67 protein-coding genes and 1 tRNA gene (1 of these 68 running past the window's edge) are annotated in these 56117 nt (G+C 40.1%); 21 read left to right on the forward strand and 47 right to left on the reverse strand.

Translation table 11 applies throughout. The annotated features are described in order from the left end of the window. Positions 1 to 122 precede the first annotated feature (122 nt). The 4 genes from A33I_RS13820 to A33I_RS13835 all read right to left on the reverse strand — a co-directional run bounded on the left by A33I_RS13820 (position 123) and on the right by A33I_RS13835 (position 1786). A complete protein-coding gene (locus A33I_RS13820) occupies positions 123 to 719 on the reverse strand; it encodes a YusW family protein (RefSeq protein WP_022628956.1) in 597 nt (198 codons plus the stop codon). Positions 720 to 865: 146 nt separating this feature from the next. Next, on the reverse strand, positions 866 to 1210 hold the full coding sequence (locus A33I_RS13825; protein WP_012960210.1) for a hypothetical protein: 345 nt from the start codon (positions 1208 to 1210) through the stop codon (positions 866 to 868). Between the two features lie 97 nt (positions 1211 to 1307). After that, entirely contained in the window at positions 1308 to 1508 is a 201-nt protein-coding gene (locus A33I_RS13830) for a hypothetical protein (protein WP_012960211.1), read from the reverse strand. Positions 1509 to 1564: 56 nt separating this feature from the next. After that, on the reverse strand, positions 1565 to 1786 hold the full coding sequence (locus A33I_RS13835; protein ID WP_022628957.1) for a DUF3006 domain-containing protein: 222 nt from the start codon (positions 1784 to 1786) through the stop codon (positions 1565 to 1567). Between the two features lie 147 nt (positions 1787 to 1933). On the opposite strand from A33I_RS13835, the gene A33I_RS13840 reads away from it, so the two are divergent. From A33I_RS13840 to rraA, 5 genes are all read left to right on the forward strand, one after another. After that, positions 1934 to 2818 (forward strand): ComEC/Rec2 family competence protein, encoded by an 885-nt coding sequence (locus tag A33I_RS13840; protein ID WP_022628958.1) that lies wholly within the window; start codon positions 1934 to 1936, stop codon positions 2816 to 2818. A 24-nt stretch (positions 2819 to 2842) separates the two neighbouring features. Continuing rightward, complete coding sequence (locus A33I_RS13845; protein ID WP_022628959.1) at positions 2843 to 3424, forward strand: hypothetical protein; 582 nt, start codon at positions 2843 to 2845, stop codon at positions 3422 to 3424. Between the two features lie 27 nt (positions 3425 to 3451). Further along, a complete protein-coding gene (locus tag A33I_RS13850; protein WP_022628960.1) occupies positions 3452 to 3946 on the forward strand; it encodes a hypothetical protein in 495 nt (164 codons plus the stop codon). Between the two features lie 152 nt (positions 3947 to 4098). Continuing rightward, positions 4099 to 4233, forward strand: a complete 135-nt coding sequence (gene yhfH / locus A33I_RS20300; protein ID WP_012960213.1) for a protein YhfH — start codon at positions 4099 to 4101, stop codon at positions 4231 to 4233. Positions 4234 to 4325: 92 nt separating this feature from the next. Then, positions 4326 to 4805 carry a ribonuclease E activity regulator RraA gene (rraA, locus tag A33I_RS13855; RefSeq protein WP_022628961.1) on the forward strand — a complete coding sequence of 160 codons (480 nt, stop codon included), beginning with the start codon at positions 4326 to 4328 and terminating at the stop codon, positions 4803 to 4805. A gap of 43 nt (positions 4806 to 4848) precedes the next feature. Here rraA and A33I_RS13860 read toward each other — a convergent pair whose 3' ends face one another. Beyond that, entirely contained in the window at positions 4849 to 5670 is an 822-nt protein-coding gene (locus A33I_RS13860) for a manganese catalase (RefSeq protein WP_022628962.1), read from the reverse strand. 73 nt (positions 5671 to 5743) lie between these two features. Continuing rightward, the gene (locus tag A33I_RS21430; protein ID WP_022628963.1) at positions 5744 to 5869 is read right to left on the reverse strand and encodes a hypothetical protein; all 126 of its coding nucleotides are present in this window, start codon (positions 5867 to 5869) and stop codon (positions 5744 to 5746) included. 101 nt (positions 5870 to 5970) lie between these two features. Between A33I_RS21430 and A33I_RS13865 the strand changes: the two genes are divergently transcribed. Beyond that, entirely contained in the window at positions 5971 to 6948 is a 978-nt protein-coding gene (locus tag A33I_RS13865) for a LacI family DNA-binding transcriptional regulator (protein WP_022628964.1), read from the forward strand. Positions 6949 to 7198: 250 nt separating this feature from the next. On the opposite strand, the gene A33I_RS13870 is transcribed toward A33I_RS13865, so the two are convergent. After that, positions 7199 to 7567 (reverse strand): DUF2188 domain-containing protein, encoded by a 369-nt coding sequence (locus A33I_RS13870; RefSeq protein ID WP_022628965.1) that lies wholly within the window; start codon positions 7565 to 7567, stop codon positions 7199 to 7201. A 121-nt stretch (positions 7568 to 7688) separates the two neighbouring features. Between A33I_RS13870 and A33I_RS13875 the strand changes: the two genes are divergently transcribed. Then, complete coding sequence (locus A33I_RS13875) at positions 7689 to 8123, forward strand: CBS domain-containing protein (RefSeq protein ID WP_012960219.1); 435 nt, start codon at positions 7689 to 7691, stop codon at positions 8121 to 8123. Positions 8124 to 8184: 61 nt separating this feature from the next. Here the strand turns inward: A33I_RS13875 and A33I_RS13880 are convergent, their stop codons facing one another. Together A33I_RS13880 and A33I_RS13885 are read right to left on the reverse strand one after the other, a co-directional pair. Beyond that, positions 8185 to 9423, reverse strand: a complete 1239-nt coding sequence (locus A33I_RS13880) for a S8 family serine peptidase (protein WP_022628966.1) — start codon at positions 9421 to 9423, stop codon at positions 8185 to 8187. 311 nt (positions 9424 to 9734) lie between these two features. Continuing rightward, a tRNA-Ala gene (locus A33I_RS13885) sits at positions 9735 to 9807 on the reverse strand. Between the two features lie 136 nt (positions 9808 to 9943). Here A33I_RS13885 and A33I_RS13890 point away from each other — a divergent pair. Then, positions 9944 to 10423 (forward strand): hypothetical protein, encoded by a 480-nt coding sequence (locus A33I_RS13890; protein ID WP_022628967.1) that lies wholly within the window; start codon positions 9944 to 9946, stop codon positions 10421 to 10423. Between the two features lie 315 nt (positions 10424 to 10738). Here the strand turns inward: A33I_RS13890 and A33I_RS21435 are convergent, their stop codons facing one another. Together A33I_RS21435 and A33I_RS21115 are read right to left on the reverse strand one after the other, a co-directional pair. Beyond that, a complete protein-coding gene (locus A33I_RS21435) occupies positions 10739 to 11101 on the reverse strand; it encodes a hypothetical protein (protein ID WP_274423267.1) in 363 nt (120 codons plus the stop codon). Positions 11102 to 11211: 110 nt separating this feature from the next. Continuing rightward, complete coding sequence (locus A33I_RS21115; protein ID WP_012960252.1) at positions 11212 to 11370, reverse strand: hypothetical protein; 159 nt, start codon at positions 11368 to 11370, stop codon at positions 11212 to 11214. Between the two features lie 116 nt (positions 11371 to 11486). On the opposite strand from A33I_RS21115, the gene A33I_RS13900 reads away from it, so the two are divergent. Continuing rightward, complete coding sequence (locus tag A33I_RS13900; RefSeq protein ID WP_022628969.1) at positions 11487 to 12506, forward strand: potassium channel family protein; 1020 nt, start codon at positions 11487 to 11489, stop codon at positions 12504 to 12506. Here A33I_RS13900 and A33I_RS13905 read toward each other — a convergent pair. The 3 genes from A33I_RS13905 to A33I_RS13915 all read right to left on the reverse strand — a co-directional run bounded on the left by A33I_RS13905 (position 12490) and on the right by A33I_RS13915 (position 15884). Then, a complete protein-coding gene (locus A33I_RS13905) occupies positions 12490 to 12912 on the reverse strand; it encodes a YugN-like family protein (protein ID WP_022628970.1) in 423 nt (140 codons plus the stop codon). The genes A33I_RS13900 and A33I_RS13905 overlap by 17 nt on opposite strands. A 105-nt stretch (positions 12913 to 13017) precedes the next feature. Then, a complete protein-coding gene (locus tag A33I_RS13910) occupies positions 13018 to 14367 on the reverse strand; it encodes a glucose-6-phosphate isomerase (RefSeq protein ID WP_022628971.1) in 1350 nt (449 codons plus the stop codon). A gap of 353 nt (positions 14368 to 14720) precedes the next feature. Next, on the reverse strand, positions 14721 to 15884 hold the full coding sequence (locus tag A33I_RS13915) for an iron-containing alcohol dehydrogenase (RefSeq protein ID WP_022628972.1): 1164 nt from the start codon (positions 15882 to 15884) through the stop codon (positions 14721 to 14723). A gap of 223 nt (positions 15885 to 16107) precedes the next feature. Here A33I_RS13915 and A33I_RS13920 point away from each other — a divergent pair, with 223 nt between their 5' ends. Next, a complete protein-coding gene (locus A33I_RS13920) occupies positions 16108 to 16335 on the forward strand; it encodes a DUF378 domain-containing protein (protein WP_012960258.1) in 228 nt (75 codons plus the stop codon). A 144-nt stretch (positions 16336 to 16479) separates the two neighbouring features. Here the strand turns inward: A33I_RS13920 and yugI are convergent, their stop codons facing one another. The 5 genes from yugI to A33I_RS13950 all read right to left on the reverse strand — a co-directional run bounded on the left by yugI (position 16480) and on the right by A33I_RS13950 (position 21171). Then, on the reverse strand, positions 16480 to 16902 hold the full coding sequence (yugI, locus tag A33I_RS13925; protein ID WP_012960259.1) for a S1 domain-containing post-transcriptional regulator GSP13: 423 nt from the start codon (positions 16900 to 16902) through the stop codon (positions 16480 to 16482). A gap of 193 nt (positions 16903 to 17095) precedes the next feature. Then, positions 17096 to 18253 (reverse strand): DEAD/DEAH box helicase, encoded by a 1158-nt coding sequence (locus A33I_RS13930; RefSeq protein WP_012960260.1) that lies wholly within the window; start codon positions 18251 to 18253, stop codon positions 17096 to 17098. 22 nt (positions 18254 to 18275) lie between these two features. Continuing rightward, the gene (thiM, locus tag A33I_RS13935) at positions 18276 to 19058 is read right to left on the reverse strand and encodes a hydroxyethylthiazole kinase (RefSeq protein ID WP_022628973.1); all 783 of its coding nucleotides are present in this window, start codon (positions 19056 to 19058) and stop codon (positions 18276 to 18278) included. Between the two features lie 449 nt (positions 19059 to 19507). Beyond that, on the reverse strand, positions 19508 to 20680 hold the full coding sequence (locus tag A33I_RS13945; RefSeq protein ID WP_022628975.1) for an aminotransferase: 1173 nt from the start codon (positions 20678 to 20680) through the stop codon (positions 19508 to 19510). After that, the gene (locus A33I_RS13950) at positions 20677 to 21171 is read right to left on the reverse strand and encodes an Lrp/AsnC family transcriptional regulator (RefSeq protein ID WP_012960265.1); all 495 of its coding nucleotides are present in this window, start codon (positions 21169 to 21171) and stop codon (positions 20677 to 20679) included. The genes A33I_RS13945 and A33I_RS13950 overlap by 4 nt, the downstream gene beginning before the upstream one ends. A 130-nt stretch (positions 21172 to 21301) precedes the next feature. Here A33I_RS13950 and A33I_RS13955 point away from each other — a divergent pair, with 130 nt between their 5' ends. Then, complete coding sequence (locus A33I_RS13955) at positions 21302 to 21877, forward strand: cysteine hydrolase family protein (protein ID WP_012960266.1); 576 nt, start codon at positions 21302 to 21304, stop codon at positions 21875 to 21877. A 59-nt stretch (positions 21878 to 21936) separates the two neighbouring features. Here A33I_RS13955 and bluB read toward each other — a convergent pair whose 3' ends face one another. The 5 genes from bluB to A33I_RS13980 all read right to left on the reverse strand — a co-directional run bounded on the left by bluB (position 21937) and on the right by A33I_RS13980 (position 25939). Next, positions 21937 to 22584 carry a 5,6-dimethylbenzimidazole synthase gene (gene bluB / locus A33I_RS13960; RefSeq protein ID WP_031311665.1) on the reverse strand — a complete coding sequence of 216 codons (648 nt, stop codon included), beginning with the start codon at positions 22582 to 22584 and terminating at the stop codon, positions 21937 to 21939. Between the two features lie 149 nt (positions 22585 to 22733). Further along, on the reverse strand, positions 22734 to 24419 hold the full coding sequence (locus tag A33I_RS13965; protein WP_022628977.1) for a glycoside hydrolase family 13 protein: 1686 nt from the start codon (positions 24417 to 24419) through the stop codon (positions 22734 to 22736). A gap of 125 nt (positions 24420 to 24544) precedes the next feature. Next, positions 24545 to 25018, reverse strand: a complete 474-nt coding sequence (locus A33I_RS13970) for an S-ribosylhomocysteine lyase (RefSeq protein WP_022628978.1) — start codon at positions 25016 to 25018, stop codon at positions 24545 to 24547. Between the two features lie 103 nt (positions 25019 to 25121). Next, the gene (locus A33I_RS13975) at positions 25122 to 25541 is read right to left on the reverse strand and encodes a hypothetical protein (RefSeq protein WP_022628979.1); all 420 of its coding nucleotides are present in this window, start codon (positions 25539 to 25541) and stop codon (positions 25122 to 25124) included. Then, positions 25538 to 25939 (reverse strand): hypothetical protein, encoded by a 402-nt coding sequence (locus A33I_RS13980; RefSeq protein ID WP_012960271.1) that lies wholly within the window; start codon positions 25937 to 25939, stop codon positions 25538 to 25540. Before A33I_RS13980 ends, A33I_RS13975 begins: the two co-directional genes overlap by 4 nt. A gap of 185 nt (positions 25940 to 26124) precedes the next feature. Between A33I_RS13980 and A33I_RS13985 the strand changes: the two genes are divergently transcribed. Continuing rightward, positions 26125 to 26955, forward strand: a complete 831-nt coding sequence (locus tag A33I_RS13985) for a YihY/virulence factor BrkB family protein (protein WP_012960272.1) — start codon at positions 26125 to 26127, stop codon at positions 26953 to 26955. A 91-nt stretch (positions 26956 to 27046) separates the two neighbouring features. After that, on the forward strand, positions 27047 to 27319 hold the full coding sequence (locus A33I_RS13990; protein ID WP_012960273.1) for an HU family DNA-binding protein: 273 nt from the start codon (positions 27047 to 27049) through the stop codon (positions 27317 to 27319). 47 nt (positions 27320 to 27366) lie between these two features. Here the strand turns inward: A33I_RS13990 and A33I_RS13995 are convergent, their stop codons facing one another. After that, positions 27367 to 27807 carry an RDD family protein gene (locus tag A33I_RS13995; protein WP_012960274.1) on the reverse strand — a complete coding sequence of 147 codons (441 nt, stop codon included), beginning with the start codon at positions 27805 to 27807 and terminating at the stop codon, positions 27367 to 27369. A 207-nt stretch (positions 27808 to 28014) separates the two neighbouring features. Between A33I_RS13995 and A33I_RS14000 the strand changes: the two genes are divergently transcribed. After that, the gene (locus A33I_RS14000) at positions 28015 to 28614 is read left to right on the forward strand and encodes a biotin transporter BioY (protein ID WP_012960275.1); all 600 of its coding nucleotides are present in this window, start codon (positions 28015 to 28017) and stop codon (positions 28612 to 28614) included. A 42-nt stretch (positions 28615 to 28656) separates the two neighbouring features. Here the strand turns inward: A33I_RS14000 and A33I_RS14005 are convergent, their stop codons facing one another. Both A33I_RS14005 and A33I_RS14010 read right to left on the reverse strand, forming a co-directional pair. Continuing rightward, a complete protein-coding gene (locus A33I_RS14005) occupies positions 28657 to 29976 on the reverse strand; it encodes a Na+/H+ antiporter family protein (RefSeq protein WP_022628980.1) in 1320 nt (439 codons plus the stop codon). Positions 29977 to 30128: 152 nt separating this feature from the next. Continuing rightward, complete coding sequence (locus A33I_RS14010) at positions 30129 to 30887, reverse strand: TrmB family transcriptional regulator (RefSeq protein WP_022628981.1); 759 nt, start codon at positions 30885 to 30887, stop codon at positions 30129 to 30131. Between the two features lie 127 nt (positions 30888 to 31014). On the opposite strand from A33I_RS14010, the gene A33I_RS14015 reads away from it, so the two are divergent. Then, complete coding sequence (locus A33I_RS14015; protein ID WP_022628982.1) at positions 31015 to 32178, forward strand: MFS transporter; 1164 nt, start codon at positions 31015 to 31017, stop codon at positions 32176 to 32178. A gap of 229 nt (positions 32179 to 32407) precedes the next feature. Here the strand turns inward: A33I_RS14015 and A33I_RS14020 are convergent, their stop codons facing one another. The 6 genes from A33I_RS14020 to chrA form a co-directional block, all read right to left on the reverse strand. Beyond that, complete coding sequence (locus A33I_RS14020) at positions 32408 to 32587, reverse strand: hypothetical protein (protein WP_022628983.1); 180 nt, start codon at positions 32585 to 32587, stop codon at positions 32408 to 32410. Positions 32588 to 32816: 229 nt separating this feature from the next. Beyond that, positions 32817 to 33302 (reverse strand): carbonic anhydrase, encoded by a 486-nt coding sequence (locus tag A33I_RS14025; RefSeq protein ID WP_022628984.1) that lies wholly within the window; start codon positions 33300 to 33302, stop codon positions 32817 to 32819. Between the two features lie 48 nt (positions 33303 to 33350). Then, entirely contained in the window at positions 33351 to 34355 is a 1005-nt protein-coding gene (locus A33I_RS14030; RefSeq protein WP_022628985.1) for a sodium-dependent bicarbonate transport family permease, read from the reverse strand. A 112-nt stretch (positions 34356 to 34467) separates the two neighbouring features. After that, on the reverse strand, positions 34468 to 34839 hold the full coding sequence (locus tag A33I_RS14035; RefSeq protein WP_012960282.1) for a Na-translocating system protein MpsC family protein: 372 nt from the start codon (positions 34837 to 34839) through the stop codon (positions 34468 to 34470). 245 nt (positions 34840 to 35084) lie between these two features. Beyond that, positions 35085 to 36029, reverse strand: a complete 945-nt coding sequence (locus A33I_RS14040) for a D-2-hydroxyacid dehydrogenase family protein (RefSeq protein ID WP_031311668.1) — start codon at positions 36027 to 36029, stop codon at positions 35085 to 35087. A 105-nt stretch (positions 36030 to 36134) separates the two neighbouring features. Continuing rightward, the gene (gene chrA, locus A33I_RS14045) at positions 36135 to 37328 is read right to left on the reverse strand and encodes a chromate efflux transporter (RefSeq protein ID WP_022628987.1); all 1194 of its coding nucleotides are present in this window, start codon (positions 37326 to 37328) and stop codon (positions 36135 to 36137) included. Between the two features lie 153 nt (positions 37329 to 37481). Here chrA and A33I_RS14050 point away from each other — a divergent pair, with 153 nt between their 5' ends. After that, the gene (locus tag A33I_RS14050) at positions 37482 to 37973 is read left to right on the forward strand and encodes a hypothetical protein (protein ID WP_022628988.1); all 492 of its coding nucleotides are present in this window, start codon (positions 37482 to 37484) and stop codon (positions 37971 to 37973) included. Positions 37974 to 38278: 305 nt separating this feature from the next. On the opposite strand, the gene dctP is transcribed toward A33I_RS14050, so the two are convergent. From dctP to A33I_RS14070, 4 genes are all read right to left on the reverse strand, one after another. Then, the gene (gene dctP, locus A33I_RS14055) at positions 38279 to 39352 is read right to left on the reverse strand and encodes a TRAP transporter substrate-binding protein DctP (RefSeq protein WP_022628989.1); all 1074 of its coding nucleotides are present in this window, start codon (positions 39350 to 39352) and stop codon (positions 38279 to 38281) included. A 62-nt stretch (positions 39353 to 39414) separates the two neighbouring features. Further along, entirely contained in the window at positions 39415 to 40692 is a 1278-nt protein-coding gene (locus A33I_RS14060) for a TRAP transporter large permease (protein ID WP_022628990.1), read from the reverse strand. Positions 40693 to 40723: 31 nt separating this feature from the next. Next, positions 40724 to 41239, reverse strand: a complete 516-nt coding sequence (locus tag A33I_RS14065) for a TRAP transporter small permease (RefSeq protein WP_012960288.1) — start codon at positions 41237 to 41239, stop codon at positions 40724 to 40726. 348 nt (positions 41240 to 41587) lie between these two features. Then, positions 41588 to 43087, reverse strand: coding sequence for a leucyl aminopeptidase (locus A33I_RS14070; RefSeq protein WP_022628991.1), 1500 nt, complete (start codon positions 43085 to 43087; stop codon positions 41588 to 41590). 281 nt (positions 43088 to 43368) lie between these two features. Between A33I_RS14070 and A33I_RS14075 the strand changes: the two genes are divergently transcribed. After that, a complete protein-coding gene (locus A33I_RS14075) occupies positions 43369 to 43845 on the forward strand; it encodes a divergent PAP2 family protein (protein ID WP_022628992.1) in 477 nt (158 codons plus the stop codon). Between the two features lie 528 nt (positions 43846 to 44373). Beyond that, the gene (locus tag A33I_RS14080) at positions 44374 to 45186 is read left to right on the forward strand and encodes a cobalamin-binding protein (RefSeq protein ID WP_022628993.1); all 813 of its coding nucleotides are present in this window, start codon (positions 44374 to 44376) and stop codon (positions 45184 to 45186) included. On the opposite strand, the gene A33I_RS20625 is transcribed toward A33I_RS14080, so the two are convergent. The 5 genes from A33I_RS20625 to A33I_RS14100 form a co-directional block, all read right to left on the reverse strand. Beyond that, positions 45174 to 45380, reverse strand: coding sequence for a hypothetical protein (locus A33I_RS20625; protein WP_152976479.1), 207 nt, complete (start codon positions 45378 to 45380; stop codon positions 45174 to 45176). The genes A33I_RS14080 and A33I_RS20625 overlap by 13 nt on opposite strands. Positions 45381 to 45430: 50 nt before the next feature. Beyond that, positions 45431 to 46132 (reverse strand): 3D domain-containing protein, encoded by a 702-nt coding sequence (locus tag A33I_RS14085; RefSeq protein ID WP_022628994.1) that lies wholly within the window; start codon positions 46130 to 46132, stop codon positions 45431 to 45433. Between the two features lie 93 nt (positions 46133 to 46225). Beyond that, the gene (locus tag A33I_RS14090) at positions 46226 to 47896 is read right to left on the reverse strand and encodes a methyl-accepting chemotaxis protein (RefSeq protein ID WP_022628995.1); all 1671 of its coding nucleotides are present in this window, start codon (positions 47894 to 47896) and stop codon (positions 46226 to 46228) included. Continuing rightward, on the reverse strand, positions 47893 to 48885 hold the full coding sequence (locus A33I_RS14095; RefSeq protein WP_022628996.1) for a BMP family lipoprotein: 993 nt from the start codon (positions 48883 to 48885) through the stop codon (positions 47893 to 47895). Before A33I_RS14095 ends, A33I_RS14090 begins: the two co-directional genes overlap by 4 nt. 157 nt (positions 48886 to 49042) lie before the next feature. Continuing rightward, the gene (locus A33I_RS14100; protein ID WP_012960296.1) at positions 49043 to 49360 is read right to left on the reverse strand and encodes a YuiB family protein; all 318 of its coding nucleotides are present in this window, start codon (positions 49358 to 49360) and stop codon (positions 49043 to 49045) included. 161 nt (positions 49361 to 49521) lie between these two features. Here A33I_RS14100 and A33I_RS14105 point away from each other — a divergent pair, with 161 nt between their 5' ends. Continuing rightward, on the forward strand, positions 49522 to 50253 hold the full coding sequence (locus A33I_RS14105; protein WP_022628997.1) for a DUF421 domain-containing protein: 732 nt from the start codon (positions 49522 to 49524) through the stop codon (positions 50251 to 50253). Between the two features lie 43 nt (positions 50254 to 50296). Here A33I_RS14105 and A33I_RS20900 read toward each other — a convergent pair whose 3' ends face one another. After that, on the reverse strand, positions 50297 to 50434 hold the full coding sequence (locus tag A33I_RS20900; protein ID WP_012960298.1) for a YuiA family protein: 138 nt from the start codon (positions 50432 to 50434) through the stop codon (positions 50297 to 50299). 217 nt (positions 50435 to 50651) lie between these two features. Next, positions 50652 to 51869, reverse strand: a complete 1218-nt coding sequence (locus A33I_RS14115; RefSeq protein WP_075683825.1) for an NAD(P)/FAD-dependent oxidoreductase — start codon at positions 51867 to 51869, stop codon at positions 50652 to 50654. A gap of 377 nt (positions 51870 to 52246) precedes the next feature. Here A33I_RS14115 and A33I_RS14120 point away from each other — a divergent pair, with 377 nt between their 5' ends. Next, positions 52247 to 53239: an NAD(P)/FAD-dependent oxidoreductase gene (locus A33I_RS14120; protein ID WP_022628999.1), complete on the forward strand. Its 993-nt coding sequence runs from the start codon at positions 52247 to 52249 to the stop codon at positions 53237 to 53239. 43 nt (positions 53240 to 53282) lie between these two features. Here A33I_RS14120 and A33I_RS14125 read toward each other — a convergent pair whose 3' ends face one another. After that, positions 53283 to 53636, reverse strand: a complete 354-nt coding sequence (locus A33I_RS14125) for a HesB/IscA family protein (RefSeq protein WP_022629000.1) — start codon at positions 53634 to 53636, stop codon at positions 53283 to 53285. A gap of 79 nt (positions 53637 to 53715) precedes the next feature. Further along, a complete protein-coding gene (locus tag A33I_RS14130; RefSeq protein ID WP_022629001.1) occupies positions 53716 to 53922 on the reverse strand; it encodes an aspartyl-phosphate phosphatase Spo0E family protein in 207 nt (68 codons plus the stop codon). A 376-nt stretch (positions 53923 to 54298) separates the two neighbouring features. Between A33I_RS14130 and mqnE the strand changes: the two genes are divergently transcribed. After that, positions 54299 to 55393 carry an aminofutalosine synthase MqnE gene (gene mqnE, locus A33I_RS14135; protein WP_022629002.1) on the forward strand — a complete coding sequence of 365 codons (1095 nt, stop codon included), beginning with the start codon at positions 54299 to 54301 and terminating at the stop codon, positions 55391 to 55393. A 39-nt stretch (positions 55394 to 55432) separates the two neighbouring features. Here the strand turns inward: mqnE and A33I_RS14140 are convergent, their stop codons facing one another. After that, positions 55433 to 56117, reverse strand: the 3' portion of a protein-coding gene (locus A33I_RS14140) for an L-lactate dehydrogenase (RefSeq protein WP_022629003.1). 263 nt of this gene lie beyond the right edge of the window; the window shows 685 of its 948 coding nt (coding positions 264-948); the start codon falls outside the window, past its right edge; the stop codon is at positions 55433 to 55435.

A 56117-nucleotide genomic window follows, 5' to 3' on the forward strand; every position in this document is an offset into this window, starting at 1 on the left:
ACTTCATTTATATTTTAGATGTCTAACTCAGTAAATGAGAAACCCCACTTTTTTAAAAAGTGGGGTTTCTCAACAATCTGAAAACCACATCTATAGTAGATGTGGTTTCGTTTATATGGTTATTACATAGTGTCATCTTCTTGAGAATGTTCAATATCAAGGTCTGTTCCATCATCCCAAGTAATTGTTAACTCAAGGCTGTCATAGTTTGGATCTAGACCAAAACCTTGTACAACTGCATCAATGATTTCTTCTTCACTCATAGAGCTGTCTAGTTCCATTTCTTCAAATGTAGTTTCTAGTTCAGTATACGCTTCATCACCCTCTAATTGAGTGTCATTTACTGAATCATCAATTTCTGCACGTACTTCCTCTGGATCATGTTCATACGTTACATCATAGTTGTCGCCCATTTCATCATAGTTAACACTTAATTCAAACGTTGAGAAACCAAATGCAGTTGTTGCAGGCTCCTCATCTTCAGTCATGTCACCCATGTCTTCGCCCATATCATTATCTTCATCAGTGTCAGTGTCGTCACCCATTGTTGTATCATCGTCACCCATTGTGTCGTCAGTATCATCACCCATTGTGTTATCTTCCTCTTCTACCTGATCCTCTGGTGCTGGGTTGTCCACCTCTTGATCTGTGTTACAAGCTCCTAAAACGATCGTTGATGTAATAAATGCTCCTGCTAAGATTGTTTTTGCTTTTTTCATAGTAATTGTGCCTCCTAATTTGTTTAGTGTACTTATTGAGTAACCGTTATTCATAGAACTCAAACATTATTTTTAAAAAATAATTATGTGAGATTGTTAGACAATGTGTGAAAAATACACATTTGGTTAATTACTTCAAGAACGATCTAAAGAGAACTTTGGCCGCTATCGGTTTTTCCAACCGGCATAATATCAGCTAATATTTCTTTTGTTTCAGGCGATCCTAACGCATAAAGCTTCTCATATAAAACTCTTATCTCTTTTTGAGTGTGATCTTTTTCATTATCCGCTTTTCTTTCTTGAAACGGTCTTTCAAAAATCTGCTGCGGTTCAAAATCTTGATTACTGACCGATTCAAGCAAGGCGTGAATCTCATCCTTTTCATCAGGAGTTGCATAAATCTCATATTGAATAAGATTATCAGGGGTTTCTGTTTTAGTAATACTTAAAACTGGCATATCTACTGAAACAAAATAACGTTCACGTTCCACTATGATCCTCTCCTTTTAATTAAGTTGTATCTAATACTTCCTTACCCCATCTGAACTTATTTACACATAAAATAAGACCAAGCACTGTGGCTTGGTCTTATTCTTCACTTGTTGAACGATCTTTCGTCTTTTCTTTTTTTCGTTCCTCTTCTTCTTCATATTTAATCTCATCTAGCGGAAGATCATCTACAGGCATCACTGTTTGATCCCGCTCTTTTTGTTTGCTTCTATCTTCTTTAAAAGCTTTTGACTTATCATTTCTTTCTTTAAGAACTTTGTCTTTTTCTTTATTATCCAAGGTAATCCCTCCTCTTTAGTATAGGAGATTCCCTGTCATTCTTATCTTAAACCTTATTAATCTTTAAACAATTTCTTAGTTAAGTCATCAATTTTCTTTTTGAGATCTTCTGTTTCACCTTTTTCAATAGCAGCTTGAAAGGACACTACATCGCCTTCTTTTACTTCAGCCGGAAGAAGAGCTTTAGGAAAATCAAATGTCTGCCTGCCATATTCAATCACTGCAAATTCACCCTCAAACCGGTCAATGATACATCTTTTCGGGGCTGTTTTAGACATAGTAAGAGCACCTCCACCTCTATCGTATCAGACTTTCTTCCTCTTTCTTCTCTTTTTTCTATAAACATATTTATAATTAATCGAATATTTACATTCCTGTGCTACATTTTTTGTGAAGTGAAATTTTTATAAGAATGGAGTGATATGATGACGTTTGGCAAAACGACCTGGGTGAAAATAGCATTAGTATTTACTTTTATTCTCACCCTTATTTTATCCACAGGAACATCCATTGCAGGCGCGTCCTCAAACTTACAAGTACATTTTATTGATGTTGGTCAAGGGGATGCGATTTTAGTAAAGCTTCCAAATGGTGAACATATGCTGGTTGATGCCGGCGATAACCATTATGGTGAGACAGTCGTCAATTACATTCAAAACCAAAACATCGCCTCACTCGACTACGTTGTCGGGACTCACCCCCATGCAGACCATATCGGCGGATTAGATGATGTTATCAATCGTTTTTTGATTGGCGAAGTGTATTTGCCAAATGCTACTGCTACAACACAAACCTACTATGATGTGTTGACAGCGATTGATCAAAAAGGATTATCTATTACACGAGCAAGAGAAGGGTTAACTCTTCTCAACACAACTGTTGACGGGAAAAACCTTTCAATCTCTATGATTGCACCTATTAGAGATTCTTATAGTAATATAAATGATTACTCAGCTGTTATCCGCATCGTATATGGATCCACCTCTTTTCTTTTAACCGGAGATGCGGAACATTTATCTGAAAATGACATGCTTTCCTCCAATGCCCCTTTAGCTTCTTCTATATTAAAAGTCGGGCATCATGGGAGCAGCACTTCAACGACTGCATCCTTTTTAGACAGGGTAAATCCTAGTGCTGCAATCATTTCTGTCGGTGCCAACAACAGATACGGGCATCCAAACCAATCAACGATTGACCGCCTACAAGCACGAGGTATATCCATTTATCGAACGGATTTGAACGGTTCAATTGTATTTACAACATCAGGATCTGGATGGCTCGTCAATAAACAAGCCTGGTGGAGACCATAACATAACCATATAAGGAGGATTCTCATGATAAAAATACTAAGAACTAAGTTTCACCTTATCCTTGTACTAGCAGCACTTGCCGTATTCTCTGCACTTCCTCAAGTGGAGGCAACAACGTACGACTGGAATATCCATCAAAATTATATCGAATATAAACATACCGGGCAGACATTTAACCATAAATCATGCGGCCAGGTAAACAATGCTTCTCAAGGCCACTTTAGATTGCCTAACACAACTTCTTCTCAGTTGATTGCCTCATACCCTGTTGATCATAGAAGTGTGCAACTCGACTTCGGCTCATGTTCAACATATGGCATCACTCATATTTTAGCAAGACATGCACCAGAACATTTCATAGGAAACCCTACAACGGTACAATCCTTTTTTAACCCTGGACATTCGATTTCATTCTATGAATCCCTAATCTCTCAAATTATTAGTCAAAACCGTACACAAATTGCCAACAATGGTTTCACTAGCAACGGCACAGTCGTCTACGGTACAATCAATGGTACAAGCCAGCAAATTCGCCTAGTTATTAAAGGAGGAAAAGTCATTACTATGTATCCAAATGGCTGGGGGCTGGGAGAGCGAATGTATTAAACGGACGTCTAAACTGGAGGTATACGCTTGGTTCACATTCACACATATTTTATTTTAGACAAGCCTAAGAAAACTGAAACTGTAGAGCTTTCACATCTTACCAAAACTGAGATAGACGTAATAAAACATCAACCAGTGTTTCCGGGTTATATAGAGATAATCCACAATGATCAATTAATATTGGGCAAAAGATATCAAGACAGTGTTGACCACTTCTGGCTTAATTTGATTGACGGGTTAGAGAAGCTGAAAAGAACAGGGGCATATTCAATTGATTTCCTCTATCAGCCGTTAAGACTTCAGTTACTTATAAATGATACCAGGCTCTCTCTTTCTATTCTTCATGATGAAACATGTATAGAGAGCTGGGATCTACCTAAGGAGCAAGCTATTATTTCAATGCTTCATGCTGCTGAAGAATTTATGGCATTAATTAATCAAGATACGTTCACCTTATTCCAATCAGAAATCGGTTCTATACAACAAAAGCTGACCGATTTAAATACATTCTATAAGACATGAAGTAAAAAAGGCTTAAACACTCTTAAAGGGCTGTTTTAAGCCTTTCTTTGATCTTTTTAAATAAATTTAAAAAATAATCTGAAAATAAACTTGCATTCCCCTCTTCTGTTATAGTACAATGAATTCAACAAAACAAACGGAGGCGATTAATAATGACTTACAAAGCGATGATTACAAGAAGAACTGGTATGAAAGAGTGTACGGATTGTGGAAAGGTTATTAATCAAATCCAAGAGGCTTATTTCAATCAATGCGAGAAGTGCCTAAGACATGCAAACCACGATTAAACAACATACTGTTATATAACATTTAACAATTAAGTCTGATTCAATTTATTGAGTCAGACTTTTCACTGAGAATATTCAGCCAGGAGGAAAACATGGAAATTATTACGGCAGATTTATGTGATGAATTTAGAGAAAAAGTAAAAATAGCAGACCCCATTTTTAAGATGTTCGGCAAACGGAAATCTTTTTACGGCACTATACATACGGTTAAAGTGTATGAAGATAATGTCCTTGTAAAAAAAGCTCTCCAAACCATCCCCGAAGGCAGTGTTCTTGTCGTTGATGGCGGTGGTTCAACTCGCTGTGCCTTACTCGGAGATAATTTAGCTGATATCGCCGTTACACGGAAGCTCCCTGGAATTATCGTTTATGGCTGTATTCGAGACAGCGCGGAAATTAACCAAATGGATATTGGCGTAAGAGCCATTGCCACTCACCCTTTAAAAAGCATTAAGCAAGGCAAAGGGCTAGAGCAAGTTGCTGTTCAATTTGCAGGGATTAACTTTGAGCCGGGAGCTTATGTGTACGTTGATGAGGATGGGATATTAGTTTCAGAACAACCATTAGTATAACTATAAAAGAACAGCCCAAGCTTAGGCGCTCGGACTGTTCTTTTTACATCATTGGAGGAGTATCATGAATATACGGAGGAGCTGGATTTAAACTAGGCGCATCCGCAAATGGGTATGGTTCAGCAAAATATTGAAATTCACCTTCCCCGTCCATACTCGGACCGCTCGCCCAGCGTCCTTGTGCACTTTCTTCTCCCCTTGATAAATTGATAAATAAATGAGATACTTCTCGTTTCTCAAGCTCTCTTGGGAAAGTACTTGGAACAATGACACCTTCTTGAGCTTCTAGTTCACTAATAGCAGCGAGCCATTGATTTTGGTGCATTGTGTCCCTTGCAATTAAAAAGGAAAGCATATCCTTTACACCACGATCGTCTGTCTGTTCATACAATCTTACAGCTTGAAGTCTTCCTTGAGACTCAGCATTTAAATTCGCTCTAAAATCAGCTAATAAATTCCCACTTGCAATAGTATAACCGCCATTCCAAGGAACACCTGCACTATTTACCGGCATCGCACCGAGCCCTGAAACAATAGCATGCTGCGGATTCATACCACCTAATATTGCAGCGAGCATTGGATCTTGGGCAGCTTGTTCCTGCTGATCGACTGGAGCCCCTTCTAGGAGGTGAGCAATCATTGTCGTTAACATTTCAATATGTGCAAGCTCCTCTGTCCCCACATCCATCAGCATATCCCTGTACTTTTCATTCCCTCTTGTATTCCATCCTTGAAACAAATATTGAATGGCTACTGAAATTTCACCAAATTGTCCACCCAGTATCTCCTGAAGTTTCTTCGCATAAACTGGATCCGGTCGTTCTGGCTTCGCCCAATATTGCAGTTCCTTCACATGATAGAACATATCATTCCCCCCTCATCACACTATTTGAATGATATGTGTTTGACCGCTCATACAGAACACAGACAAACTTAGTTTATTTTGATTGATCAAAAAAATCATACACACTCATCAGCGACCTTTGTTGGTCTTTTGTTATATGACTTGCTATGATTAATTCAATCATACATAAACCAATGATAATGAACACACCTGCTACCATGTTTCATCCACTCCTTTTTAAACTGATACTAAAAAGGTAATGTATGAAACGCGTTACATAGCAAGTGCTTTTTCAAAAATTAAATTGAGGGGAGATTGCCCATGGCAACGATTCGAGAAATTGCAAAGATCGCGCAAGTGTCAGTAGCTACTGTTTCAAGAGTACTAAACGACCACCCTTATGTAAGTAAAGAGAAAAAAAGGGCTGTGCACCAAGCTATAAAAGAACTTAATTACTCTAGAAATTTAAAAGCTATCCAATTAGCAAATAAACACTCTAATCTTGTCGGGGTGGTCCTCCCCAAAATTGACCTTCCGTATTTCAGTGAAATTGTAGAAGGTCTTGCTGAGGAAGCTAGAAAACTCCACCTTCAATTAGTGCTTATTCAATCTAATTATGAAACCGAAAAAGAAAGAGAAGCTTTGGAGCTATTAAGGGGACATCTTATGGACGGAATTATATTTTGTTCACGTGCCATTTCACTTACTGAAGTAAGAACCTATCAAGAATATGGTCCGATCATCCTTTTAGAAGATACCGATCAAGATGATTTTTATTCAATAAGCATCCCTCATGATCAAGCGTTTAGTTATGGCTTAGAATATCTTCATTCTAAAGGGCATAAAAAAATGGCCATCGCGTTAAATCGAACGGATGGGATCAACAGCCAAAAAAGAATTCATTCCTATAAGAAAATGATGGAGCAAATAAAAGAACCTATCAGAAAAAATTGGATATTTGACCACTGCTTATCAATGGAAGATGGTGTTTCTATCGTTCAAAAATACTTGTTGCTAAAAGAAAAGCCGACTGCTATTTTAACCACAAATGATCAGCTTGCAGCGGGAGTCATTTTAGAAGCAGCAAAGCATCAGATAAACATTCCACAAGACTTGGCTGTGTTAAGTTTTGATAATCAAGACATTTCAAAAGTAATGGATATTTCTACTATAGGTATTCCTATCAAAGAAATGGGCAGTGAAGCATTGAAAGCACTTTATAAGATCAGAGAGGGTCTCCAACCAGTCAAAAAAAAGCGTGAACTCCCGTTTAAACTTATTGAGCGATTAACTGTTTGATGTTATGTAAATTCAACTTCCCGATGCGGACTATGTATGTAGCTCCCGAAATATACTACGCTTTCCGCGGAAGCTTCCGGACCGCCCGCGGAAAGCGAGTACCTGCAGCAGAGGTTAACACCTACTGTAAGGCGGACTTCTGAGTGACATTCTTTACTTCCAAAGTAGACCTTGCGTGAACATCATCCGCTAGATTAGAGCTGTTCATATCATGAGTCAAACACTGTGGTTATGTCCCAGTCTGTTTCCTTTATTTTTCACTGTATTTCTTGGTCCGCTCGAGTACACCGTCTTTTTTATAAACTTTTAATTGAATCTGCTTTTTCGCTAACAGCTCATCTCCATATTTCAGCGCTTCTTCTTTCGTTTCAAATGTCTTACTTGCCCTCTCTGCTCCTTCTTTCTTGATCGCCCATTGATCATTTTGATTTATTAATTGATAAATTTCATCGTTCTTTGTGTTCCCGATTTTCTCTGCTTCATCAATTGCAATAGGTATCGCTCTTCCTTCTTCATAACCATCTTCTACTAATGAATTAGCAATTTCAATTGCTTTTTCTTTCACTTCTTTGTTTAAATTCTTCATCGCATCTGGATAATCATTTTTGTTCCAAGGCATTGCACAGCCCCTCCATTCTTTTTGTCTTTTCTTTTTTCTATATGTACCCTAAACGCTCTTGAAATAATCAAGTATAAATCACTCTAAACAACAAATAGTAGATACGAAAGGAGTGAGCGTAATGCCACAAAACCTAAAAAATCTTATGTCCACTCAAGTATTTTCTGTCACACCAGAACAATCGATCCAAGAAGCAGCAGCTCTTATGAAAGAACATAATGTCGGATCCATCCCTGTTGTTGAAAATGGTCAAGTAGCAGGTATGATTACCGACCGTGACATCACTCTGCGTTCAACTGCGGAGGGTACTTCAACACATATTCCGGTACGCGAATGTATGACAAGCAACCTTACAGTAGGAACATCTACAATGGATGCACATGAAGCAGCTGCTTTAATGGCCCAGCACCAAATCCGCCGCCTGCCAGTTGTTGATAACGGGCAATTAGTTGGTATGGTTGCTCTTGGCGACTTAGCTGTTGAAAACACGCTTCAAAATGAAGCTGAAGAGGCTTTATCGGATATTTCACAGAGTAATGATATTCAAAATCAGTAGTCCTTAATTAAAAAGCTGCCCGAAAAGGTTTCTATACCTTTTTGGCAGCTTTTTGTTGATGTTATTTTTTTAGTGCCTCATAAACGTTTACAATTCCATGACCAAAATGTTGACGGCTTTTTCCTGTGCCAAAGTCTGCTGTTTGCTGTAATAAAGTACGAATCTGCGCTGGAGTCAATTCCGGATTCTCTGCTTTTACTAAAGCAAGTGAAGCAGCAACTTTAGGAGCAGCCATACTTGTACCAATCGCATATCCATATCCCCCAGGTACGGTTGAAAGAGCTCTTGCCTCCGTATCCCCGCCAGGTCCTGCAAGATCTACATTTCCATAGTTTGAGTAATAAGCTAATTCATCATGAATCGTAGAAGATGACACGCTAATAACCCATGGTATATCAGAGAATGTATCATGGAGAGGCCCTGACCATTGCGCTCCTTCTCCAGGAATCGTATACATTTTCTTCCCTAAATCAATGGCATTATTTCCATTAGCCCCTACAATCATCATGTCCTTGCTTTGTGCATATCTCACAGCACGTGAAGCTGAAAGGTGAAGAGTTCTTTGCTGCTCGTTATTCATCATGCTGTAAGTTCCAAGACTCAAGTTCGCAATATCTACGCCATCATCAGCAGCAGTAGTAATTCCTGCTAATATACTCGTCCAATTACTAACTCTATAAGAGGCCATGGCAAGTTCCGGACCAACTCCCATCACTCGACCATTAGCTGCAATCGTACCAGCCACATGCGTTCCATGCATGCCAGAGTAGGAGTTGTCTGCTGTTTCTGGAACGAATGATTTTGCAAATAATAGATTATCCTTAAGATCAGGGTGAGTCGTATCAACTCCAGAATCAATAATGCCTACTAAGACATCGTGGTTACCAGCATTCAATTTCCATGATTCTCCGTTATTAGTTACGCGTTTAATATCCCATTGGTACTCCTCATACAAATCAGCTTCACTCGCATTGACTCTCAATTGATTTATTTCGTACGCTCGCTCTAGTTCAACTTCTGGGGATCGCAGTTCTACATCCTCTGCAACAGCTGCAATTCCACCGTGATGTTGAGCCCATGCTTTAAATTCAGGATTTGAAGTACTCACATTGATTACTCCTATTTGCGGGACTTCCTGTAAAATATCTACTCCTAAATCAGCCATCTCTTCCACAATAGCCTTTGGAATTGTTTGTTGTGAGAATGTAATAATATAGTCCGTTTTTTCCTCAGCTAAGACTCCTGAGCCACCAAAAGCCAATAACCCTGTTAATGTTAATCCTGCAATCCATTTTTTCATCGTATTCCTCCTCGTATGTTTTTACCGCCTTTTAAATGTTCGGTTCTCTAAGTAATTTCCCTTCATCCAATTGTAAGATATTTGAAAATGAGTAATAAGCCCTTTAAATTTCATTAGTTCTTTATTACTTGAGTCATTTTAGCTAGTGATAGATTTAATATTACAGTTAAAATATTAGCAATAAAGAGTCCAAGGATGTTAAAGTTATTAGTTCAATGAACATCATGAAGAGCAATCTAATTACGAAGTAGGAGAATATGAAATACAGTAACAAAAAAAGGCGACCGCATTTGGTCGCCTTTCTTTTTTTATGGAGCATAGCGGGCTCGAACCGCTGACCTCTTCGCTGCCAGCGAAGCGCTCTCCCAGCTGAGCTAATGCCCCGTATGTAAGGTACTTGTTTTTATTATAGCAACTTTTTCTTTAATAGCAATTAATAATTTACATATTAAAAGAGGATTATTTTAACTATAAGTTGGCAATGTGAGTAAGAGCATCATGTTTTTGGGGGTAATATTATATGTTTACACTATCAGATGTTCCGATTCTTCTTGTCTCTTTGTTCATTCTCCTCCCGCTGATTACCATCATACATCAAGCCGGTCATGTATTTTTCGTCTGGCTTTTCGGTGGAAAAGTTACATTCGTTATAGGTGCCGGTAAAAAAATATTTTCTTTTGGCTCCATAGAAATTAGAAGAATTTATTTCTGGCATTCTTTTTTTCAATTCGAAGAACTTAAACATGATACGACATTCAGCCATTTGTTAGTATTTATTGGTGGCTCTTTGTTTAACTTCATAAGCATTCTCATCGTTAACGGCTTAATTTTAATGGACATTCTTGCACCACATATCTTCTTCTATAATTTTGTTTACTTTTCAATATACTATATTTTCTTCGCCTTATTTCCGGCTAGATATTCAGAAGACCATCCTAGTGATATGATGGCGATATACGATTTGTTGAAATATGGTAAAAGATGCGATCCTTTAGACTAAAAATGTCAAAATTAGAATTTTTTAGAATAAATATGTTTGAAAAATTTCTAACTTTGGTAAACAGGGAGTGTAACATCACTAAAATTTTTTAGGAGGATGATTTACATGGCTACAAACAATAACAATAATAATAACAACAATAACGGTAACACGATGAGTCGAGAGGAAGCAGGCCGTATGGGTGGAGAGAAAGTGAAACAAGAATACGGTAAAGAACATTTCCAAGAGATCGGTCAAAAGGGTGGAGAAAATTCAAATAACCAAAACTCCACATCATCAAATAATAGCAACAGTAATAACAATAACAGCACAACATCAAACAGCAATAACAATAGCAGCAACAGCAACAATAGCAATAACAATAGCAACAGCGGCAATAACAATAGTAACAACAGCAATAGTAATAGTAACAGCAATAACAATAGTAACAACAGCAATAACAATAGTAACAGCAATAACAATAATAACAGCGGCAATAGCAATAGCAATAACAGCAATAACAGCAATAACAGCAATAACAACAGCAACAACAGCAATAGCAATAACAATAGCAACAGCGGCAATAGCAATAGCAACGGCAATAACAACAGCAACAGCAACAACAGCCAGAATATGAGTTATGAAGAAGCTGGCCGTAAAGGTGGCGAAAAAGTTAAGCAAGAGTATGGTTCTGATCACTTCGCTGAAATCGGCAAAAAAGGGGGCCAACGTTCTAGTTAAGTAATTGGTCAGCTCGCATAGAAGCTCAAAAAGGAGTATTTCTCATTAGAAATACTCCTTTTTGTATGTTAAAAGATTAAATCTAACAGCCACCAGCCTAGTGCCCCAACTACGCCAACCACGAGAGAACTTATGACATTTTCTAACGTGAGTTTCTTGTGCTTTGTGACATCGAAGACAAGCCAGCCACAAAATATAGCAAATCCAAAAATAACAGCAGTTACCATATGTCCCTCTCCTCTTCATACATTCCACATTCATCTTAGCAGAGATACGATTGCTAGGACAAGAGAGTGGTTATACTGGTTACTATTAATTAAAAAGGGATCGGTGGTTGTCGACCATGTTAGAGTTAGTTGTTTTACGTGCTCTTGTAGGACGTATTCCGCTTGTCGCTCGATTAATATCCATCGTTTTTATTTTAGCCACTACGATTGGATTAATTATTCATTTTATCGAACCTGATGTGTTCCCTACTTGGTTTGATGCCGTATGGTGGGCGCTAGTCACTGTCTCTACAGTAGGCTACGGGGACTTTGTACCAGTAACAACAATCGGACGTGTTTTAGGAATTATTTTAATTTTTTCAGGAGTGGGGTTTATGACTCTGTTTGTCACCTCACTTGCCGCTAAAACGATCTCGACTGTAAACGCTTTTCGTGAAGGGATGTTAACATTTATGGGTGATGGGCACGTTATTATTATCGGATGGAACGAACGGAGCAGGCACGCAATTGAAAATTTGCAAAAAGTAAAACCTAAATCATCAATCGTATTAATTGATGATACGTTGCAGGAGCTGCCTCAAGGATTAAGACATATTCATTTTGTCAGAGGAAACAGCAGTGAGGATGCTACATTAAAACAGGCAAACATAGGGCTCGCAAGCAGCGTGCTTATTACTGCGCAGCATCAAGGAAGTGAGTTTTCATCGGATGCTCATTCAATTTTATCCACATTGGCTGTCAAATCTCAGCATCCAGAAGTGTATACGATTGTGGAAGTGTTAACAACTGAACAAATTGCTAACGCTAAAAGGGCTGGCGCGGATGAAATTGTGGAATCTACTACGTTGACAGGTTCAGTTCTGATAAACAGTCTGTTATACCATCACATGAGTGACGTACTAGACGACTTATTAACTTTTAATGAAAGAACTCAATTAACATTCAGCCCCATCGTGGAAGAACATGTAAACAAAACGTTTGCTGCTTTGTTAATCGAATTATACAACGGAGGAGATTTATTAATTGGAGTAAAACGTTCTGAGGAAGTTTTACTCCATCCGCCTCATGACACAGTGATACAGCAAGGTGATTTATTAATATTAATTAACAGGCTCCATGCTAGTACAATAAAGTAAGTTCAAGCTCTTGAACTAAGCTCCTTGCAACAGTCATGTATTTATTGTCTACTTTAGCGTCTTTATCTACTGGTTCTTGAAATTGGTTAAAGACGCTGTTGTATGTCATCGGAATCAACCCATTTAGAGGATCTGTATTATCATCAAGTCCTTTTTGAAATTTATGACTTAAAAGAAATGGCTGCCCTAATGAAACACTTACTCCTCTTTCCCCTAGCTCTCCGTCCACCGGCTTAAAAGGCAGCCGCAAAAATGTATACCCTACCTCTTCATCAATTTTATAATCAAAATATCCTTGATCATAATCCCAGCCGCCTCCTATAACATAGCCAAGCGGTTTCAGTTTTTCTTCTAATACTTGAAGTTTAAATTCTTTACCTTCTACAGCAGATTGTAAAGCAATCATTCACCCCACCCTTTCTTATAAATAATGTACACCTAGTATGTGCTTTGACCGAAAGAAAAATGAGCAAACAAAAAAGATCACGCAAAAGCGTGATCTCAACTATCTTTATTTAAGGCGTTTTTCTAGCTCAGCTTTTTCTTTTTCAAAGCCTGGCTTCCCAAGAAGAGCGAACATGTTCTTCTTATATGCTTCTACTCCTGGCTGGTCAAACGGGTTGACCCCAAGTAAGTAGCCGCTGATGCCGCATGCTTTTTCAAAGAAATAAATTAAATAACCGAAATGGTATTCGTTTAGTTCCGGGATATTGATAATTAAGTTTGGCACTCCGCCATCAGTATGAGCAAGCATTGTCCCTTCAAAGGCTTTCTTGTTCACAAAATCCATCGTTTCGCCTGCAAGGTAGTTCAAGCCATCAAGATCATTATCAGCTTCCTCAATCTTAATCTCTTCCCGTACCTTCCCTACATTCAATACTGTTTCAAATAAGTCACGACGGCCGTCTTGGACATATTGCCCCATTGAGTGCAGGTCTGTTGAAAAGTCAACAGAAGCAGGGAAAATTCCTTTTCCGTCTTTTCCTTCACTTTCTCCGTAAAGCTGCTTCCACCATTCTGATACATAGTGAAGAGATGGTTCATAATTCACCATCAGTTCAATCGTTTTTCCTTTGTTGTAAAACGCATTACGTACAGCAGCATATTGATATGCTTGATTTTCTTTAAGGTCTGGATTAGAAAGATCAGCACTTGCATCAGCAGCACCTTTCATCAGTGCTTCAATATCAAGACCACTCACAGCAATTGGCAGAAGTCCTACTGCAGTAAGTACAGAGAAACGCCCCCCAACATCGTCAGGAATGATAAAGGACTCATATCCCTCTTCATTTGCAAGAGTTTTTAGAGCACCTTTTTCACGGTCAGTTGTTGCATAAATACGACGACGCGCTTCTTCTTGTCCGTATTTCTTTTCTAAAAATTCACGAAAAATACGGAAAGCAATAGCTGGCTCTGTCGTTGTCCCTGATTTTGAAATAACATTCACAGACACATCTTTACCTTCAAGCAAAGCAAATAAATCTTTTACATACGTTGAAGAAATATTGTTTCCAACAAAGAATACTTGCGGCGCTTTACGTTCTTCTTTTGACAATACATTATAAAAAGAATGATTCAATGCTTCAATCGTTGCACGTGCTCCTAGGTATGAGCCCCCAATTCCAACGACAAGAAGTACGTCGGAATCATTTTTAATTTTTCCAGCCGCTGCTTGAATGCGTGAAAATTCCTCACGATCGTACGCTGTTGGCAGGTCAATCCAACCTAAAAAATCATTTCCTGCACCTGTTCCGTTATGTAGAGCTTCATGTGCTGCAGTTACAGCATCTTGCATGTTATCAATTTCATGTTGTCCAAAAAAAGACAGTGCTTTTGAATAATCGAATTGAATTTTTTCCATGAAGGTGATGCCTCCTTAATCATTTACGTTCATATCACTATTCACTTTAACCGAATGCCTGTATAAGAATCAAGTTCATCTGACAATGTAAGCGGAACCAGTGGAAAATTAATTAATACTTAAAGACAAAAGACTTGGAAAGAAGAATGTTAAAGTGGAATTTAGGAAGCACACCGCTCCAAAAATATACTTCGCTTTCCGTGGGAAGCTGGTGAGCCTCCTCGAGCTTCGCCCTGCGGGGTCTCACCGTTGCTTTGGATCCCACTGGAGTCTACGTATATTTCTTCCGCTAAGGAATTGCTTCGTTCAAAAAACCCCTTAAATACAATCTTCAGTCCAAGTCTATCTTCACCTTATAGTGCTTCTGTTAAAATCTTTTTCACATCGTCTTTATTTAATTTTCTAAAGTTGCCGAATTCGCCGTTTTCAGCTGCAATTCCAGCCATGCGTTCAATTTGTGATTCGTCGATATCATAATCAGCTAAGCGGTTTGGTGCACCAAGCTCCGTCCAGAAAGCTGATAACTTATCAATTCCTTCAAGTGCAATTTCACGATCAGTTTTGCCTTCTGGATCAACTCCGAGTACTCTAGTCGCAAGCTGTACGTGCCGCTCGATTCTCTCATCAAGACTATTGCGCATCCAGTGAGGGAAAATAATCGCTAATCCGCCTGCATGCGGGATATCATACACTGCCGACACAGCATGTTCAATATTATGTGTCGCCCAGTCTCCTCTTAGCCCCATTTGAGTAATGCCGTTTAGAGCCATCGTTCCACAGTAAAGAATTGTTTCGCGGTGTTCAATATTATTAAGGTCAGATAGCAGCTTCGGCGCTGTTTCCATAACTGTTAACAAAATGGATTCCATAATACGATCTTGAAGCTGTGTATTCTCAGCATGATGGAAATACGCTTCAATTACATGGCTCATCATATCAACCATGCCATAAATCGTTTGGTCTTCTGGGACAGATAATGTATTTTTCGGATCTAAAATAGAGAATGCTGGGAATGAAAACGGACTTCCCCAGCCGACTTTCTGGCTAGTTTCCCAATTCGTAATAACGGACCCTGCATTCATTTCTGAACCAGTCGCAGCAAGAGTTAAAATGGTTCCAAATGGAAGTGCTGAACTTGGCGTATCTTTTTTCGTGATGACATCCCAGATATCTCCCTCGTACTTTGCACCGACAGCGATCGCCTTTGTTGCATCAATAACACTTCCGCCACCTACAGCTAAAATAAACTCAATATCATGTTCACGGCACAACTCAATACCTTTGTGAACCGTCGTTAAACGCGGGTTCGGTTCAACACCTGCAAGTTCCGTCACTTCGGCATTGATCTCACTTAATTGACTGATGACGTGATCGTACAAACCGTTTCGTTTAATACTGCCTCCGCCATAAACCACTAATACTTTCTTGCCATAACGCTTTACTTCATTGGCTAATTCTTCATTCTGGCCTTTACCGAAAACTAATTTAGTTGGATTTTTAAAAACAAATGGATTCATATGTATTCCTCCTTGATAGGGATTTACCTATTATTATCAACAAATACCGTGACATATGTAAAGGAAACAGACTTCAAATCCCATTTCCCATAAATTAACACTGTCTCCTAACAATAGGCAACGGTATAAGTGAATAATTGTCCACTGACATCCTCATTCTAAAAGGGAAGCACACCCTCACATCGATGGTTGTGCAAATCCTTAATAGCAGGAGGTGAATGGTGTGAGTGGTATTCAACGTACAGCGCTTGTTTTAGCGATTATCGGCGCAATTAACTGGGGGCTGATCGGATTTTTCCGTTTTGACCTTGTCGCGGCAATCTTTGGCGGACAAGCTGCAGGCCTATCTCGTTTAATTTACGCGCTTGTTGGTCTAGCTGGTCTTTATTGTATTTCAATTCTGTTCAAGCCTGATGAGGAACTTGAACGCGTACCAGAAACAGAACGATAAAAATGGCTTAAGCATCTCAAATCTTGATTTGAGGTGCTTCTTTTAATTCCTACGCCTCACTATATTCTCCAATAGATGATGCTTTCCTCCCCATATATAAAATAAAAAAGCATCCAGTATAACCGGATGCTTCGGTGGCAAGAATTACTTCTTAGCGCGCTTGTTAAGATCAGCTTGAATTTCGTTAGATTGCTTTAACCATTCTTTAAGCTTATCTTCAAGTGTGTTGAAACCTTGTTGAGGTTTGTTTTGTTGTTGTGGCTTACGTCCGCCTTGACCGCCGCCAGTGTTACGAGGCTTAGCTGGACGAGCTGGGCGCTCAGGAGCTTCTTGTGTAGCACGGATAGAAAGTGAAATCTTACCAGAATTTTCTTCTACGTTCATGATTTTCACTTTAACTTCATCGCCTACAGAAAGAACATCATTGATATCTTTAACGAAACCGTGAGCTACCTCCGAAATGTGTACTAAGCCTTGTTTTTGCTCGTCAATTGCTACGAACGCACCAAAAGGCTTGATTCCTGTTACTTTACCTTCTACAATACTGCCTACTTCATAATTTGACATCTACATACATCTCCTAACTATTTATTAACCTTTTAATATTAACATAGGATGCGACTTTACGCAAAACATCGTTTAAAAAGTTTTTATTTTACATCTTTGCTTATCTTAACAGGTTTATATAGAAACGTAAAACAAGAAATGAGACAACACCTTATAAGCCATCTGACGACATGTCAGATGGCTTATGGATTAATTAACGTTTACCTGTTTTGGGCTTTTCCGAAGTTAATACTCCGCCTGCAATAAATCGTTCATCAAGCTCAATTCCAAGCTCTCTTTTGTACTTTTCAACCTTATATTCATCTTTGCGTTCAATGAAAGTAACGACCTTGCCTTCTTTGCCCATTCTACCTGTACGTCCTGCTCGGTGAAGATAACTATCAGGACTTGCAGGAGGATCTAATTGAATGATATGGGTCACATCATCAACATCAAGTCCTCTAGCCGCTATATCTGTAGCTACTAAAATGTGAATGTCACCTTTGCGGAATTGATTTAGAGCCTTCTCACGTTCTTGCTTCGTACTGTCTGAAGAAAGTGAAGCAGCTTTAATTTTCCGGTATACGAGCTTTTCTGTGGTTTCAGCTAATTTTTCAAGCTGATTAACAAATACAATCCCTTTTTCAATTTTTTCAGCATGGATCAGCTTTCTAGCCATATCGACTCGCTCTCTTGCTTCCACGCGAATGAGCAAATGCTCAATATGATCGACCAACAGGCCTCCCTCGGCTTCCATCTCGACTGTAAAAGGTGCAAATGAAGCGATCATATCAGCAAAGTCATCGGGTAACGTCGCGGATACGAATAAGAACTGACGATCACGGCCGGCACGCTTTGCAATTTCCGTAAAAGCATCCCATGAAGATTTCTCTCCTAGCATGCGATCTGCTTCATCAACTGCAACGACTTTTAACTCATGCAATTTCAATTTCTTCATGTCTACAAGTTCCAGCACACGGCCTGGTGTCCCAACGGCAAGCTGCGGCTTTTTCTTTTTTAGACGCTCTAATTGACGTTTAACATTCGCACCACCTATAAATGAACCAATTTCAATCGGTGCCTCTTTCGTTAGTTCACGTGCTACCTCAACAATTTGCATCGCAAGCTCTTGAGTTGGGGCAAGAATTAATACTTGCAGCCCTTTTTCCTTGCTGTTAATTTTTGCTAGAGCCGGCAGAAGGAAAGCAAGTGTTTTCCCTGTTCCTGTCTGCGAGCGTGCGATAATGGATTGACCTTGGAGTGCTTCTGGAATCATTTTCGCTTGGATATCAGTTGGTTCGCTTACTCCCATTTTCGATAATGCTTCCTGATACATTGACGGCAAGCCGTCGATTTCAAACGTACCTCTCATAGTTAAGCCTCTTTCTTTTTGTTTATTTTTCTGTGCGCGTTAATTGTTTAACATCCGCATCAGTCAATTTGTTTAATTGATTTAAAAATGCTTGTTGAAAAGAACCGATACCTTGTTCGTTCGTTTCAGCAAATGCACGTTCACTTGCAATTCCGTAATAAGCGGCTGCTTCCCTGCAAGCATTCGGAATATCGTCTTTTGATACCGAGATAAACGCAGCTACTACTGCACCAAGCAGGCAGCCTGTCCCAACAACTTTAGTCAGCCATGGATGACCGTTGTAAACCGTTTGGACATGAACCCCGTCACTTATCACATCCACTTCTCCTGTCACAACTGCTACACAAGAAAACTGTTTTGCTGCAAGCTTAGCAAGTTCTATCGTATCACCTTCCATCGCTCCGTCAACACCTTTTACAGAAGCTTCTACTCCTACAAGAGATGCAACTTCCCCAGCATTTCCACGAAGAACGGTAATATCTACTTCTTTTAAGATCTTAAGACTCGCTTCTGTTCGAAACGACGTCGCCCCTGCTCCAACCGGATCTAATACGACCGGAACTCCAGCTTGATTTGCTGCCTTTCCAGCTATGATCATTGCTTCTACTTCTTCTGTTGATAGTGTTCCTATGTTTAATAATAGGCCGCCTGCCACCTGGGCTAGGTCGGCTGCTTCTTCTTTTGCATACGCCATAACAGGAGAAGCACCGAGTGCGAGTAATCCGTTAGCAGTAAAGTTTGTAACCACCACATTTGTCATACAGTGAATAAGCGGGTTTTCAGTTTTAATTCGTTCTAACAGCATGTCATTACTTCCCTTCGATAAATAGTTGAGTTTGAGAAAATCTTACCTTTTTTTATTTATGAAAACAAATTTAATATTTTTTTAGTTTGAGACGTTTAAAGTGTGCCCGATTGGTCATACTAGGTATTACAATCGTATTCCCCCATAATTGAGGCAAGAGCGCCATGCTCTTGCCTCCTTTTTTTATGTCAAAGAGCTGCTCCTCTAAAAGTGAGGAGCAGCTCTTCTGATGTAGATACGTTGCATTGGCTAGTGGAACGGTGCAATTACACTCTGAAAAGATACAATTCCGCTGTGCCTTGACGCAATTAGTTGAGAAAGACGCAAATAAACCTTTAACCGACGCAATTGCGCGAGTAAGGAGCGCAATCAGCTTTGTAACAGAGGCATAAACATCCTGAAACCTTACCATTGCTCAAGACCTCACCTATTACACAACTTCTATCAGCTTAAAACTGTTTTAAAAACCGGCCGATCCGCTCAACCGACTGTTCGAGATTTTCCATAGACGTTGCATAGGAGCAACGAATATGCCCCTCGCCGCCTTCACCGAAAACATGTCCAGGAACAACAGCGACTCGCTCTTCTAGCAAAAGCTTTTCTGCAAACTGTTCAGATGTTAGGCCTGTTTTTTCAATCGACGGGAAAGCATAGAAGGCACCGCCTGGCGTGTGACATTCCAATCCAATTTCAGAAAAAGATTTAACAAAATAATTACGACGCTGCTTATAGGACTGCTTCATGCGGTATACATCATCCATACCGGTCTTCAGTGCCTCTAGCGCACCGTACTGTGCCATCGTCGGTGCACACATAAGGCTGTATTGGTGGATTTTCAGCATTGCACTAAGCAAGTCTTTTGGGGCACATACAAAGCCAAGACGCCATCCTGTCATGGCAAATGCTTTTGAAAACCCGGAAATGATGACCGTTCTCTCTTTCATTCCTTCTAGACTTGAGAAGGCTACATGCTCTTCGTCATAGGTCAACTCGGCATAGATCTCATCTGAGAATACTAATAGATCATGGCGTTCAGCCAGCTCGGCAATCTCTTTTAATTCTTCCTGATTCATTGTAGAGCCAGTTGGGTTATTTGGGAAACAGAGCATCATAGCTTTCGTTCGGTCTGTGATGGCAGCTTCAATTTGAGCAGCGGTCACTTTAAAATCAGTATCAATATTCGTCCCTACTGCCACAGGCACCCCGCCTGCCATCGATACTAAAGGCGCATACGATACGAAACTCGGCTCGACTACAATGACTTCATCGCCTTCATCTACTATTGCTCTCATCCCGACATCGATGGCTTCACTTGCCCCTACAGTTACCAAAATCTCTGATTCAGGATCGTAATCCACAGAGAAGCGAGAAGTCATATAATTAGAGATTGCTTCTCTTAATTCAATGATGCCCGCATTGGCTGAGTAAGCAGTGAAACCGCGCTCCATCGAAGAAATACTTGCTTCACGTACGTTCCAGGGTGTCACAAAATCAGGCTCCCCAACACCAAGTGAAATGATATTATCCATACTTGATGCAAGGTCGAAAAATCGTCTTATGCCTGATGGCTGGATGGATTGCACTTTTTTAGATAAACGTTTGTTTACTTGTTTGGTTGTCATGGTGCCACCACAATTCGGCGATCTTCTTCTCCTTCTCCAAAGACCACGCCATCATGTTTATATTTCTTCAGCTGAAAATGTGTTGTTGTGGATAAAACAGAATCTACAGTTGAAAGCTTCTCTGAAACAAAGCGTGCAATCTCAGACATCGTTTTCCCTTCAATAACTACCGATAAATCATACGCACCAGACATTAAGTACAAAGCTTTCACTTCAGGAAAACGATAAATCCGCTCCGCTACTTGATCAAAACCTACTCCGCGCTGGGGAGTCACCTTAACATCGATCATCGCCGTGACCCCTTCATTTTGATCCACTTTGCTCCAGTCAATTACCGCAGAGTAGCTTAAAATAATGTGATCATCCTCAAGCTTCTTCAAGAGCCCCTTTACTTCTTCTTCAGAAGCGTCTACCATTTTAGCTAAGGTCGGTATGGAAACACGGCCATTTTCTTCTATAATATGCAAAATATCAATTGCTTTACTCTCCATCTCTCTCTATCTCCTTTCGCTTATAGCGCATGGATTGGTTCAATTTTGTTTATCATAACATATTAGCTATTTTTCGATACGTTTTTCACATAAAATTCTGAATAAATCTACACAAAGGAGTGCTTGTTAAATGGAACTATCTAATTCATCAAATAACCGAACAGCTCTTTTAATTATAGATATGATCAGCGACTTTGAATTTGAGGATTCGGAGCTGTTAATCAAACATGCTATGCCTGTTGCGAAAAATATTGCAGCTCTTAAAAAGAGAGCAAACGAAGCTCATATTCCTGTCATTTACGTCAATGATAATTACGGAAAATGGCAATCTGATTTCAGACATTTAGTTGCTCACTGCCTTGAACACGATGTAAAGGGCCGTCCTATTGTTGAAATCCTCCATCCTGACGAAGAGAAGGATTATTTCGTCTTAAAGCCTAAGTTCTCAGGCTTTTTTGCAACACCTCTAAATCTACTATTGGAACATTTAAATGTGGATACCCTTATCCTAACTGGAGTTGCGGGTAATATGTGTGTACTCTTTACAGCTAATGATGCTTATATGCATGACTACAAAATATATGTACCAAGCGATTGCTCTGGATCTAATACAGCAGAAGCGAATACGGAAGCCCTTCATCTGATGCAGAATGTGGCGAAAGCAGATATTACACCGTCTGTCGATTTGGATTTGCCGCTTAAATAGGATTATTTTTAGATAAAAAAGAAAGCCTGCCATTATTTAATGACAGGCTTTCTCCATTTTTATTTCGACTCCCATTTCTCATTAAAAATAAGACTTTCCAGCTCGCGGCGTTTCTCCCAGCCGGAGGATTGTAGAATTGGTTTGTCTGGATAGTTGTCGGTATATCCAATGGACAATAGAGCAATTGGCTCAATATGAGGCGGGATGTTAAGAATATCGCGAATATCATTCTTTTTATAAAAGCTTACCCACCCTAGAGCAAGACCTTCTGCGGTTGCGGCAAGCCACATGTTCTGAATCGCACAAGCAGTTGAGAGAATATCCGTCTCTGGAATAGAGTTACGGCCAAGTACGTGAGAGCCGCCTCGAGTCGGGTCACATGTCACGCAAATCGTCACAGGCGCTTGCTTTAATCCCTCAATTTTAAGTGATAAGAATTTTTGATGGCGATCATCTTTATTCTCATAATGAATAGCCAGCGCACGACGCTCTTTATCAGCCGCCCAAGCAAGCTTTTCTTTCACTTCATCACTTTGTACAACAACAAAATTCCACGGCTGCATAAAGCCAACAGACGGACCTTGGTGTCCAGCCTCAATGATCCGTTGAATTTTCTCCTCTTCTACTGGAGCAGACAAGAATGTTCTTACGTCACGGCGAGTTGCTATTACTTTATAAATTGAATCTTTTTCTTCTTGGTTAAACATTTCATTTATATCCTTATTAGACTTATCATTATTAGACACGATAAAACTCCCCCTTGCTTTCTATATTTCCACAAATAATCATTACTTCTATTCTATGATCAAATGGATCTTTGAGCTAGCTTTTTTTATTCAAAATGAAAACCCTCGCATTACATGCGAGAGTTATTATCTAACCGGTAAACAATGGCTTCATATGGTCTAAGTTTAATTTCATCACTTGCTGGCAGCTCGTTTGCGTAATTACTAATGACCACTTCTGCTGCCTTTCTATTTCCTAAATCAAACGTTGTCTCTTCACCGTAAAAATTACAGATGACAATAAGTTGGTCGCCGTTTAACTCCCTTTCATAGGCAAATACAGACGGATGATCGGCATCAAGCAATTGATACTTTCCATAAACAATGACTTCATGCTGTCTTCTTAATTGGATCAGCTTCTTGTAATAGTGGAAAATAGAATCCTTGTCTTCTAATGCCTGCTCCACATTTATGTTTTGATAATTTGGGTTTACGTCGATCCAAGGCGTGCCTGTTGTAAATCCAGCCTTTTCTTCAGCACTCCACTGCATTGGCGTACGTGCATTGTCACGGCTTTTCACATATATGGCTGGCATTATATCCACAGGCCTCATCCCTTTTTCTTCAACCATTTCGCGGTAATGATTCAGCGTTTCAATATCACGATAGTCTTCAATCGAATCAAAATGGATATTGGTCATGCCAATCTCTTCGCCTTGATAGATGTACGGCGTCCCTTTCATCATATGAAGGAGTGTCGCAAGCATCGTTGCAGACTCTCTGTGATAGTGTGTGTCATCCCCAAAACGAGAGACAGTTCGGGGCTGATCATGGTTGCTCCAATATAAGCTGTTCCACCCAGAATTCGCTAACTCCTCTTGCCATTTGGAAAGATTATTTTTCAAATCACGTAATTCCAGTTCCTTCAATTCCCACTTTGGTCTGCCCTTATGTTTATCAAGGCCCATATGTTCAAACTGAAAGACCATATTTAACTCTTGACGCTCGACCGCTGTATATTTAATTGCTTCTTCAGGAGTGACTTTCGGACATTCTCCAACTGTCATAATATCGTACTTAGATAATACTTCCTCATTCATTTCACGTAAGTAATCATGAACCCCTGGCAGATTAAATTGATACGCCTCAGCTTCAGCGTCCCCTTTTTGATACGCATCATAACTTGGCAGAATTTCTTTTTTGGAGATCATATTTATGACATCCATTCGAAAACCATCCACACCCTTATCAAGCCAAAAACGCATCATCTCATATACATCTTGACGCACCTGTTCATTTTCCCAATTTAGATCAGGCTGCTTTCTTGAGAACATATGCAAGAAATACTCATCTGTCTTTTTATCATATTCCCACGCTGAACCGCCGAAAGAGGCAATCCAATCAGTCGGGGGTTCATCCCCTTTTCCCGGCCGCCAAATATAGTAATCACGGTAAGGGTTGTCTTTAGATGAACGAGATTCTGCAAACCAGTGATGCTCATCAGATGTGTGATTTACGACTAAATCCATGACAAGCTTAATACCGCGTTTATGCATTTCATCTAATAATTGATCCCAGTCTTCCATTGTCCCGAAGTCATCCATAATTGCTTTGTAGTCACTAATATCATAGCCGTTATCATCATTAGGCGATTCATATACCGGTGAAAGCCAGACAACATTAATCCCGAGTTCAGTTAGATAATCAAGCTTCGAAATGATTCCTTTAATATCTCCTATTCCGTCCCCGTTGCTGTCATAAAAGCTGCGCGGATAGATTTGATAAACGACACTTTCTTTCCACCATTGTTTGTCCATTTCTGCACCTGCTTTTTGTTTATTCTAGATTAGTATGTATTTCATCCTGCCATTTTATCGATTATTGCTAACAGATTCAACCGGCACGAAAAAGAGCATGAGGTTCTCCCCATGCTCTTCATCACTTAAGCAAATACTTCACGCAAGCTTGCTTTATCCTGTTCTAACCAGTATTCCATCAGTTTCTTTGCACCTTTTAGATCATGAAGCTTCGCTTGTCCGCACTGCTTCTCAGTCGCAGCCGGGACCTCATCAAGTTCAATAGAATACTTCATCGTTTTCTCAAGAACATCAATAATCTCATCAACCGAAGGCGCCCCGCTCATAATTAAGTAGAAACCTGTTTGACAGCCCATTGGTGAGAGGTCAATCACATCAAAATGGTCATAGTCTTCGGCAAAGCGGCGAACATTCAGCGCAAGTAAATGCTCCATCGTATGGATGACATTAGGCTTCATCGCTTGCTTATTAGGCTGAAAAAAACGGATATCAAATTTATTAATTTCCCCGTCAGTTCCTACATCATGACGCCCGCAATGTCTGACAAAAGGTGCTTTTACAATCGTATGGTCTAACTCAAAACTCTCTACAGTCGGCACACTGATCACTCCTTGTTAATTGCTTTAATCTAGCAGTTGACTACAGTATAACGAATGAAGAGTGAGAAGTCTAAACATTTACGAGAATTTTCAGATTATATGACTATTGTTTCCGTTCCTTTGTGATCGTCTGTTTGATTTGTAATTCATTACGATCAACAAACTCACTAACCTCTTGTTCAAATGAATGCGGCTTAAAACGATGAATTTTCATCTGCTGACCTGACTTGCCCGTAACAATGAAAATGACTTTCGATCCTGCAATAATTTGATGGACATTTGTAATCTCCATTGCTTGCAATTGTTTCGTCCGAACCTTCATACCAGCTACTTTTATTATCATTACAAGTCTATCTTCTTCTACCGTTAGATGATAACGAGTGGTTAATGCTAGAAAGCTTACAGCCATCGCTGCATAAGCAAAGTACTGAGTATTACCTTCTAGAGCATACGCATAAGTCATCGCCATAAAAAATAGAATCGTCCAGAGAATCTTGGGTTCTTCTGCTATAAATGTCTTCATTCCTTATCCGTCATCCCTTTACTGTGTACAAACGTCATAACAGCAAATAAAATAAAGCTTACCACTAGGACTGTTCCGCCGATAATATAGAATAATAACTGCACGATCTCTGGTATAAAGTCTGGCTTCATGTAGTAAATGTACATGCCTGCTGTCAGTCCAAAAGCACCAATAAATGCAGTCCATACTTGGGCAGCGGCTAATTTAGACTGCTTTGGGATAGGGTATACCCGGTAAAAAATTGCAAAAGCAAACAGCGAAAGCCAGCCGACTACTAAAATATGAGCATGAATCGCTCTTAACATCATCGACCCTGCTCCGGCCATATGTGAACCCATAAACGTTCCGATCAACGCATAAATGGCAGATGTTCTTAATAAAAACTTTGTACGGCTCATTAATCTTCTCCCCTTTTAATTGAATGTCGAGTGAATAAATGATCTGAAGGTCAATCATCATTACCAACTTCTTATTATACAATAGTTTGAGCGGGTAATAAGCAAGGGAATAATGAATACTAATTGAACGAATAATGTTCACTGTACAAAAGCTTGTCCTAATCAGTTACAGAGAGGATTAATCAATGAAAAAGAACTCGTTTATGAAGCATTTTATGGAACAATTAAAAACGGATCCCATCCCAGATTGGTCAGCTACATTTGCCTATTACTTCATGTTATCTATTTTCCCATTGCTGATTTTTATGATCGCCCTTTTGCCATACTTTCAATTAAATATTGATCAAGTGTATCAAATCTTATATGATTATGTGCCAAGCGATTTAGCCGATTTGTTTGGGAATACGATTCTTGAAGTGATCAGCCACCCTCAAGGCGGTTTAGTCTCATTTGGGGTAATCGCAGCCATGTGGTCAGCATCAAATGGAGTAAATGCCCTCATTCGCGCTGTAAACCGCGCTTATGGCATTGAGGAAACAAGGAATTTCCTGTCACTGCGATTGCTTTCGATCCTGCTTACGTTATGCATGATTTTTGTGGTGGTAACGACCCTCCTTTTGCCGGTGTTTGGTAAATTAATTATTAATGGAATGGAATACTTGTTTGCCGTACCACCCGAGACCGCTGAATTCTTAAACGTATTAAGGTGGATTATAGGGATCGGGCTTATGACTCTTGTTCTTATGTTTTTATATTGGGCAGCACCAAATGTAAAATTGAAGTTTAAACAAGTCATAATTGGGGCATTAAGTGCTACTATAGGGTGGCAAATCATCTCTCTGCTTTTTTCCTATTACGTGACTAACTTTGGTAACTACTCAGCAACCTATGGAAGTTTAGGCGGAGTCATTATCCTAATGCTTTGGTTTTTCTTAACCGGTCTGATTATCATCGTCGGCGGAGAGATCAATGCGACAATTTTTCACCAAAAACGGGCGAAAGCAGAGAATTTATAGCCATTTCACTAAATTCATGTATAAAAGTCTGAAAACGGTCAATGCTTGTATCAGATTGGCAGGACGAAGATATTTAAAGGAGTTGGGAATAATGAATAAAACAGAACTTATTAATGAAGTTGCTGAACGTACGCAATTATCTAAAAAAGATGCAGGGAACGCAGTAAATGAAGTATTTGATGTGATTTCAGAAACAATGTCAAAAGGCGAGACCGTTCAATTGATCGGTTTTGGAAACTTTGAAGTGCGTGAACGTGCTGCAAGAAAAGGGCGCAATCCGCAAACTGGTGAAGAAATTGATATTCCTGCAACAAAAACACCGGCATTCAAAGCTGGTAAACAACTGAAAGATGCTGTTAAGTAATTAATGTAAATAAAAAGCATGAACCCAATTAGGTTCATGCTTTTATTTTATGCTTCGGTTTGATATGGATTTTCATTTTCTACTGGCTTCTCATACGTTACATACGTATTCGCAATCATATCGTGAATACTACGTTTATCTTTACGTAAGCCGACCATAAATGCCGATACAACATAGGCAATCCCTAGTGTAATCACATACACAAAACCTGCTACGAGCACGCGAAGAAGCATCGTACCGAATCCAACGTTGCTGCCGTCCATTCTCACAATACGAATTCCGCATACCTTCTTCCCTAACGTATAGCCGTACCATAAGACAGGAAGAATCAACAGATAGGCTAACTGAACAACCGAATCAAAAATTAACTGCCCATCCTCATTAAAATTCAAAGCCATTGAAATGATAAATGTAACAAGTCCTAATAACAATCCATCTAAAATAGAAGCTCCAAAACGGATCCAAAATCCCGCGGGTTGTTTCACCATATAGACTTCCCCTTTCTTCTCTTACCTCTTTTATTATTCATAAGTACGTTAACCATATGATAAACATTAGTCAAACATTTTCCATTATATCACTATTCACTCTCCCAAACTATCACAAACATTGTTAACAAGACGTTTAATCTAGTTGACAAAAAACAATGTTCAGATTATTCTAATGTTAACTAATTACTAACATGAGGTGAACATATGTCAAGTCGTAAACGCTATTTTTCTACTATTGAACTGGTCCTTATCCCAATGTTTGCAGCCTTAATGGCGATCGGCGCAAACGTTACATCCTTCTTAGTGATTGGCGGGGTACCCATCACGCTGCAGACACTGTTTGCGACATTAGCCGGTGCTCTCTTAGGCTCAAGACGCGGTGCTCTAGCTATGATGATTTATGTCCTGATTGGACTAGCTGGCTTCCCTGTTTTCGCCCAATTTCGCGGAGGCTTAGGTTCTCTTGTCAGCCCTACGTTTGGATTTTTATTATCTTTTATCATTCTAGCTTTTGTCGTTGGTAAAATCATTGAGAGAAGCAGCAAGAAATCCGTTTCAACATTTATGGTTGCATGCTTTGTGGGTCTTACGATAAATTATGTTCTCGGAACGAATTATATGTACTTCGCTTATCAATTTATTGCAGACCTAGATGCGATCACTTACGGAATGGCTTGGTCATGGATGGTTGCACCTCTTGTAAAAGACATCATTTTTACAATTTTCGCAGCTGTTCTTGCTTCTCGCATTTATCACACGGTTAATAAAAATGCGAATCCCCTTCAACGAAAGCTAGCTTCATAAAGCGAAGACCCCCTCAAGTTCGTTTGAGGGGGTCTCTTCTGCTTATAAAATCATTGCCGCTGCAAATCCAAAGATTAATAGCGGAATATTAAAGTGAAGGAATGTCGGTACGCATGTATCCCAAATGTGGTTATGCTGTCCATCAGCATTTAAACCAGCCGTTGGTCCAAGCGTACTATCTGATGCAGGCGCTCCGGCATCACCCAATGCCCCAGCTGTACCAATTAAAGCAATAATCGCCATTGGACTGAAACCTACTGCCATACCAAGCGGTACAAACAGAGTTGCAATAATAGGGACCGTTGAGAATGAAGAACCGATTCCCATTGTGATGAATAATCCAACCACCAACATAAGAATAGCAGCAACAGCTTTACTATCTCCAAGGATCCCTGAAACTTGATCCACTAATAGCTCAACATGACCGGTTTCACGAATAACCGCTGCAAACCCTGATGCGGCAAGCATGACAAACCCAATGAATGCCATCATCTTCATACCATTTGTAACAACATCATCAGCTTCTCTCCATTTCAGAACGCCGCTGACTAATAAAATCACAATACCAGCTAATCCAGCAATAATCATAGACTCTGTTACTTGCTGAACGACTAAGGTAGCCACAACAGCGATAATGGCTGCTGTAATCGACCATGTAGTATAAGGGGTTTGTTCTGAAGCCTCCCCAATAATCGGACGGTCTTCATACACACGACGTTTACGGTATGTTACAAATACCGCTACAATCAGCCCTAGAACAAGCCCTGCAGTTGGGATAGCCATAGCCACCGGAATATCGCCAAGCTCGATCGCTAAACCGCTCTTCGCCATATTATCCGCTACAATTCCGTGAAAGATCGCACCGAAGCCATAAGGCAGGAATATATAAGGTGCTGTTAAACCAAATGTCATGATTGCAGCAATGGCCCGGCGATCTACTCCTAGACGATTAAGCACTTTTAAGATCGGCGGGATTAAAATCGGAATAAACGCAATATGTATTGGAATCACGTTTTGAGAGAAACAAGAAATGACAAGAATAGAAAAGAAAATAAGTGCTTTAGATAATATCTGTTTCTCTGTATCTCCATTACGTCCCACAAGCTTAATTACTGTGTTGACCATCATATCAGGAAGACCTGTTCTTGCAATAGCGACTGCAAACGCTCCAAGTAAAGCATAACTTAATGCAACAGTGGCACTTCCTCCTAACCCATCACTAAATACTGCCACCGTCTGCTCAAGTCCAAGTCCGCCTACAAATCCACCTACAAGTGCTCCAATGATTAAGGCAAGCACCACGTGTACACGTACCAAACTAAGTACAAGCATCACGATGACTGCGAGTAATACAGCATTCATCGAAATCAACTCCTAATCCTTTATCTTATTAAATCACTAATGAACTAAAACATACATATACACTATCATTCTACGAACCTCATTGTCAATGACTTTCTTTCGTGTGATAAAGGACTAAAGAAAAAAACACTTGGCTCTTTATCCAAGTGTTGTTAGTAACGTAATTTCAGCAATATATCTTTAATTTCCTCGTCTTTCATAATTGTCTCTTTATACCGTTTTGTAATTTTCGTCAAAGCCACATCATGATAGAAAAATTCCGTGAAGAATTTTACTAAAGGCGGTGATTGGGTACGGATCGCTTGCCAGCTCGACTCTTCAATCCCTGCAAAGAGCATTTCTCTTTGATCGACAATTAAAATCCTGCTGCGTTCTAGCGTATTATGATGCTGATCAGGAATAAGAGTGGACACAGCTTTAATACTTGTCTCAATCTCTCCAATCGCATGAATATGAATGTCGAGCCCTTGTCGATCTTTCTCTTCTAGTATTGGAAGAAATTGATTCAGGTCATCGCCCCATGCAGATAGATAAATCGAACGCTCTGCGCCTTCCGTTAGTTCCTTGATTAAGGATTGAATCGATTGGTTTTCCTTCAAGCTCCAAATACGGTCATCAAGCGGTACATCTTCCACTTCAATCTTTTTAAGTTGTTCAATATTCTCCTCAAAATCTGCTTTTAATTTTTCAATAACTGATTCTAAAGGAAGCGCTGTATATAAGCGTTTCTTCTCAACTGTAGCTTCTAGAATCATTCCTTTATCTGAGAGACGCTGAAGAACCTCATATACTTTTGACCTTGGAACACTTGAGCGCTTCACGATCGCCGTAGCATCTAACGGCTGGTTCACTGTGATAAGTGACGTATACACTTGGCTTTCATATTGTGTAAATCCAAATTGTTGAAGCATGCTGCATTCTCCTTTATTTATCCTTGTCTTAATCATAGCACAGGAAACATAATCATAAAATTTCTCCTTGTGCCATCCACCTTTTAATGTTACCCTTCTAGTGGTAACTAATTAAAGAGGTGTTTTTATGGATAAACGAGTTTATTTATTAACGATTGTTTCTTTTATCGTAGGTTTAGTAGAACTTATATTGGGAGGCATCCTAGATCTCGTTGCATTTGATCTTGGAGTAACACTAGGTCAAGTCGGGATGCTCATTTCTATTTTCTCATTAGTCTTTGCTGTCTTTGGACCGATCTTATTGACGGCGACAGCTAAAATGGAAAGAAAGAAACTGACGCTAATTGCTTTGGTCGTGTTTTTCTTTGCCAATCTTTTAGCTGTATTAAGTTCTGGGTATGCGATGCTTTTAGTGGCACGGATCATCTCTGCCATGAGCGGGGCTCTTTTAATTGCTCTATGTGTCACGATCGCCTCAAACATCGTGTCTGAAGAGTTTAGAGCACGTGCGATTGGGATTGTTTTCATGGGAATTAGTGCATCACTCGTACTTGGAGTTCCTGCTGGTCTTATGCTTGGAAATGCATTTGGCTGGAGAGCACCATTTATCATGATTACGGCCTTAACTGCTCTCTCGTTTATCGGTGTTTATTTCTTAATGGACAAAATCGAGCCAAAACCAGCGCTATCGATTAAAAAGCAATTGCAAACATTAAAAAATAGAAAGATTTTACTCATACAGTTAACATCGTTTCTATTCTTAGCTGGTCATTTAACGCTTTATGCGTACCTGACTCCATTTTTACGTATGACGATGGGAATGGACGGGACTTGGATTAGTATGATGTATTTAATCTTCGGTGTGGCAGCAATCATCGGGGGCGGTGTTGGCGGAATGCTTGCTGACCGTTTTGGGACAAAGCCTACGATTGTGGGGGTAATCATTGTTTTTGCTGTTTCTATTTTCACAATTCCATACACAACATCAATTCTGCCGCTGTTCTTAGTTGTGATGGTCGTTTGGAGCATGTTAAGCTGGGCGATTACTCCAGCAATTCAAAGCTACTTAATTGAAACAGCCCCAAAAACATCTGACATTCAACAAAGTTTGAACAACTCTGCTCTTCACTTTGGAATTGCTGCAGGTTCAATGATCGGCGGTATTGTGATTGAGCAGTCAACGGTAGAAATGAACGCAACAGTCGGAGGCGTATTCGTTCTCTTCTCGTTAGGGGTGGTGATCATGTCAATGACAAAACGAAAAGAAAAAGCTTTATCAACTGCTGCATAAGTATTTAATTAGATGCGACTTATCTAGGACGCTCCTGAACTATACTACGCTTTCGCGGTGAGCTAGTGAGCTTCCTCGGGCTATGGTCCTGTGGGATCTCACTCCTGCTCTAGTCACCGCAGAAGTCCCGTATAATTCATCCGCTAGTTAGCACATCGTTCGTTTCTCAGCATGTTAATCATTCTATTTATTAAAGATATATTTTGTTGAAATAAGAAAGACGACTTAGTCATTTTTGAAATGACAAGTCGTCTTTTTGTTGCAAGAACACTCCATTTTCTACACGCTCCGTTGATTGGAGCGTGAATGTCTTTAGTTGCTCCCTCATTAATAGCAGCACAATGCTTGGGAATGTAATGTGTAACAAGTGGTAGCTCAGTCCGATATTCATTTGAACTTTGCGCGCCATAAATTAAATCCTCCAAATAACATCCTCCAAAAATATAACTTAGCGGATGAAATATGTGGAGACACCTATGAGTAGTAAAGCAAAGCTGAGACCCCACAAGGCATAAGCCCGAGGAGGCTCAGCAGCTTCCCATGGAAAGCGAAGTATAGTTCAGGAGCGGCACATAGAGCGCACCTGCACTATTCAAATTCCCATAAGTTACTTTAATTTTGTCCCAGCCTCTTATTCATTAGATTGCTTTTAGTGTATTTGCCCCTTTTGCAGTAATAAAACCCTGAACATTGATTGTTTTTGGCATTAAGGGGTGACGTTCGATAAGGTCTATATTTTTCTTAATGACTTCTTGCATATCTTCAGGTCCGGTTAACCAAGAGATGATATCCTTTTCCACCACTCTAATGTAATCAAGTGTGTGGAGTGTGTTCCCGGAAACCCCTGCTTCCTCCAGTTTCAATAGGAGTTCCTCTCTGTGGATCTTACTCTCTTTGTCTCCTTCTACCCCAATGACATATACATCTTCAACATTTTCATAATATGCCGCCATGAGAATACTGCGAATGATGCAGCCATAAGACTGAGAAATAAAACTGCCATATGAGTTAATAAAGAGCAATTCATCTAACGGCTTCTTTAACACGGAGGAAAGCCACAATGACTGATTTCCTTCTAGACTAGTGATAATTAATGTCTTTTTATTTGCTGTTTTCTTTTCCATTTGTTTTACCCCCTATATTAGATAGCATATTGTTCAAATTTCATATATTTATTGCATCCACTTTGCTAATTCAAAGTAGAGCGGTATTCCAACAATTAAGTTAAAAGGAAATGTAATTCCTAATGCCAGCCCTAGATAGATCGATGGGTTTGCTTTTGGAACGGATGTTTTCAGAGCTGCTGGAGCAGCTATATAAGAAGCACTTCCGGCCAACACTCCCATTAACGTAGCTCCTCCAAGTGAGAGGCCTGCTACTGTACCTGCCAAAACTCCTAAAAGTCCAAATAAAACGGGTGCGATGAGTCCAAAGATTAAAAGTTTCCAACCAAATTCTTTTACTTCTTTAATGCGTTCACCCGCAACCAAGCCCATATTCAATAAAAATAAGATCAGTACACTGCTATATAAATCCATAAATAATGGCTTGATCATTGGAATGGCACGCTCCCCTAAAAACAGACCGATAAGAAGACTGCCTAATAATAGAAGAATGCTTTTGCCGAAAATACTTTCTCTCAGAACTTCTTTATCAAATAAATGAGAAGTGGAGACAATACCTAAACTTCGCTGAGAAACAGGTGCTATTTGTTTATTTTTTTCAACCAGCTTTAGGAGAACAAGCGAGACTAATATAGCTGGGCTTTCCATTAATACCACTAAAGCATTCATGAACCCTTCATAAGATGTACCAACCTTATCTAAAAAGGAGATGGCTGCCCCGTATGTAACAATACTTACTGAACCATACGTAGCAGCTAATCCAATTGAATTATCTAAATCTAAATGAATGAGCCGCAATAAGATGAGGATTAATACAGGGATAATTGTTCCCAAGAATAAAACGGCCGCTATTGGTGCTAACACATCTTGAATAGAATAACGAGATAGCTCTATTCCTCCTTTTATCCCGATTGCTATCAGAAGGTATATACTTAATGCTTCACTTAGCGCAGGCGGGAACTTTAAGTCTGATTTACATATAGCTGCAATAATGCCTAATACAAAAAACAACACGACAGGCGATAATAAATTCTCCAACATAATTTCTTGCATCATCTTCCTCCTTTTAATTAATCAAAAAAACCGACAACTACAGGATTTAATCCTGATCATTGTCGGTTTATCTTCAACTACCTTCTCGGTTTTTGAACGATCTCCCACCTATTTACTTTGCTGCTTTCTTTTCCAGGTTAGCTGTAAGCTTAAAAACCATAATTCTCTCACCTGTAGTGGTGCTGACATCAGTGTGAAAACTTTTCACTTCTTCACCAGTAATGGAAGAGATAATGTCAATTAATCCATCTTTTCCCGACTCAATTAAATCGGCTCTTATTCTCTTAATCGAGAGCATACCCTCTTTCGTTTTACTTAACGAGTGCTCTGCTGGCGTTAAAACTCCGAGTAAATTAACGATAATCATATCTCGCAAAATGTCTGTTTTCACAGATACAGACCCTCTCCCAAGATAGTCTTTTTCCCACTGTGTTAACACCTTGCTTATTTCAGCTTCCATGCTTCCTTTTGTTTTAGAAACCATTTTTCTCTCTCCTCTGCAAACAAAAAACGGTATATTCCCCAATAGAGTCCCCTCCCATTAAGAAATATACCGATTTATACCTATTTTTCCTTCTCTCAAACAAGCTGCTTCTTCATTCAGCCAATATTTATTAACTGCCTGCTAAAGCCTCTCTTCTAATCGAAGTTAAAACAAAAATCTCTCGGTTATTAAGTTAAATTCATCTTACGGTTTTCATTGTCTTGTGTCAATCATTTTTTTAATAATTAGTTTTTTAATTTTGCTTTATTCTTAAGATATTTTATTACATTATCTAGCGCTTTATTTAAGAACATTTCAACTGTCGAATCTGTCTTCCATCCAATATGCGGGGTAAGTATCACATTATCTAGTTCGGTAAGCGGATGGGCTGCCTTAAGCGGCTCTTGGGTAAATACGTCAAGGCCTGCTCCCGCTATTTGTTTCTCCTCTAAAGCTTGAACGAGCGCTTCTTCATCAACAATTTCTCCGCGCGATGTATTAATAAAGAACGCATTTCTTTTCATCATTTTAAAATGCTCGGCTTTGATTAGATTCCTTGTTTCTGGGACCAATCTCACATGCACTGAAAAAAAGTCTGATTGAGAAAACAATTGCTCTAACTCTACATATTCAACATCATGTAGAAGGGCTCTTTCCTCTGTTAAACGAGGACCCCAAGCGATTACTCTCATGCCAAATGCTTTTGCAATACCTGCTACTCCAGCACCGATCTTGCCTAAACCGATCAAACCTAACGTCTTGCCAGCTAATCCTATGCCCATAGCAATCGGCCATTTATTTTGTTTTAACCCTTGATCAAGTGGAAGGATTTGTCTAGCATGAGCAATCATTAATCCAAATACAAGCTCCGTCACAGCTTGAGATCCTCCTGGTGTAGTGAGAATCTCGATTCCTTGCTCCTCTGCTGCCTCTTTGTCAATATGAGCTATACCAGAGCCAGTTTGAGCAATCAGTTTAAGGTTTGGCAGTCTGAGAAGAAGCTCTCGTGTAAAGTGGGTGCGTTCTCGAATCGGGATTATGATATCTGCATTTCTGATACGGTTTACTAATTCATCTCCCTCTGCCTGATCATAAAAGATTTCTACTTTTACATTTGCTAAAGAAAGCTGTTCAAAAGATATTCGATCAGTGGTGCGCTCATAATCGTCTAATATAACAAGCTTCATCATGTCTCCTACTTTCTATTTCTTCATGTGAACTATTTCCATAACAGACTCGTAATTTCCTCCTAAATAAAAAAGAAGCTATCTCCATTATGAGACAGCTTCTAGTTATTAAAAAATGAAAGATAAGATCATTCCGCCTATTGCACCTGTTAATACGATAATCCACGGTGCCCATTTGTAATAGACAAGCATCGTAAATAATAACGCAGCGAATGCAAAATCAACAGCTGATAAAATGGAGCTTGTAAAGATCGGGTGATAAAATGCTGAGATTAAGATCCCGACTACAGCCGCATTTACTCCCATTAATGCTCCTCTCACTTTATCATGACGGCGCAGCGCATCCCAAAAAGGAAGAGCTCCTAAAATTAATAGAAAAGCCGGCAAGAATATAGCAGCAGTCGCAAGCAGTCCGCCCTGCCATCCGTTTATCACAGCTCCCAGGTAAGCAGCAAATGTAAATAAAGGACCTGGTACGGCTTGTGCTGCCCCGTACCCTGCAAGAAAGGCTTCTTCACTTACCCAGCCAGCGGGCACAAATTCACGCTCTAACAGCGGCAAGACAACATGACCACCGCCGAAAACAAGGGAGCCTGCACGATAAAAGCTATCAAACATCGCTACCCAGTTGTAAGCTGTCATCTCTCTTACGATAGGAAGAAGAATTAACAGTCCAAAAAATATAGTTAAACAAACTGAGGCAAAACGCTTGCTGATCGGAAAGTTCATTTTCACCTGGTCTACGTTATCATGGTTCTTATACAGCATGTACCCGGCCATTGCTGCTAGCAGGATGACTCCCACTTGTGTAAACGCTGTTTGCCACAAAAGCGTCCCCATCAAGGCTGCTAAAGCAATCGTTTTTCGTTTCACATCGGGCGTTAAATTTTTAGCCATCCCTAAAATTGCGTGAGCCACAACCACGACAGCAACAATCTTCAATCCGTGAATCCATCCAGCATCGCCTGCATCAAACGTTTGAACAAGCAGGGCAAACACGATTAAAGCAATAACAGAAGGCAGCGTAAATCCGATAAATGAAACGATTCCTCCTATTACTCCTGCTCGCATCACACCGATCCCTATGCCAACCTGACTGCTGGCGGGGCCCGGTAAAAACTGCGCCAGTGCTACAAGGTCTGCATAGCTTGACTCGTCCATCCACTTACGCTTTCGCACATATTCTTGATGAAAATATCCTAAGTGCGCAACAGGACCGCCAAATGATGTAAGACCCAGTCTTGTAGAAATAATTAAAAGTTCAATGAGTGTTTTAAAGCCTATTTCTTTTTTTTGTGCCATCTTTGTCTCCTCTAGTTGATCTATCCTTCCTTTAATGTATCATTACACAGGCCAGTTCTCAATTTCACCAAGAAACCTTTACATAGACTTAACAATGTCGATTTTTTTACTCCTTGCTTCCTTCCATTGTCTGTCTATATGGAGGATGGTACGATGAAACTATTATTGTTACATAAAGGAAGGAAAACACTCATGGTTCTACGTAAAGTTCTAGTCGCTATTCTTACTAGCTTCTTTGTTATTCTCTTCGGGTCTACCTACATCAGCTCTTGGGACATGTTTCAAACGTTTTATGAAGCCTGGTTTTTTGTTTCTTTATTCGCTCTAACGGGAATTCTCTTTTATCTGCTGCCTGTATCCGTGCTTGCCGAGTTTATTAGCCGTAAATACACGAATTCCATTGTGCGAGGAGGCATTTCCCTTGCTATTCATATCGCGCTCGTTGCTTTATTTGGGTTATGGGAAGCAAATTTAGGGTATATTGCCGTCTTCGCAGCATTTGGCTTTTTCGTGATTGATGAATTGACGAGAAGCTTCTATGACATACCTGTGATGAAAAAGCTGATTGTCTTCTTAACCATCGCAGCAGGACTTATTACAGTCGGCTTGATGATTATTGGGTTTATAAGCACCCCCGCCAGTTAAAAACATAGCAAAAGCTGTCCCGCTTATCGCAGGACAGCTTTTGTTCGTATAGGAAAGGACGCAATAATGTTATATGTTGAGATCATACTGGCTCATATTGACGCATATCCCGTCTAAAGCGGCTCAATTACTTGTGATTGGCGCAATGGAGGCGGATATGAACGCAATAAGGCGATGATTGCACGCAATTGAATTTGTCTCTGACGCATAAACGGTCGGAAAAGATACAATTACTGTTCAACCAGAGTCGAACCAATCAGATTCGCATCCTCAGCACATACCAGGCCAATCCTTCCTATTTGTTATTATTCATGCTCAGCAATTTCTTCTAATAGAAGGTCGAACATTTCGCGGCCTTCATCACCAATGATTTCATCGCGGAAGAAGTCACGAATTGGCAGCTGCAGCTCACGGAACTCTGCACGCTCTTCTTCAGTCAGCTCAATCACTTCTGTTGGGTTATCCGTATCATTGACAATCGAATCAAGCAGCTCTTCGTTTAGCTGGTCTTGAATTTCAAATCCACGATCACGCATTTCTTCTACCGTCTCATCTAATGCTGTGCGGATATCTTCAGGCAGATCATTGTAGATACCAGGGTTAATCGTAACCATTGCTACATACGTGTTATGGTTTGAGATTGTCATATGATCTTGAACCTCGTGGAAGGACGCATCCTCGATAAAGAAAATTGGATTTTCCTGTCCGTCCACTACTCCGCGATCAAGCGATACATAAAGCTCTGACCAGCTAAGCGGAGATGGGTCAGCGCCATATGCTCCATATGTTTCAAGCATTAAAGGTGAACTTTGTGTACGCATTTTAAAGCCGTTAAAGTCATCAGGTGTACGTAATTCACGGTTCCCTGTCCACTGCATTGCCCCTTCTGACATAAATGCAAGCGGCTTAAGGTTTTGCGCTTCATATAATTCGACTAAATGTGTGTTTAACGCTTCGCTTGTATTTAAGATTTCTTGAGTCACTTCTTGGTCATCTGGGAACAAGAATTGCAATGAGAACACTTGCCCTTCAGCTACTAAGCCGCCAGTAAAACCTGGAGAAATGATCCCCATTTCAAACATCCCTTGCTGGACGCCTTCAACTTGGTCAACTTCACTACCTAATGAACCGAAATCATATACATCAATATTTACTTGGCCATCTGTCTTTTCATTTAAAAGCTCAGCAAATTCTTGTGCGTACTCATATTGTACCTGTCCTTCTGTTTCCTCTACGACAAAGCGCCAGTCATACGTTTCCCCGCCGCTAGCTCCGTTATCGCCTTCTGTTGAAGCATCGTCACTTCCACATGCTGCAAGACCTACTGCAAGTGCTGCTGCCATTGCGCCTGTTAGTACTTTTCTCTTTTTAAAAAACATCGAATACCCCCTGTTTTTAATCTATTAAACCTATTGAAACAAATTCTATTTTGAAAGGATCATCACATAAACCTAAGAAGGAAGAGTGATATATCCTCAAATAGTATAATCAGCACGGATGCGATCAAAAGCATAATAATATATGGCGGAGTCCCTCTGATAACATCTAAATACGACTTATTAAAGACGGCACTCGCCGTAAAGATATCCACTCCAAATGGCGGGGTCGCTGAACCTAGCGCCGCTTGGAACGTAATCACTACTCCAAGATGAACAGGATCGACACCGGCTTGAACGGCAACCGGATAGAAGATCGGAGTTAAAATTAAAATGACGACGATTGGATCGACAAACATACAGCCGATAAAGAAGAAGATCGCCACAATTAATAACACTTGAAGTGCAGTCGGGTCAGCTGGAATAACTGTTTCTGTTAATAGTCTTGGAATTCTCGCGTATGAAATCAACCAAGAAAAAGCCTGACCTGCTGCTACTAAGATAAAGACTGCTGCTGTTACGAGTCCAGTGGATAAAGCAATTTTTGGAATATCAAACACTTTGATCGAACGGAATATAAGCACTTCTAAAATCAATGCATATAAAACTGAAATCCCTGCTGCCTCCGTTGGACTGAAATAACCGAAATAAATACCCCCGACAATGATGACTGGGAACCCGAGCGGAAACAATGCACGCACTGTCGTTTTCCCGCGGTCTCTCCAGCTCATTTTTTCTCCGAGTGGAATATTGAATATTTTCGCATGTATGTAGCTGTAAATAGCGAACATTAAGAAGATTAAGACACCCGGACCTATACCTGCGATAAACAAGTCGCCAACAGATACATTCGGTGCTGCTAGTGCGTATATAATCATCCCAATACTTGGCGGAATCAATAACGCCACATCACTTGCATTAATAATTAAAGCGATGGCACTGGAATCTTTGTAACCTACTGATAATAGCCGCTTTCTCATTGGTTTACCGATTGCTACAACTGTTGCTTGAGTAGAACCTGAAATCGATCCAAAAAGTGTACAAGCGGCTGCCGTTGTTATGGCATACCCTCCTCGAACATGTCCGACAAAGGAACCAACAAAATCTAATAGCCGTTTCGATGTTTTTCCTGTAGACATAATGTCTGCTGCAAAGATAAACAACGGAACCGCTAATAGCACATAAGAGGAAATACCCTCCATCATTTGTTGTACCAGAAAAATCGGATCAACATTCGGCATGAAAAAGAGGATGACAACAACAGAAGCTGCAAGCATTGGGATCATCATCGGAAACCCAAGTGCCAGCAAAACGATCATAACTGTTAACATTGTTGCTACCATGTACGTTCCTCACAATCTATTTTGTTTTTGATTACGAGTAATCTTTTTTATCTTGTGCTAAGTACACATCTTTTTCTTTTATATTAATCCACATATTACGTAAAAACTGGATGCCTCCTAATGTAAAGCCGATTGGTAAAAAGATTGCCATCATATATACAGGCATTTGCATGGATGTCGTCACACGCCCAGTTCCGTGAACAGATAAGAAATACCCGTATGAATAATAGGCTAAGATAAAAAGAATAACTGCTGTAACGGCAGGAATGAAAATCGCGAGTCCTTTTCTAATAGGATACGGAGCTAGATCAAAAAATGCTGACATGCTGATATGGCGGCCTTTTCTAGCAGCGTAGCTGATGCCGATAAACGTTGCGATAATTACAGCCATTTGACTTACTTCATTGGCAAAGGACCAGCTGCTCCCGAAGATTGAACGGCTTAAAACATTTCCTACAACCATAACGGCAATAATGATAATGGAATAACTAAGAATATATTCTTCTAGCTTCATCAACCCGTAATCAAGCTTTCGAATGACGTTCAAGCACAATTTCCCCCTTTCTAAATAAGTATTTAAACAAGTTAAATCAGCGTGTGAAAAAATGAAAAAGAATAAAAAAGAATCACTTACTAAAAATCATACTGGAAAGAAGTTTCCACCACAAACGTGATATCTACGTATATTTCCAGATGTCATAGGATGAGACAGTCTCTCGAAAGGTCACCGGTATGATCTGTCTATATACTAGCCACATCGCTCAAATATTCAGAATTTCAGAACTTCACACAGGAATTTAGTCCCATAAATATACATACATCTCATATCTTTTCTTAAAGTTCTTATCCCTGCATAAAAAAAGAGCACCCATCATGCAGGTGCTCCAAAACGATCTTATTCAATTTCTTCACGATTCATAGCAAGCTGTGCTAACGTTCTAGCCATCACTCCGGTGCCTCCGAGCGGGCAAAGGTTATTTGGCTTTGAATTCCAAGCAGTACCTGCAATATCAAGGTGAACCCAAGGAGTGTCTCCCGCAAATTCACCGATAAACAAACCTGCTGTAATGCTGCCGGCTAAGCGACCCGGTGCGTTATTCAAATCAGCTACGTCACTTGTTTTCAGCATATCACGATACGGCTTGTAGCTTGGCAGACGCCAGATCCACTCACCTGTTTCAACAGATGCTTCTAACACTTCTTCCATAAAGCTCTCATTATTAGTAACTGCCCCCGTCGTACAATCTCCTAGTGCAATTAATACCGCCCCTGTAAGAGTCGCTACATCTACTAAATTCGTGGCTCCTAATTGCTTAGCATAAGCTACTCCATCTGCTAGAATTAAGCGTCCTTCTGCATCGGTATTACGAACCTCGATCGTTTTGCCATCCATTGCCCGGATAACATCGCCTGGCTTCAGTGCAGAACCGTTTAACATATTCTCAGAAGAAGGAATGACAGCTAGCACATTTACATCCGGCTTCATTTCACCGATAATGTCCATCGCGCCTAAAACAGCTGCAGCTCCTCCCATATCCATTTTCATTTGATGCATATTTTCACGAGGCTTAATTGAAATACCACCTGAATCAAACGTTAAGCCTTTTCCAACAAAGCCTAACACATCATCCCATGTATCTTTCGCTTGATATTTTAAGACGATCATTTTAGGCGGTTCATCGCTTCCTTTTGCTACCGCAAGAAGCGCGCCCATGCCAAGTTTCTCCATGTCTTCTTTCTCAAGCACATCGTATTCAAAACCATGCTGGTCCGCTAACTCCTTTGCTTCCTTAGCAAGTTCAGTTGGGGTAAGCAGGTTACCTGGAATGTTAATGAGTTTACGCGCACGGTTTGTCCCTTTTCCGTAAGCAAAGCCGCAATCAGCTGCTTCCACTAACCCTTCTGTTCCTGAAGCCGCATAGAATGTTACTTCTTCAATAGACACATCCACTTCATTTGTTTTTTCTTTATAATCCGCTACTTGGTATGTACTTAATGCTAATGATTCTCCTGCTAACACTGCCAAATCCTCCAGCTCGGCAGCCTCTGAGCGAAAACTATCAAGATCAATAGCAATGTTCTTTAAGCGGTCACTTCCCGCTTTCTTCCCTGCAGCAGCAAATACTTCACGCAGACCTTCAGCGTCCAATTCTTCTTCTTTGCCAAGTCCAACAATATAAATAACATCACACTCAAGCTTTTGCAATGTATAAAGTGGTGTAACTTTACCTCGCTTTGTTGAGATCTTCTTATTTTTCTTTAATGTTGTTATTTGACCATCTAAAAGTTCGTCCACTTCTTGAGCCGTATTCGTTGATTGTTTCTTTTCAAATAACCCGATAATAAGGGCATCATGCTTTGCCGCTTGATCGTAAGATTGCTGTATATTAAACATCTTTAAAACCCCTTTCAGCTTTTCATTTTGATAATGTCCACCTTAAGTATACACGATCTTCAAAATATTTCGATATTCGAAGCATAACTTTCTATGTTCAGAACAGAACGAAATGGGTATTGTATGATATAATGGAAATCAATTTGACTAGACAGCTACGTAGATTCTCATGATCAAATAAGCAGCAAATTGCTTATCTTACATGTGAATTCGTACTATCATAGATTCTACTTATTCGACTCATTGACTTATTCGACTCAATAGAAAGGAAGAACGTGTACATGGAGATTTTTCATAATTTTCCGCTTTGGGCAGCTTTATTTGCCATCTTCTTTGCTCAATTCGTTAAAATCCCTCTTGCTTTCCTCCCTACGAGAAAGCTTGATTGGACATTGTTTACAAGTACAGGGGGTATGCCAAGTTCTCACTCGGCTGCAGTTACGGCTATTTCTACGGCCGTAGCGATTGAGCACGGGATGGACTCAACAATCTTTGCCGTTGCAGCAATCTTTGGGATTATTGTTATGTTTGATGCAACAGGGGTGAGAAGACATGCTGGTTATCACGCAACCGTTTTAAACCAGCTGGTCACGGACTTTAATAAATTAGTTTCAGAAGTGAAGTCTTGGCCTAAAAAAGAAGAAATCGAAAAGCGTAAAGAATTAAAAGAATTATTAGGTCACCAACCAATTGAAGTATTCTTTGGAGGCCTGCTCGGTATTATTCTAACGTTAATCCTGCATGCCTTGATTCATTAAGTTAGATCAAAATTAAACAGTAAGAGGTTTGGACATGTAATGTTTAGCTGAGAAGCGTATAAATGTTGAATTAGTCTCTCCTAACAATGGTTGTTAATTTCCGCTGCAGGTACTTGCTTTCCGCGGGCGGTCCGGGAGCCTCCTCATCACTCCGCTCTTGCGGGGTCTCCCATGGCCACGCACTTCCCGCAGGAGTCAAGCACCTTCCGCTCCAATCAACAGAGCGAATAGGGAGTTGAGCTGATCCTCAACAAAATCATTCCACGTCATTTATACAAAAAGCAATGGCTTAGCGGATGAAATATACGTAGACTCCTGTGGGTGCTAGAGCAGGAGTGAGATCCCACAGGGCATTAGCCCGAGGAAGCTCACTAGCTCCCCACGGAAAGCGAAGTATATTTCAGAAGCGGGGCAGATACACCCTGCACCATTTTGTTAGCATGTGACTTCTCAATCAACACGCTCGATTTGTCCGAGCCTCTTTTTTATACCTTTAACTATTTTTCTGCTGCAAAAGGAGGTTCATTTATGAGAATTGTATCTATTTGTCCTAGTAACACAGAGCTTGCTGCATACTTAGGGTTAGAAGATCAGTTGGTTGGAGTGGACGATTACTCTGATTGGCCACAGTCCATAACAACTCTCCCTCGCCTTGGCCCTGATTTATCCATCGATATGGATAAGCTTGAAGCTTTGCAGCCTGACCTTGTCCTCGCTTCCCTTAGCGTTCCGGGAATGGAGAAAAATATTAAAGAGCTTGTGCAACGAGACATTCCGCATGTTGTCTATAATCCACAGTCTCTTGATGATATCGCTTCCGACCTTATCGACCTTGGCAAACGCACTGGGCGTGAAGAATATGCAGACCATGTTGTCTCCCTCTATCAATCGATGATTTCCGATTACAAAAGCATTGCATTACAAGTAGAAAAACAAACGCTCTATTGGGAATGGTGGCCAAAACCTGTTTTTACTCCAGGAAGAACAAATTGGCTGACTGAAATCAGTTCATTAAGCGGGGGAGAAAATGCATTTATAGATAAAGAGGAAGCAAGCGTTCAGACAGATTGGGAAGACGTATACAATCGAAACCCAGACCATATCTGTCTTGCATGGGTAGGTGTTCAAACAAATAAGGTGAAGCCGGAACTGCTATTGAAACGGCCTGACTGGCCAGAGCTACCAGCAGTAGCTGAAAATCGGGTCCATGTTCTGCCTGAGCCCCTCTACTGCAGACCCTCTCCAAGGCTTTTGCTTGGACTTAAAAAGCTTGCGGCAATCCTTCACCCTGAACATTTTCCAGCGGATGACGATGTTGACCCTCTGCTTCAACAAGCATAAAAAACAGGAGCTGACCTCGGGTCAGCTCCTGTTTTTTCATAGGCGCAATATTGTTTTGAATCGACACTATTGTAATTGGCATAGACGCATAAAGCGGTTGAAACGACGCAATAACACCAGATAAACGCAATAAAGCTGGCAAACGGCACAATATCCGTAAACATCAGCGCAATAAGCTCTTTAACTAACGCCATAACTCTTATGAAAAAATACAATAACCATTTTAGGCTTCGTCAGTAATTACTTATTCATAAGACTTTTCATTTCTAAATACTTGTACAGCCTCATCTTCATTTAAAGCCATTAATTCCTCATGAGTTAACTTTCCGTCTCCTCGCTCAATTACATACACATCCAATTCGCGCTTGCCCCACTTATTAAATACCTCATCAACGGAGTCATAATATAGATCAATAATATGCCCCTTGATTGCTGATCCAGTATCAGCTACCACACCGTATCCATAACCTGGAATGTAGAGGATTGATCCGATTGGGAAAACGCTTGGATCTGCGGCAATCGTTGAATAGAGGTCCCTATGAACCTGCACCCCTGAATATGTAATACCATAACTAGGGTGTCCAGGATTTTTTCCCGTTGATTCATACCCTGCTGTATATCCTGTCGCCACGACTCTTACGCTAGGATAACGTGTCCAGTCAACAGCCTCTTCAAGTGTCACAGGTGCAGCCTCTAACTCAGTAGACATCGATTTTTCCTCAATCTGCATCGTTGGAATAGCTCGCTTAAAGAAAGCTGTCGCCTTTTCCATATGCTGAACTGCCGTTCGTTTAAGTTCATCATTTGTATGAGCAGCTTGTTCGCCTACCCACCGGCCAAGCTCCTGTGCCCCTACTCCTGAAAATGTTTGAAAGGTTGTAAAAAATGCTGCTAAAAATAACGTTGTCATGACCAGCCTGCGGCCAGCTTGTTTCCACGTATTCATAATCTCCTCCTCTCTTTGAGTCATCTTGTCCCAAAGAGAGGCATTCTATTCATCTAGCCGTAAATTGTAAGAGTAGTGTAGTAAATTCCCTGCTTAGTCTTTCGTTTTTAAGTCTTCCATTTTAAAATGCTGAAGCTTAGCGTTAAGCTTCTCACTTACATCTGTAAGGTATTCTGCTGTGTTTGTAATTTCTTCGGTTGAGCGGAGCTGTTCATTTGTTGAAGCAGAGATTTCCTCGCTTCCTGCAGCGGTCTCCTCGGTAACAGCACTAATCTCTTCTACAATTTCAAGAACCTTACTTGCTTTTTGTTTCGTTTCATTGGTTGTGTGAACGAGTGAATGTAATTGGGCTGACATAGCGCTAGCCCCTTTCTCAATATCTTGAAAGACGGCGGTTGTGGATTGTAAGACACTAGACTGCTCCGCTTGCAGATGTTCACCATTTTTCACTGCTTCATGCGCCGCACTCATCTGCTTGGTTAGGGCATTGGTCATCGTAAAAATCTTTTTTGTTGCTTCTCTGGACTGTTCTGCTAGCTTTCTAACCTCATCAGCTACTACCGCAAATCCCTTACCTGCTTCACCAGCTCTAGCTGCTTCAATGGCTGCATTTAAGGCGAGTAAATTTGTTTGATCTGATATGCCTGATACTAGCTCGGCCATTTCTTCAATGGAATGAATATGATCTGTTAACGAACCGACTGATGCGACCATCTGATTTGTCGCCTTTTTGTTTTCAGCTGAGATGCTCTCTTGTGCTTGTATCGCTTTTTCTCCATCTAGCACAGCAGCCGCTACTTGCTCCCCAAACTCACTAGCTGCTTCAATTGCTTCCACATTTTTATCAAATGCTGCGTCCATTTCCTCAACAAAAACGACCGTGTCTTGAAGATTTTCAGATACTTTAGCCGCTCCGCTGGCTAGCTCCTCCGTTGAGATCATAACCTGCTGACTCGTTTCTACTAACTGCGTGGTATCTTGATTGACTTTCCCGCTGTAGGACAGCACTTCATTGCTTGTGAGACGAATCGAGTGCAAAAGCTCCTTTAATTGTTCTACCATTTGAGAGAAAGATGTAGTTAAGCGTCCGATCTCATCATTGGTTTTTACCCGTTCAGGTTCGACCGTCAAATCACCTGATGCGACTTGTTCAGCTTGAATAGAGATCTTTTGCAGCGGAATCGTAATCGACCTTCTCGTCCAAAAGCTGATTACAAGAGATAAGGCAAACAATAATACCGCACTGATCATTGTCGTCCAAATTAATCTCTGCATAGCTGCTTCAGAATCGCCCATCAGCTGATTATATTGATTAGTCGTTTGCACATTTAATCGATGTAAATCATTTAACACCCCAAGGGCACGAACAGACTGCCTCATCACTTCAGTCGCATTACCTGTTTCTAATGCTTCTGCTGCTGCCTGTGATAACTCATCAAACTTTCCTCTAGCCGAGTTAAAGACTTGCTCACTTGGATCTCCTTTTAAAGCTGTCTCTAATGAGTCAAACCTTTCATTCATTGTCTGTAAATGAAGGGCTGCTGCTTGTCTATTCTGCTCTGTTTGGCTGTATGCATAGTAATTTAAACTCTGCTGGCCTGTCACGACTGATGCATCTAAGCGCTGCACATCAATTAATACATGGGCATAATCACGATTTGTTGATTGGAGATTGATCATGCCGAGAACAATGTAGGCAATCAACAAAACAGAAAGCCCTAAAATAGAAACGACAGGTACTAGAAGCTTATGTTTTAGTTTCATTGTGCTCCCTCCCTCATTTCTGAAATAACTACCTCACCATTAATGATTGCTTCGTTGATTTCTTCGATTTTACTTATGTAGGCTTCCTCATTTACGAGTCTAAACGGGGCTAAGCCAACACCTGCTTCCGCTAAACCGAAAACAACCTCCTCATCAAGATGTTGATCAGCATAAGCAACAACCGATTGATAGACTGCTTGATCTATGAATTTCATCATCGATGTCATGACTGAATCCTCAGCTATCACGTATTGATCACTATCTACTCCGATACTTAATACCCCTCTATCTTGGGCGGTTTGAAGGACACCGACCCCAGTTAAACCTGCAGCAGCATATAATACATCTGCGTCTTGATCGATCATGCGACTTGCAAGTGTGGTTCCAATCTCAGGTGCCCCGAAGTCATTTGCAAACTCAATCAACACCTCAATATCTTCTTGCACATAACGAGCACCTTGTTCGTACCCTGCAGCAAATTTATTAATAAGAGGTACATCGGCTCCACCGACAAAGCCAATCACTCCGCTGTCAGAAGCCATTGCTGCCGCTGCGCCTGCAAGAAAGCTTCCTTCATGTTCTTTAAAGGAAACGGATGCTATATTCTCTTTATCAGACATGTCATCAATTAAGAGAAATTGCTGGTCTGGGTGTTTATCAGCTGTCTCTTCCAGTGCATCCTTCACCATAAAACCAAGGCCAATAATAAGATCAAAGTCCTCATTTACTAGTTCTGTGAGACCTTGCTCATACGACCCAGCAGCCTCTAATTCCCGGTAATCAAACATGATGCCAAGCTCTTCCCGCGCTCTAATCAAACCGTTAAAGGCAGCATCACTAAATGACTGATCTCCCAGTCCGACGTCTGACAACATTATTCCAACTCTCATCTCTGTTTCGACCTCTTGTTGCACCGCTTCATTTTGGCAGCCAACAAGAAGAAGCCCTGCTATAGCAAAAGCTGTGATTACTATCTTTTTAAAAAACATATAAAGCCCCCACTCTTAAAAAATCTAGGTTAAATGACCTACTCCTCTTTATATAACGGTTAAAATCCTCTTAAATTGAAGTCATTTAAAATATAGTCAATTTTCAGATATAAATACATTAAAAAAAGCCCTCCTTTTTTCAAAGGAAGACTTCACTTTAGAACATTTGATAGCCACGTACACGAAGCATTTTTATCACAACACCTGCAATAATAGCTCCGGCAAATCCACTCACTAAAATTAAAATATCTACCAGCTTTAATGCGACAAATGTTTGACCAAGATCGGCAAATGAAGCAGCTGGTGATGTAAAGTAATCAAAGAAACCGACATTATCAATAATTAAAATAACGATAACCGGATAAGCAACAGCCATAATCCAGGTTGAACGTAAAACCATATTTAACAAGAAGCCGATCCCAAAAAATAAGATGAGGAACAGCACCATTGATATTAATAATTGTGGTAAGCTCACAACTTGCACCCCCGTATCATAGATAGTTTACTGAATACATGGCAGGTGCGTCAACTATCCATCCCTTATCTTTTGTGGCAATATCCGCACAACTATTCAAATAATCCCTTAAAGAAGTACACATACTTTTAAAGAGAGTCAACTACAAAGGATGTGTAAAAGTGGAACTAACCAAAGAACTGTTCATTCTTATCATTCGTATTATCACGATTATTCCGTTGTTATTATTTATCACCTTAAAGATGGGCAGGCGTTCGATTGCAGAGCTGCCCGTATTTGATTTCCTCATCATTATCACACTTGGTGCTGTAGTTGGTGCAGACCTTGCTGACCCTGATATTGACCATCTGCATACCGCTGCTGCTGTCGTTTTCATTGGAATTTTTCAAATCATTGTTGCTACTCTTAAAATATCTAATCGAACGTTTGGAAAGATGCTCACCTTTGAGCCAGCGGTAGTCATTTATAATGGCATCTTCTTAATCGAAAATCTAAAGCAGATCCGATATTCCATTGATAATGTGCTAATGATGCTGCGGGAAAATGATGTATTTGATGTAAGCGAGGTAGAGCTAGCAATTATTGAGGCAAACGGTACCTTAACCGTGCATAAAAAAGCCGATAAAAAGCCTTTGACTCGTGCAGATGCTAATGTGGCTGCATCTCACTCAGAGCTTGCTCTTCCTGTCATTATTGATGGCTATTTGTATAAAGATGTCATTACTCACTTAGAAGTGAGTGAGGAATGGGTGTATCAACAATTAGAAGAGCTCGGAGTCCCTAGAATAGAAGATGTATTCTTTGCTTCTCTTAATAAAGATCATACATTCCATGTGTCTTTGCGGCAAAATCAGCTATCTCTATTAAAAGAAGCACCTCCGCTTTATCATTAAAAAGAAGCAGACTGTTCAAAGGAACAGCCTGCTTCTTTACGTATTATTGCTTTTTATGACTCTTACCATGGCCTCCGCAATGCTCGCATGTTTCACTGCCGCCTAGTAATAACTGAAAATAACCTACACCGTTGCAATATGGACATGTTCCGTTCTCTGTATACTTTAATGAGCGCTTCATTCTCTACACCCCTTTTATCTTTATAGATTGTTTAATTATATTATCAGAATATTTATATAATTAAAACTTCAATTTAAGAACTTCCTCGCTCATGTAAGCGCAAACAAAAAATATTCTCTCTAGAATGCTTACGCTTAAGTAAAATTACTCTCTTTTTCAAAAAATAAAAAACAAGTGCGCACTTGGAGTGCACACTTGCGTTCAATAAATTTGGTTCTTACAATGGGTTTTTCCCTTTTTTCAATACAAGTCCAGGTCCGCCTAATAAGAATAGGTAGCGGTTATCAATCATCTTTTTCATGAAATTAGCTTGAGCACCAAATAATTTACGAGTACCAACAACTCCGATTGCTTCCTTGCCGCCTAGAGATGCTACTGTACCTTTAATGTCTGGCTTGAATGTCTTAAGTGAAGATCCGCCTTTCATTAACAGCTTAATGTTCTCTGCACATGTTTCAGCCATTTGCATAGCGATTTGAGCTGTTGGAGGGTAAGGACGGTTAATCTCTTCGTTAATTAGAAGAGCACAGTCACCAATGATAAATACATCATCATGACCAGGAGCACGAAGATCTGGCTCTACTTTAATACGTCCGCGCATTGCTTCGAATCCAGACTTCTCGATCACAGAGCTTCCACGTACGCCTGTTGCCCAAACAACGGTCTCAGCTTTGATTTCATCTCCACTAGCAAGCGTAACGCCAGTCTCTGTTACTTCTTTGATCGGGCAGTTGATTTTGAACTCTACTCCACGAGCTTCAAGAAGGTTCATTGCATACTCAACAAGCTCAGGGTCGAATCCTGGAAGCGCTGTTGGAGCTGCTTCAATCACGTACATTTTCACTTTTTCACGAGGAATGTCATAGTGTTTGCAAAGCTCTGGAACACGCTCTGAAAGCTCTCCAATGAACTCGATTCCTGTGAATCCAGCACCAGCAACGATGAATGTTAAAAGTTCATCACGCTTCTCTGTCATGTTGTTGTATCTAGCAAATTGATACTCAATATGCTCTTTTACTTCACGTGCGCCATTTACAGTCCATTTGCTGAATGCATGCTCGTGTACACCTGGCACGCCGAATGTTTCTGCTTCAGAACCGAGTCCAACTACAAGATAGTCATAGTCAAGTTCCCCATTTTCAAGGATCACTTTTTTAGCGTCTGTTTTGATTTCAACAACAGAGTCTTTTACAAACTTGATCTTGTTAAGATCTAGAACACTTTTGATCTCCATACGAGTACGTTCAGGAGAAAGTGTACCAGCAGCTGGCTCATGCAGCCATGTTGTTTGGTAATGATAATCGTGCTTGTTCACCAATGTAATATTGGCTTCGTTGTGTCCTAGCTGCTTTGACAAACGAGTCGCTGTAATCATTCCGCCGTAACCAGCACCCAAAAGGACGATACTTGGCTTTTTCAAACTAATCACTTCCATTTTCTTATTTTTTACTTGCCTTTATTATACAATAAACGATGACATTGTGATTAATTTCACGAACTAAATTATAACGAACGAATAATAAGTAAGATGAATGTCGCAAAATATTCACAAATACAATTCCTATCATATTGGTTTTTTCGCTAATTTTCAACTGCATTTTTACTTTTCTTTGTTTTTCCATATTACGAAGAAAGCGTTTTTACATTTAAACATAAGATGTTCTAATCTAAGCAATTTATTCAAGCGGATTGTGCGATTGAATAATGTACGATTTAATTAAGAATGATGGGACCCGTCTTCTTTCTTTTTATAAGTGGATATGCATATAATGGGATTGTAGAGACAAACTTTTTCGGGGGTGGCAAGAAACGATGACAAACGAAGATCAAATGTATGACATTACAATTATTGGTGGTGGACCTACAGGGCTGTTTGCTGCTTTTTATGCTGGAATGAGACAAGCAAAAGTGAAAATCATTGAAAGCATGCCTCAATTAGGCGGTCAATTATCTGCCTTATATCCGGAAAAGTACATATATGATGTGGCCGGATTTCCAAAGGTGAAGGCGCAAGATCTTGTTGATGGACTTACAAAGCAGGCTGAGCAATTTAATCCCACTGTTGCACTTGAACAGTCTGTGACCCAGGTCGAGAAGCAAGAAGATGAGACATTTAGGATCACAACGGATAAAGAAACACATTTTTCAAAAGCCATTATTATTACTGCAGGCGTAGGTGCCTTCCAGCCTCGTCGCCTTGAAGTGGACGGCGCAAAAGAATACGAAGGAAAGAATCTTCATTATTTCATTAACGATTTATCAAGCTTCACTGGTAAAAAGGTGCTCGTATGCGGCGGCGGTGATTCAGCTCTTGACTGGTCGCTTATGCTTGAGCCGCTTGCAAAAGAAGTCACATTAATTCACCGACGGGATAAGTTCCGTGCTCATGAACATAGTGTTGAGCTTCTGCATCAATCAAACGTAAATGTGATGACACCTTTTGAAATTAAAGAACTCCATGGAGATGGAAAAGCTATTAACCAAGTCACGCTTCAAGAAATTAAAGGTGACCGCAAAGAAACATTAGATGTAGACGCAGTAATCGTAAACTTTGGGTTTGTTTCTTCTTTAGGACCAATTAAGCAGTGGGGCCTTGAGATTGAAAAGAATTCCATCGTCGTCAACTCTAAAATGGAAACGAATATTAAAGGAATTTATTCGGCTGGGGATGTTTGTACGTATGACGGCAAAGTTAAACTTATCGCCACAGGATTTGGAGAGGCACCGACAGCTGTTAATAATGCCAAAGCCTATATTGATCCTGATGCTAAATTACATCCAGGACATAGCACGAGCTTATTTTAATAAGAAAATGCCTTAGCGATATCCGCTAAGGCATTTTACATGTTTAACAATCTTCTGGCGTTCCGGCATTAGCTGCTGTACGGAATGATGAACCACACCCACAGTTTGCGATCGCATTAGGGTTATCAATAGTAAATCCGCCGCCCATCATGTTTTGTTTATAATCAATCACAACACCTTTAATAATAGGTGCACTTTCATTGTCGATTAATACAGGCAGCCCGCTGATCTCAAGTTTTGTGTCATCTTCAGTTTTTTCTGTATCAAAACCCATTCCATATGACAAGCCGCTGCAGCCTCCACCTTTAACACCGACACGAAGCATAAGACCGTCTTGACCTTCTGCTTTCATCATTTCTTTAATCTGGCTTACTGCCGCTTCCGTTAATGTAATCATTTTATCACTCCTATTAACGATTGCTCTCAGTATACCTTTTGTTCTCTTGAACCTCAAGAGACATGCGCTCATCATCTGCTCAAAATTCGAACGTTTCTCTTAAAGGTTGATTTTTTTCTTGATTATTGTTATGCATCATCGCAAGATTATGGGCACGATCTAATTCCTGGCTATAATCTAGTACGAGTGGGTGAGACATACCATGTTTAGCTGCTGCATGTATCATTTTTTCACGTAAAGATTCAATTTTTTCAAGACAGGCATCATATGTTAATGCTGTAGTCATTGTCATTCACCCCTCTAAATAGATGTATATATAAGACAGAAAATTTTAGTATAGTATAGTAGTAGTTCACAGTCGTCCGTACATCTAAATTTGTATATTACTTACATTTTAATTAATTACCGTAAGTAAATCAACTATGAAACAACTAAATATAGATGATTTTCATTGTTTTTTACAATTTCTACACTAGATATTCAATATCCTTCCTCTTTTCCAAAAACGTTCACTTTGTTTTCATTATCTTTATCTGATAGTATAATAGTGATTATCGTACAAACATTTTGCCACATACTTTTTATAAGGTTTTCTACCTTTTACTTAGAGTTACGAAAAATATGCACCGAACGTCTCTTTAGACGGAATGGAGGATAAGGACATGACAACAATCCTTACAGATACAAAACTACAAGGAATTGCAGAGAAAGTTCAGCACGGTGAGCGATTATCTATTGAAGACGGCCTATATTTATATGATACGCCTGACCTTCTAGGGATCGCCCAACTTGCTAATCAAGTAAACTACAAGAAAAACGGAGACAACGTTTATTTTATTCAGAACATGTACATCAACCCTACGAATGTATGTGAAGCGAATTGCGGTTTCTGTGGGTTTAAGCGCAAGCCTGGTGAAGAGGGAGCTTATACGATGGACAGCGAAGCCCTTCAAAAATATGTAGAAGAGCGCTGGAATGATAACATCCGTGAATTCCATATTGTTGGAGGGCACAACCATGAAGTGCCGTTTGATTATTATCTTGATACAATCCGTACATTAAAAAAACATTATCCTAATGTGACTGTAAAAGCGTATACAGGTGCTGAGATTGAGTTCTTCTCACGTATTTCAGGATTATCGATGAAAGAAGTACTTGAAGAATTAATTAAAGCAGGTCTTGATACCCTTCCTGGCGGCGGAGCGGAGATTTTAACTGAGCGTTACCGCTTAAAAATGAGCCCTGATAAAGCTTCAACTGACCAATGGCTCGAAGCTCATGAAACAGCTCACAATCTTGGACTTAAAACACACGCTACGATGCTTTATGGTTCGATTGAATCGAAAGAAGAGCGTCTTATCCATATGGATCGTCTGCGTCAGCTTCAAGACCGTACAAATGGATATATGGTATTTATCCCGCTTGCGATGCAGCCTCGCAGCGTAAATGCTGGTCTAAAGCGCCGTACTTCTGCTTACGATGATATGAGAACTCTTGCGATCAGCAGACTTATGTTAGATAACTTTGATCATATTAAAGCATACTGGATTAACATCGGTGTGCAGCTGACTCAAATGGCATTGACATTCGGCTCAAGTGATATTCACGGTACACTTATTGAGGAGCGTATCTCTCACTCTGTAGGAGCCCTCACTTCTCAAGGGATTACGCGTGATGAATTAATCCACTTAATTAAGAGTGCAAATAAAGTTCCAGTTGAACGTGACACCTTCTATAACGTCATCAAAACTTACTAAACATAAAGAAAGCCGTTCCATAAAAGGAACGGCTTTTTGTTAATTAAAAATTTGGTTGATTGATTGTTTTAAAACGTCAGCAGACTTATTAAATTGCTTCTGTTCAGTCTCTGTTAAATTTAATTCTACCAGTTCTCTAATTCCGTTAGAGTTGATAATGGCCGGCACACCGATACACACATCTTTTTGGCCGTATTCACCATCAAGCAAAGCCGAGACTGGAAGCACTGCATTCTCGTTTTTTATGATGGCTTTTGTAATTCTAGCGAGCCCCATCGCAATACCGTAATACGTAGAGCCCTTTTTTTGAATAATGTCGTAGGCGGCATCCCGTACGCCGACAAATAACTGTTCAAGCTCTTCGCTGTTTGGTTTATTTGGATCTTGATAATCTTTGAGCGGCTTCCCACCTATTGTTACATGGCTGTAAACAGGAAGAGAAGAATCGCCATGCTCTCCTAATATGTAGGCATGTACATTCCTAGCATCGACTTCAAATTTATCTGCCAATGCATAACGAAATCTCGCTGTATCTAGAACTGTTCCAGAGCCGATTATTCGGTGAGCTGGGAGACCCGAATACTTCCATGTGGCATAAGTAAGCACATCGACCGGGTTTGTCGCAATCAAAAAGATTCCTTTGAACCCTGATTTCATTACAGACTCTGTGATCACTTTAAAAATCTTTGCATTCTTTTCAAGCAGGTCTAATCTTGTTTCTCCA

It is taken from the genome of Alkalihalophilus marmarensis DSM 21297, from assembly GCF_000474275.2.
In the GTDB taxonomy this organism is placed as follows: domain Bacteria; phylum Bacillota; class Bacilli; order Bacillales; family Bacillaceae_D; genus Alkalihalophilus; species Alkalihalophilus marmarensis.

Bases quoted from the DNA above. Each gene is read 5' to 3' on its own strand.
- A33I_RS14095 (WP_022628996.1), bottom strand. From the start codon at position 48,885: ATGTTTTTTAAAAAGATAGTAATCACAGCTTTTGCTATAGCAGGGCTT.
- A33I_RS13905 (WP_022628970.1), bottom strand. From the start codon at position 12,912: ATGATTGCTTTACAATCTGCTGTAGAAGGTAAAGAATTTAAACTTCAA.
- A33I_RS14000 (WP_012960275.1), top strand. From the start codon at position 28,015: ATGTCAAGTCGTAAACGCTATTTTTCTACTATTGAACTGGTCCTTATC.
- A33I_RS13995 (WP_012960274.1), bottom strand. From the start codon at position 27,807: ATGGTGAAACAACCCGCGGGATTTTGGATCCGTTTTGGAGCTTCTATT.
- A33I_RS13865 (WP_022628964.1), top strand. From the start codon at position 5,971: ATGGCAACGATTCGAGAAATTGCAAAGATCGCGCAAGTGTCAGTAGCT.
- bluB (WP_031311665.1), bottom strand. From the start codon at position 22,584: ATGTTTAACCAAGAAGAAAAAGATTCAATTTATAAAGTAATAGCAACT.
- A33I_RS14040 (WP_031311668.1), bottom strand. From the start codon at position 36,029: ATGATGAAGCTTGTTATATTAGACGATTATGAGCGCACCACTGATCGA.
- A33I_RS13820 (WP_022628956.1), bottom strand. From the start codon at position 719: ATGAAAAAAGCAAAAACAATCTTAGCAGGAGCATTTATTACATCAACG.
- A33I_RS14025 (WP_022628984.1), bottom strand. From the start codon at position 33,302: ATGGAAAAGAAAACAGCAAATAAAAAGACATTAATTATCACTAGTCTA.
- A33I_RS14050 (WP_022628988.1), top strand. From the start codon at position 37,482: ATGAAACTATTATTGTTACATAAAGGAAGGAAAACACTCATGGTTCTA.
- A33I_RS14060 (WP_022628990.1), bottom strand. From the start codon at position 40,692: ATGGTAGCAACAATGTTAACAGTTATGATCGTTTTGCTGGCACTTGGG.
- A33I_RS13980 (WP_012960271.1), bottom strand. From the start codon at position 25,939: ATGAGCCGTACAAAGTTTTTATTAAGAACATCTGCCATTTATGCGTTG.
- A33I_RS14070 (WP_022628991.1), bottom strand. From the start codon at position 43,087: ATGTTTAATATACAGCAATCTTACGATCAAGCGGCAAAGCATGATGCC.
- A33I_RS13975 (WP_022628979.1), bottom strand. From the start codon at position 25,541: ATGAAGACATTTATAGCAGAAGAACCCAAGATTCTCTGGACGATTCTA.
- A33I_RS14090 (WP_022628995.1), bottom strand. From the start codon at position 47,896: ATGAAACTAAAACATAAGCTTCTAGTACCTGTCGTTTCTATTTTAGGG.
- A33I_RS13950 (WP_012960265.1), bottom strand. From the start codon at position 21,171: ATGGAGAGTAAAGCAATTGATATTTTGCATATTATAGAAGAAAATGGC.
- A33I_RS13860 (WP_022628962.1), bottom strand. From the start codon at position 5,670: ATGTTCTATCATGTGAAGGAACTGCAATATTGGGCGAAGCCAGAACGA.
- yugI (WP_012960259.1), bottom strand. From the start codon at position 16,902: ATGTCAAATTATGAAGTAGGCAGTATTGTAGAAGGTAAAGTAACAGGA.
- A33I_RS13990 (WP_012960273.1), top strand. From the start codon at position 27,047: ATGAATAAAACAGAACTTATTAATGAAGTTGCTGAACGTACGCAATTA.
- A33I_RS14075 (WP_022628992.1), top strand. From the start codon at position 43,369: ATGGAGATTTTTCATAATTTTCCGCTTTGGGCAGCTTTATTTGCCATC.
- A33I_RS13930 (WP_012960260.1), bottom strand. From the start codon at position 18,253: ATGAGAGGTACGTTTGAAATCGACGGCTTGCCGTCAATGTATCAGGAA.
- A33I_RS14015 (WP_022628982.1), top strand. From the start codon at position 31,015: ATGGATAAACGAGTTTATTTATTAACGATTGTTTCTTTTATCGTAGGT.
- A33I_RS13835 (WP_022628957.1), bottom strand. From the start codon at position 1,786: ATGTCTAAAACAGCCCCGAAAAGATGTATCATTGACCGGTTTGAGGGT.
- A33I_RS14005 (WP_022628980.1), bottom strand. From the start codon at position 29,976: ATGAATGCTGTATTACTCGCAGTCATCGTGATGCTTGTACTTAGTTTG.
- rraA (WP_022628961.1), top strand. From the start codon at position 4,326: ATGGAAATTATTACGGCAGATTTATGTGATGAATTTAGAGAAAAAGTA.
- A33I_RS14085 (WP_022628994.1), bottom strand. From the start codon at position 46,132: ATGAATACGTGGAAACAAGCTGGCCGCAGGCTGGTCATGACAACGTTA.
- A33I_RS13840 (WP_022628958.1), top strand. From the start codon at position 1,934: ATGACGTTTGGCAAAACGACCTGGGTGAAAATAGCATTAGTATTTACT.
- yhfH (WP_012960213.1), top strand. From the start codon at position 4,099: ATGACTTACAAAGCGATGATTACAAGAAGAACTGGTATGAAAGAGTGT.
- A33I_RS13955 (WP_012960266.1), top strand. From the start codon at position 21,302: ATGGAACTATCTAATTCATCAAATAACCGAACAGCTCTTTTAATTATA.
- A33I_RS14035 (WP_012960282.1), bottom strand. From the start codon at position 34,839: ATGGTTTCTAAAACAAAAGGAAGCATGGAAGCTGAAATAAGCAAGGTG.
- chrA (WP_022628987.1), bottom strand. From the start codon at position 37,328: ATGGCACAAAAAAAAGAAATAGGCTTTAAAACACTCATTGAACTTTTA.
- dctP (WP_022628989.1), bottom strand. From the start codon at position 39,352: ATGTTTTTTAAAAAGAGAAAAGTACTAACAGGCGCAATGGCAGCAGCA.
- A33I_RS14120 (WP_022628999.1), top strand. From the start codon at position 52,247: ATGACAAACGAAGATCAAATGTATGACATTACAATTATTGGTGGTGGA.
- A33I_RS13870 (WP_022628965.1), bottom strand. From the start codon at position 7,567: ATGCCTTGGAACAAAAATGATTATCCAGATGCGATGAAGAATTTAAAC.
- A33I_RS14030 (WP_022628985.1), bottom strand. From the start codon at position 34,355: ATGCAAGAAATTATGTTGGAGAATTTATTATCGCCTGTCGTGTTGTTT.
- A33I_RS20900 (WP_012960298.1), bottom strand. From the start codon at position 50,434: ATGAAGCGCTCATTAAAGTATACAGAGAACGGAACATGTCCATATTGC.
- A33I_RS14125 (WP_022629000.1), bottom strand. From the start codon at position 53,636: ATGATTACATTAACGGAAGCGGCAGTAAGCCAGATTAAAGAAATGATG.
- A33I_RS21430 (WP_022628963.1), bottom strand. From the start codon at position 5,869: ATGGTAGCAGGTGTGTTCATTATCATTGGTTTATGTATGATTGAATTA.
- A33I_RS13845 (WP_022628959.1), top strand. From the start codon at position 2,843: ATGATAAAAATACTAAGAACTAAGTTTCACCTTATCCTTGTACTAGCA.
- A33I_RS13945 (WP_022628975.1), bottom strand. From the start codon at position 20,680: ATGACAACCAAACAAGTAAACAAACGTTTATCTAAAAAAGTGCAATCC.
- A33I_RS14130 (WP_022629001.1), bottom strand. From the start codon at position 53,922: ATGACTACAGCATTAACATATGATGCCTGTCTTGAAAAAATTGAATCT.
- A33I_RS14010 (WP_022628981.1), bottom strand. From the start codon at position 30,887: ATGCTTCAACAATTTGGATTTACACAATATGAAAGCCAAGTGTATACG.
- A33I_RS13875 (WP_012960219.1), top strand. From the start codon at position 7,689: ATGCCACAAAACCTAAAAAATCTTATGTCCACTCAAGTATTTTCTGTC.
- A33I_RS21115 (WP_012960252.1), bottom strand. From the start codon at position 11,370: ATGGTAACTGCTGTTATTTTTGGATTTGCTATATTTTGTGGCTGGCTT.
- A33I_RS13900 (WP_022628969.1), top strand. From the start codon at position 11,487: ATGTTAGAGTTAGTTGTTTTACGTGCTCTTGTAGGACGTATTCCGCTT.
- A33I_RS14020 (WP_022628983.1), bottom strand. From the start codon at position 32,587: ATGGCGCGCAAAGTTCAAATGAATATCGGACTGAGCTACCACTTGTTA.
- A33I_RS13915 (WP_022628972.1), bottom strand. From the start codon at position 15,884: ATGAATCCATTTGTTTTTAAAAATCCAACTAAATTAGTTTTCGGTAAA.
- A33I_RS14080 (WP_022628993.1), top strand. From the start codon at position 44,374: ATGAGAATTGTATCTATTTGTCCTAGTAACACAGAGCTTGCTGCATAC.
- A33I_RS13880 (WP_022628966.1), bottom strand. From the start codon at position 9,423: ATGAAAAAATGGATTGCAGGATTAACATTAACAGGGTTATTGGCTTTT.
- A33I_RS20625 (WP_152976479.1), bottom strand. From the start codon at position 45,380: ATGGCGTTAGTTAAAGAGCTTATTGCGCTGATGTTTACGGATATTGTG.
- A33I_RS13910 (WP_022628971.1), bottom strand. From the start codon at position 14,367: ATGGAAAAAATTCAATTCGATTATTCAAAAGCACTGTCTTTTTTTGGA.
- mqnE (WP_022629002.1), top strand. From the start codon at position 54,299: ATGACAACAATCCTTACAGATACAAAACTACAAGGAATTGCAGAGAAA.
- A33I_RS13985 (WP_012960272.1), top strand. From the start codon at position 26,125: ATGAAAAAGAACTCGTTTATGAAGCATTTTATGGAACAATTAAAAACG.
- A33I_RS14115 (WP_075683825.1), bottom strand. From the start codon at position 51,869: ATGGAAGTGATTAGTTTGAAAAAGCCAAGTATCGTCCTTTTGGGTGCT.
- thiM (WP_022628973.1), bottom strand. From the start codon at position 19,058: ATGCTGTTAGAACGAATTAAAACTGAAAACCCGCTTATTCACTGTATG.
- A33I_RS13965 (WP_022628977.1), bottom strand. From the start codon at position 24,419: ATGGACAAACAATGGTGGAAAGAAAGTGTCGTTTATCAAATCTATCCG.
- A33I_RS13890 (WP_022628967.1), top strand. From the start codon at position 9,944: ATGTTTACACTATCAGATGTTCCGATTCTTCTTGTCTCTTTGTTCATT.